This window comes from uncultured Algibacter sp. (assembly GCF_947487575.1).
In the GTDB taxonomy this organism is placed as follows: Bacteria; Bacteroidota; Bacteroidia; order Flavobacteriales; family Flavobacteriaceae; genus Algibacter_B.
This window is the reverse complement of the sequence record NZ_CANKXG010000010.1, coordinates 1-57,671: the sequence shown is the minus strand read 5'-3', so window position 1 is coordinate 57,671 and position 57,671 is coordinate 1. Positions and strand designations below refer to the sequence as shown.

Annotated in this window: 51 protein-coding genes (1 of these 51 running past the window's edge); 31 read left to right on the top strand and 20 right to left on the bottom strand. The window is 33.1% G+C overall.

Annotated features, from left to right (window positions below):
• On the top strand, positions 1 to 301 hold the final stretch of the coding sequence (locus tag Q0870_RS12330; RefSeq protein ID WP_298555817.1) for an LD-carboxypeptidase. The gene continues 734 nt to the left of window position 1, outside the view; only the last 301 of its 1,035 coding nucleotides appear in the window; the start codon falls outside the window, past its left edge; it ends in the stop codon at positions 299 to 301.
• On the opposite strand, the gene Q0870_RS12325 is transcribed toward Q0870_RS12330, so the two are convergent.
• Together Q0870_RS12325 and Q0870_RS12320 are read right to left on the bottom strand one after the other, a co-directional pair.
• On the bottom strand, positions 298 to 750 hold the full coding sequence (locus Q0870_RS12325; RefSeq protein WP_298555816.1) for a DUF1569 domain-containing protein: 453 nt from the start codon (positions 748 to 750) through the stop codon (positions 298 to 300). The two genes, Q0870_RS12330 and Q0870_RS12325, sit on opposite strands and share 4 nt — an antisense overlap.
• Before the next feature lie 66 nt (positions 751 to 816).
• Positions 817 to 1,593, bottom strand: coding sequence for a TerB family tellurite resistance protein (locus Q0870_RS12320; RefSeq protein ID WP_298555815.1), 777 nt, complete (start codon positions 1,591 to 1,593; stop codon positions 817 to 819).
• Positions 1,594 to 1,702: 109 nt separating this feature from the next.
• On the opposite strand from Q0870_RS12320, the gene Q0870_RS12315 reads away from it, so the two are divergent.
• The 6 genes from Q0870_RS12315 to Q0870_RS12290 all read left to right on the top strand — a co-directional run bounded on the left by Q0870_RS12315 (position 1,703) and on the right by Q0870_RS12290 (position 5,778).
• Positions 1,703 to 2,074, top strand: coding sequence for a hypothetical protein (locus Q0870_RS12315; protein ID WP_298555814.1), 372 nt, complete (start codon positions 1,703 to 1,705; stop codon positions 2,072 to 2,074).
• A 350-nt stretch (positions 2,075 to 2,424) separates the two neighbouring features.
• Positions 2,425 to 2,835 carry a BrxA/BrxB family bacilliredoxin gene (locus tag Q0870_RS12310; RefSeq protein WP_298555813.1) on the top strand — a complete coding sequence of 137 codons (411 nt, stop codon included), beginning with the start codon at positions 2,425 to 2,427 and terminating at the stop codon, positions 2,833 to 2,835.
• Positions 2,836 to 2,998: 163 nt separating this feature from the next.
• Positions 2,999 to 3,736: a lysophospholipid acyltransferase family protein gene (locus Q0870_RS12305; protein WP_298555812.1), complete on the top strand. Its 738-nt coding sequence runs from the start codon at positions 2,999 to 3,001 to the stop codon at positions 3,734 to 3,736.
• 12 nt (positions 3,737 to 3,748) lie between these two features.
• Positions 3,749 to 4,750: an acyl-ACP desaturase gene (locus tag Q0870_RS12300; protein ID WP_298555811.1), complete on the top strand. Its 1,002-nt coding sequence runs from the start codon at positions 3,749 to 3,751 to the stop codon at positions 4,748 to 4,750.
• Between the two features lie 20 nt (positions 4,751 to 4,770).
• The gene (locus tag Q0870_RS12295) at positions 4,771 to 5,109 is read left to right on the top strand and encodes a n-acetylglutamate synthase (protein ID WP_298555810.1); all 339 of its coding nucleotides are present in this window, start codon (positions 4,771 to 4,773) and stop codon (positions 5,107 to 5,109) included.
• Positions 5,110 to 5,115: 6 nt separating this feature from the next.
• Positions 5,116 to 5,778: an HD domain-containing protein gene (locus Q0870_RS12290; protein WP_298555809.1), complete on the top strand. Its 663-nt coding sequence runs from the start codon at positions 5,116 to 5,118 to the stop codon at positions 5,776 to 5,778.
• A 13-nt stretch (positions 5,779 to 5,791) separates the two neighbouring features.
• Here the strand turns inward: Q0870_RS12290 and Q0870_RS12285 are convergent, their stop codons facing one another.
• The gene (locus Q0870_RS12285; RefSeq protein WP_298555808.1) at positions 5,792 to 6,667 is read right to left on the bottom strand and encodes a helix-turn-helix transcriptional regulator; all 876 of its coding nucleotides are present in this window, start codon (positions 6,665 to 6,667) and stop codon (positions 5,792 to 5,794) included.
• A 200-nt stretch (positions 6,668 to 6,867) separates the two neighbouring features.
• On the opposite strand from Q0870_RS12285, the gene Q0870_RS12280 reads away from it, so the two are divergent.
• Both Q0870_RS12280 and Q0870_RS12275 read left to right on the top strand, forming a co-directional pair.
• Positions 6,868 to 7,464, top strand: a complete 597-nt coding sequence (locus tag Q0870_RS12280) for a hypothetical protein (protein WP_298555807.1) — start codon at positions 6,868 to 6,870, stop codon at positions 7,462 to 7,464.
• Between the two features lie 303 nt (positions 7,465 to 7,767).
• A complete protein-coding gene (locus Q0870_RS12275) occupies positions 7,768 to 8,376 on the top strand; it encodes a hypothetical protein (protein WP_298555806.1) in 609 nt (202 codons plus the stop codon).
• Between the two features lie 61 nt (positions 8,377 to 8,437).
• Here Q0870_RS12275 and Q0870_RS12270 read toward each other — a convergent pair whose 3' ends face one another.
• Entirely contained in the window at positions 8,438 to 9,511 is a 1,074-nt protein-coding gene (locus Q0870_RS12270; RefSeq protein WP_298555805.1) for a PA0069 family radical SAM protein, read from the bottom strand.
• Positions 9,512 to 9,701: 190 nt separating this feature from the next.
• On the opposite strand from Q0870_RS12270, the gene Q0870_RS12265 reads away from it, so the two are divergent.
• From Q0870_RS12265 to Q0870_RS12250, 4 genes are all read left to right on the top strand, one after another.
• Complete coding sequence (locus Q0870_RS12265; protein ID WP_298555804.1) at positions 9,702 to 10,265, top strand: Crp/Fnr family transcriptional regulator; 564 nt, start codon at positions 9,702 to 9,704, stop codon at positions 10,263 to 10,265.
• Positions 10,266 to 10,381: 116 nt separating this feature from the next.
• Complete coding sequence (locus tag Q0870_RS12260) at positions 10,382 to 10,789, top strand: DoxX family protein (RefSeq protein ID WP_298555803.1); 408 nt, start codon at positions 10,382 to 10,384, stop codon at positions 10,787 to 10,789.
• Positions 10,790 to 10,833: 44 nt separating this feature from the next.
• Positions 10,834 to 11,028: a 4-oxalocrotonate tautomerase family protein gene (locus Q0870_RS12255; protein WP_298555802.1), complete on the top strand. Its 195-nt coding sequence runs from the start codon at positions 10,834 to 10,836 to the stop codon at positions 11,026 to 11,028.
• Positions 11,029 to 11,032: 4 nt separating this feature from the next.
• Positions 11,033 to 11,407 carry a nuclear transport factor 2 family protein gene (locus Q0870_RS12250; RefSeq protein WP_298555801.1) on the top strand — a complete coding sequence of 125 codons (375 nt, stop codon included), beginning with the start codon at positions 11,033 to 11,035 and terminating at the stop codon, positions 11,405 to 11,407.
• A gap of 148 nt (positions 11,408 to 11,555) precedes the next feature.
• Here Q0870_RS12250 and Q0870_RS12245 read toward each other — a convergent pair whose 3' ends face one another.
• From Q0870_RS12245 to Q0870_RS12220, 6 genes are all read right to left on the bottom strand, one after another.
• On the bottom strand, positions 11,556 to 12,338 hold the full coding sequence (locus Q0870_RS12245; protein WP_298555800.1) for an enoyl-CoA hydratase-related protein: 783 nt from the start codon (positions 12,336 to 12,338) through the stop codon (positions 11,556 to 11,558).
• Between the two features lie 57 nt (positions 12,339 to 12,395).
• Positions 12,396 to 13,880, bottom strand: a complete 1,485-nt coding sequence (locus Q0870_RS12240; RefSeq protein WP_298340542.1) for an ATP-binding protein — start codon at positions 13,878 to 13,880, stop codon at positions 12,396 to 12,398.
• A gap of 179 nt (positions 13,881 to 14,059) precedes the next feature.
• The gene (locus Q0870_RS12235; protein ID WP_298555799.1) at positions 14,060 to 14,605 is read right to left on the bottom strand and encodes a CopD family protein; all 546 of its coding nucleotides are present in this window, start codon (positions 14,603 to 14,605) and stop codon (positions 14,060 to 14,062) included.
• Positions 14,606 to 14,626: 21 nt separating this feature from the next.
• Positions 14,627 to 15,667 (bottom strand): ferrochelatase, encoded by a 1,041-nt coding sequence (gene hemH / locus Q0870_RS12230; RefSeq protein ID WP_298555798.1) that lies wholly within the window; start codon positions 15,665 to 15,667, stop codon positions 14,627 to 14,629.
• Positions 15,668 to 15,772: 105 nt separating this feature from the next.
• Positions 15,773 to 15,922 (bottom strand): hypothetical protein, encoded by a 150-nt coding sequence (locus Q0870_RS12225; RefSeq protein WP_298555797.1) that lies wholly within the window; start codon positions 15,920 to 15,922, stop codon positions 15,773 to 15,775.
• 50 nt (positions 15,923 to 15,972) lie between these two features.
• Positions 15,973 to 16,872: an AraC family transcriptional regulator gene (locus Q0870_RS12220; protein ID WP_298555796.1), complete on the bottom strand. Its 900-nt coding sequence runs from the start codon at positions 16,870 to 16,872 to the stop codon at positions 15,973 to 15,975.
• A 188-nt stretch (positions 16,873 to 17,060) separates the two neighbouring features.
• Between Q0870_RS12220 and hemA the strand changes: the two genes are divergently transcribed.
• From hemA to hemB, 7 genes are all read left to right on the top strand, one after another.
• Complete coding sequence (gene hemA, locus Q0870_RS12215) at positions 17,061 to 18,326, top strand: glutamyl-tRNA reductase (RefSeq protein ID WP_298555795.1); 1,266 nt, start codon at positions 17,061 to 17,063, stop codon at positions 18,324 to 18,326.
• Positions 18,319 to 19,893: a hydroxymethylbilane synthase gene (gene hemC / locus Q0870_RS12210; protein WP_298555794.1), complete on the top strand. Its 1,575-nt coding sequence runs from the start codon at positions 18,319 to 18,321 to the stop codon at positions 19,891 to 19,893. Before hemA ends, hemC begins: the two co-directional genes overlap by 8 nt.
• Positions 19,894 to 20,039: 146 nt before the next feature.
• Positions 20,040 to 21,068 carry a uroporphyrinogen decarboxylase gene (hemE, locus tag Q0870_RS12205; RefSeq protein WP_298555793.1) on the top strand — a complete coding sequence of 343 codons (1,029 nt, stop codon included), beginning with the start codon at positions 20,040 to 20,042 and terminating at the stop codon, positions 21,066 to 21,068.
• A gap of 171 nt (positions 21,069 to 21,239) precedes the next feature.
• On the top strand, positions 21,240 to 21,998 hold the full coding sequence (locus tag Q0870_RS12200; protein WP_298555792.1) for an EI24 domain-containing protein: 759 nt from the start codon (positions 21,240 to 21,242) through the stop codon (positions 21,996 to 21,998).
• Positions 21,988 to 22,530, top strand: coding sequence for a GNAT family N-acetyltransferase (locus tag Q0870_RS12195; RefSeq protein ID WP_298555791.1), 543 nt, complete (start codon positions 21,988 to 21,990; stop codon positions 22,528 to 22,530). The genes Q0870_RS12200 and Q0870_RS12195 overlap by 11 nt, the downstream gene beginning before the upstream one ends.
• Before the next feature lie 687 nt (positions 22,531 to 23,217).
• Positions 23,218 to 24,126 (top strand): oxygen-dependent coproporphyrinogen oxidase, encoded by a 909-nt coding sequence (gene hemF / locus Q0870_RS12185; protein WP_298555889.1) that lies wholly within the window; start codon positions 23,218 to 23,220, stop codon positions 24,124 to 24,126.
• Positions 24,127 to 24,152: 26 nt separating this feature from the next.
• Positions 24,153 to 25,145: a porphobilinogen synthase gene (gene hemB / locus Q0870_RS12180; protein ID WP_298555790.1), complete on the top strand. Its 993-nt coding sequence runs from the start codon at positions 24,153 to 24,155 to the stop codon at positions 25,143 to 25,145.
• 78 nt (positions 25,146 to 25,223) lie between these two features.
• On the opposite strand, the gene Q0870_RS12175 is transcribed toward hemB, so the two are convergent.
• The gene (locus Q0870_RS12175; RefSeq protein WP_298555789.1) at positions 25,224 to 28,061 is read right to left on the bottom strand and encodes a hypothetical protein; all 2,838 of its coding nucleotides are present in this window, start codon (positions 28,059 to 28,061) and stop codon (positions 25,224 to 25,226) included.
• 166 nt (positions 28,062 to 28,227) lie between these two features.
• Between Q0870_RS12175 and Q0870_RS12170 the strand changes: the two genes are divergently transcribed.
• The 5 genes from Q0870_RS12170 to Q0870_RS12150 all read left to right on the top strand — a co-directional run bounded on the left by Q0870_RS12170 (position 28,228) and on the right by Q0870_RS12150 (position 34,324).
• Positions 28,228 to 30,744, top strand: coding sequence for a T9SS type B sorting domain-containing protein (locus Q0870_RS12170; RefSeq protein ID WP_298555788.1), 2,517 nt, complete (start codon positions 28,228 to 28,230; stop codon positions 30,742 to 30,744).
• Positions 30,745 to 30,819: 75 nt separating this feature from the next.
• Positions 30,820 to 31,938, top strand: a complete 1,119-nt coding sequence (locus Q0870_RS12165) for a hemolysin family protein (RefSeq protein WP_298555787.1) — start codon at positions 30,820 to 30,822, stop codon at positions 31,936 to 31,938.
• Positions 31,938 to 32,411, top strand: a complete 474-nt coding sequence (locus tag Q0870_RS12160) for a methylated-DNA--[protein]-cysteine S-methyltransferase (protein ID WP_298555786.1) — start codon at positions 31,938 to 31,940, stop codon at positions 32,409 to 32,411. The genes Q0870_RS12165 and Q0870_RS12160 overlap by 1 nt, the downstream gene beginning before the upstream one ends.
• Positions 32,412 to 32,462: 51 nt before the next feature.
• Positions 32,463 to 33,614, top strand: coding sequence for a serine hydrolase (locus Q0870_RS12155; RefSeq protein WP_298555785.1), 1,152 nt, complete (start codon positions 32,463 to 32,465; stop codon positions 33,612 to 33,614).
• Complete coding sequence (locus Q0870_RS12150; protein ID WP_298555784.1) at positions 33,611 to 34,324, top strand: 3'-5' exonuclease; 714 nt, start codon at positions 33,611 to 33,613, stop codon at positions 34,322 to 34,324. The genes Q0870_RS12155 and Q0870_RS12150 overlap by 4 nt, the downstream gene beginning before the upstream one ends.
• Positions 34,325 to 34,384: 60 nt before the next feature.
• Here the strand turns inward: Q0870_RS12150 and Q0870_RS12145 are convergent, their stop codons facing one another.
• Complete coding sequence (locus Q0870_RS12145; RefSeq protein WP_298555783.1) at positions 34,385 to 40,981, bottom strand: immunoglobulin-like domain-containing protein; 6,597 nt, start codon at positions 40,979 to 40,981, stop codon at positions 34,385 to 34,387.
• Between the two features lie 222 nt (positions 40,982 to 41,203).
• Here Q0870_RS12145 and Q0870_RS12140 point away from each other — a divergent pair, with 222 nt between their 5' ends.
• Positions 41,204 to 42,877 carry an ABC transporter ATP-binding protein gene (locus Q0870_RS12140; RefSeq protein ID WP_298555782.1) on the top strand — a complete coding sequence of 558 codons (1,674 nt, stop codon included), beginning with the start codon at positions 41,204 to 41,206 and terminating at the stop codon, positions 42,875 to 42,877.
• Between the two features lie 299 nt (positions 42,878 to 43,176).
• Here the strand turns inward: Q0870_RS12140 and Q0870_RS12135 are convergent, their stop codons facing one another.
• The 5 genes from Q0870_RS12135 to ricT all read right to left on the bottom strand — a co-directional run bounded on the left by Q0870_RS12135 (position 43,177) and on the right by ricT (position 48,896).
• Positions 43,177 to 43,830, bottom strand: coding sequence for a 3-oxoacid CoA-transferase subunit B (locus tag Q0870_RS12135; protein ID WP_298555781.1), 654 nt, complete (start codon positions 43,828 to 43,830; stop codon positions 43,177 to 43,179).
• 111 nt (positions 43,831 to 43,941) lie between these two features.
• Positions 43,942 to 44,643: a CoA transferase subunit A gene (locus Q0870_RS12130; RefSeq protein WP_298555780.1), complete on the bottom strand. Its 702-nt coding sequence runs from the start codon at positions 44,641 to 44,643 to the stop codon at positions 43,942 to 43,944.
• 122 nt (positions 44,644 to 44,765) lie between these two features.
• Positions 44,766 to 47,108 carry a transglycosylase domain-containing protein gene (locus Q0870_RS12125; RefSeq protein ID WP_298555779.1) on the bottom strand — a complete coding sequence of 781 codons (2,343 nt, stop codon included), beginning with the start codon at positions 47,106 to 47,108 and terminating at the stop codon, positions 44,766 to 44,768.
• Between the two features lie 50 nt (positions 47,109 to 47,158).
• Positions 47,159 to 47,653, bottom strand: a complete 495-nt coding sequence (locus tag Q0870_RS12120) for a gliding motility lipoprotein GldH (protein WP_298555778.1) — start codon at positions 47,651 to 47,653, stop codon at positions 47,159 to 47,161.
• Positions 47,640 to 48,896, bottom strand: a complete 1,257-nt coding sequence (ricT, locus tag Q0870_RS12115) for a regulatory iron-sulfur-containing complex subunit RicT (RefSeq protein ID WP_298555777.1) — start codon at positions 48,894 to 48,896, stop codon at positions 47,640 to 47,642. The genes Q0870_RS12120 and ricT overlap by 14 nt, the downstream gene beginning before the upstream one ends.
• Before the next feature lie 378 nt (positions 48,897 to 49,274).
• Between ricT and Q0870_RS12110 the strand changes: the two genes are divergently transcribed.
• Positions 49,275 to 50,696 carry a peptidoglycan DD-metalloendopeptidase family protein gene (locus Q0870_RS12110; RefSeq protein WP_298555776.1) on the top strand — a complete coding sequence of 474 codons (1,422 nt, stop codon included), beginning with the start codon at positions 49,275 to 49,277 and terminating at the stop codon, positions 50,694 to 50,696.
• 62 nt (positions 50,697 to 50,758) lie between these two features.
• Here the strand turns inward: Q0870_RS12110 and Q0870_RS12105 are convergent, their stop codons facing one another.
• Genes Q0870_RS12105 through Q0870_RS12095 form a run of 3 tightly spaced genes read right to left on the bottom strand, consistent with a single transcriptional unit; the run spans position 50,759 to position 53,318 of the window.
• Complete coding sequence (locus tag Q0870_RS12105) at positions 50,759 to 50,989, bottom strand: ferredoxin (protein ID WP_298555775.1); 231 nt, start codon at positions 50,987 to 50,989, stop codon at positions 50,759 to 50,761.
• A complete protein-coding gene (locus tag Q0870_RS12100; RefSeq protein ID WP_298555774.1) occupies positions 50,989 to 52,233 on the bottom strand; it encodes a peptidase U32 family protein in 1,245 nt (414 codons plus the stop codon). Before Q0870_RS12100 ends, Q0870_RS12105 begins: the two co-directional genes overlap by 1 nt.
• 17 nt (positions 52,234 to 52,250) lie before the next feature.
• The gene (locus tag Q0870_RS12095) at positions 52,251 to 53,318 is read right to left on the bottom strand and encodes a rhodanese-related sulfurtransferase (RefSeq protein ID WP_298555773.1); all 1,068 of its coding nucleotides are present in this window, start codon (positions 53,316 to 53,318) and stop codon (positions 52,251 to 52,253) included.
• A gap of 479 nt (positions 53,319 to 53,797) precedes the next feature.
• Between Q0870_RS12095 and recA the strand changes: the two genes are divergently transcribed.
• The 4 genes from recA (at position 53,798) to Q0870_RS12075 (ending at position 57,495) form a co-directional block, all read left to right on the top strand.
• Positions 53,798 to 54,805: a recombinase RecA gene (gene recA, locus Q0870_RS12090; protein ID WP_298555772.1), complete on the top strand. Its 1,008-nt coding sequence runs from the start codon at positions 53,798 to 53,800 to the stop codon at positions 54,803 to 54,805.
• A 147-nt stretch (positions 54,806 to 54,952) separates the two neighbouring features.
• The gene (locus tag Q0870_RS12085) at positions 54,953 to 55,366 is read left to right on the top strand and encodes a hypothetical protein (RefSeq protein WP_298555771.1); all 414 of its coding nucleotides are present in this window, start codon (positions 54,953 to 54,955) and stop codon (positions 55,364 to 55,366) included.
• 23 nt (positions 55,367 to 55,389) lie between these two features.
• Positions 55,390 to 55,932, top strand: coding sequence for an RNA polymerase sigma factor (locus tag Q0870_RS12080; protein ID WP_298555888.1), 543 nt, complete (start codon positions 55,390 to 55,392; stop codon positions 55,930 to 55,932).
• On the top strand, positions 55,933 to 57,495 hold the full coding sequence (locus Q0870_RS12075) for an outer membrane beta-barrel protein (RefSeq protein ID WP_298555770.1): 1,563 nt from the start codon (positions 55,933 to 55,935) through the stop codon (positions 57,493 to 57,495).
• The last annotated feature ends 176 nt before the right edge of the window (positions 57,496 to 57,671 follow it).

Sequence of the window (57,671 nt, the reverse complement as noted above, 5' to 3'; positions counted from 1 at the left end):
TGAAGAAATAGGCGAGTATAAATACCATATAGACCGTATGTTACAAAGTTTAAAGCGTGCTGGTTATTTTGACAATTGTAAAGGGGTAATTGTTGGTGATATGACAAAACTTAGAAAAAACACCACACTTTGGGGAACTTCAATAGAACAACTTGTTTTAGATGCTTTAGCAGATTACAACTTCCCTATTGCATTTAATATGCCTGCAGGACATGAACCTGATAATAGGACATTAATTTTAGGACGAACTACCCAATTAACTGTTGATAAAGACAAGTCTTCAATTGTTTTTAAAAACTAAACCCCAAACTGGGTTAAATGATGGTCTAAATGTTTATAAAACATGTTATTCCATTCTTGTTTTGTTAGCTCTCCAAACGAATGCGATTCTTTTCCATCAAAATGATTTTCACCTAAACCTTGTGCTTTCTTTATATAGTCTGTTAATCTCGCTTTTTCTTCTACAAAATTTTTGGCATTTGTAATTAAAAATTGCGGTGCAGTTCTACTGTTCTTTTTATAAGGTTTGTCTCCTACAACCGTATTTTTCACAAATAGTTTTAGCATAAATTTTGCAAAGCCATTTGGTTTTTTATGCTTATTCTCAAAAGCCATTTCGTAGGTTACATTGCAATGTGCTAACATTTGGTCTGAACTCATTCTTCCCCACAATGGCCTAGTTGTAGGCGAAAGTTTATTGATTCTATCAATTACTGCTTCGGTTTCTTTAGCGTCGAAAATATTTTTCATGTTTTTAAAATTGATGCGTTAAGTATATAGCCTGCAATTTATTATTTTATTTTTTACTCTAAAAACCTAAAACCCACGTTCCTTCTGAATCTGCTCATAAGCCGCCTGTACTTGTCTAAACTTTTCTTCAGCACCTTTTTGATGTTCCTTTCCTAAGTGAATCACTTTATCTGGATGGTATTTTTTAGCCATTTTTCGGTAGGCTTTTTTAATCTCGTCGACCGTAGCGCTTTTAGTTATTTCTAAAACCTTATAAGCATTATCACTACTGCTATAAAACATGGCCTTTATACTTTCGTAATCCCTAGAGCTAATGCCTAAATAACCTGCTATGGTGTAAATTTGTTTTACCTCATCTTCTGACACCACACCATCGGCTTTAGCAATACCAAACAAAAAGTGCATGAGTTGCAAACGCGATGGGTGATCCATCATTTGGCGTATTTGCAAACACACTGGACGAACCGATACATTTTGTTTGCTAATATTTTTAAACAATTTAAAGGCATGATTTGCACGCGCTGCACCATACATATTTAAAAACTGCTGACGTACAAAATCTAATTCACTTTGGTCTTGTTTACCATCAGCTTTAATAACTACTGATGCTAAAATGAGTAAACTCACTTCAAAATCGCCAGATTGGGTTTGCGGACGTTGTCTGGGTTGTGTTCTATAGGTTGGTCTTCTTCTGCCTTTAGTTTGTCGTTCTCCTAAAAGCGGGCTACCTTTTCCATCTGCCATTGCATCAACAACACTTCCTAGAGCCAAACCTATTATAGCTCCTATCGGACCTCCGAACGACCAGCCTATTGAGGCACCTATCCATTTTGAAAAACTCATGTATTGTAATTATCTTTTATTATCTGCCAAATATACTATTGTTAGTTGAAAATTTATGACTTTTGTTACGCAACCTATTTGAATTTATAGCATCTTTTTAAAAAAAATTATGAAAACTAAACTTTTAATTCCTTTTTTATCTGTTTTAATTATAGCAACCTTTTCTTGTAAAACTAGTGATGATATTTTCTGTACAGATATATTTGTTTATGGGTTAAGCATTACTGTAAAAGATGCTAATACTGATGCTGTAATTACTGAAAATATTACTATTAAAGCTACTGATGGAGATTATGAAGAAACTTTAATGAGTATTGAATCTTCAAATGCATTTGTTGGAGCTGGAGAGCGCGCTGGCACCTATATTTTAACAATAAATGCGACCAATTATAAGGATTATATTACTGAACCTATTAAGGTTTCTGCCGACGAATGTCATGTAATACCTGAGGCTATTGAAATTATGCTTCAGCCAAATTAGTACTATACTTTGTGTTAAGGATAGAAACGGCATCCTTTATGCGAAGTTTTGAACTTATATTTTTCTGTAAAGCATAGGCTTATTAATTGAAAGATCCCGAAGCAAGTTCGAGACTGCTTCGCAGAAAGATATAGTAGATAGCCTGACCTTATAACGCCATAAGCGTTTTAAGGGAACACCCAGAAAAAGATTAACAATAATTTGTGAATTCCTAATATACATTGGGATTAGTTCAACTATACCATTTTAAGGCATTGCAAAAACAACTTATAAAAAGGTAGTCTCACGAAATTGCACGATTTTTGATTAACTTTGCACAAATATTAATTATAAAATAAAAAAATTAAAATATGTATCCAGCAGAATTAGTAAAACCAATGCGCGAGGATTTAACCAAAGTTGGCTTTGAAGAATTACATACTGCCGAAGCTGTTGATGTGGCTTTAGCAAAAGAAGGGACAACACTTGTTGTGGTAAATTCGGTTTGTGGTTGTGCGGCAGCCAATGCCCGTCCAGGTGCTAGAATGAGTTTGCAAAACGCCAAAAAACCAGACCATATAGTAACGGTTTTTGCTGGTGTTGACAGAGAGGCTGTTGATGCGGCTCGTGGGCACATGGTTCCATTTCCTCCAAGTTCGCCAAGCATGGCGTTATTTAAGGATGGTGAATTGGTGCACATGTTAGAGCGTCACCACATTGAAGGGCGCCCTGCAGAGTTAATTGCAGAGAACCTTGTTGATGCTTACAATGACCATTGTTAGAAATTCGTCATTATGAAGGAGGAATGACGGTAACAATCTTTTTAATTGAAGCAAGTATTAAAAAGATTCTCGCGCTTCGCTCAGAATGACAAATAAAATTTAAACCACGATTAATTCGTGGTTTTTTTATGCTATTAATATTCATTGCACTAATTTTGAAAATATGATAAAACTCTTATCCTATCCAATATCGTTGGTATACAACATTTTTTTCGGCTTAACATTAGTTGTGTTTCATCCTATACAATGGTTTTGTTTTAACGTTTTTGGACCTAAAGTGCATGAAAAAAGCGTTTATGCTTTACAGTTTAGTTTAATGCGTTGTGCTAATATTTTAGGCACACGTTTTACGTTTGATAATCCGCATAAAATAGATACTAATCGTCCGCTTATAATTGTTACTAATCATCAAAGCTTACACGACATTTACCCGCTTACTTGGTATATGCGCAAACACCATCCAAAGTTTATTAGCAAAATAGAATTAGGAAAAGGCATCCCAAGTGTTTCTTATAATTTACGTCATGGCGGTGCAGCATTAATTGACAGGAAAAATCCAAGACAATCCTTACCAGCGCTCATGAAATTTGGGGAGTATATTGAAAAAAACAAATATGCAGCTGTTATTTTTCCTGAGGGCACCAGAAGTAAAGATGGTACACCTAAATCGTTTCAAACAAAGGGGTTAGAAATTTTATTTAAAAAAGCACCTTCTGCATTGGTAGTTCCTGTAACCATTAACAATTCATGGAAAATGTTACGTTACGGAAAATTTCCAATGGGTTTAGGTAATCATCTAAAATTTACCGTACATAAACCCATAGAATTAGCTATATTTGAAAATAAGCAGGAGCTTATCGATAGTATTGAATCGACTATAAAAAATCATATTGAACATTAAAAAAAGTAAAAGATGTCTTTAAAGAATAAGAGATTAGAGGTGATGAAGTTTTTAGAAAAAGACGTTGACGCCTTAATGGAAAAATACCTCATTCCGATAGATAGTATATGGCAACCTTCAGATTTTTTACCAGATTCTGAAACTACAGATGCTAACTTTTTTGAGGAAGTAAAAGAAATAAGAGAACTTGCTAAAGATTTACCTTATGATTTCTGGGTAGTTTTAGTGGGCGACATGATTACTGAAGAAGCTTTACCAACTTACGAATCGTGGTTAATGGACGTTGAAGGTATAGAGCAAGTTGAAAATGGTGGAAACGGCTGGGGAAAATGGGTACGCCAATGGACTGGTGAAGAAAACAGACATGGCGATGTACTAAATAAGTACTTATACCTGTCTGGCAGAGTTAACATGAAAGAAATTGAGAAAACCACACACCATCTCATTACTGATGGTTTTGATATTGGAACTGATAGAGACCCTTATAAAAACTTTGTATATACAAGCTTTCAAGAATTAGCTACTTACATTTCTCATAATCGTGTGGCAAAACTTGCAAAAGATAAAGGAAATAAGCGTTTATCAAAAATGTGTAAAATTATTGCTGGTGATGAGATGCGTCACCACCATGCTTATTCAGAATTTGTAGAACGTATTTTTACAGTAGACCCAAGCCAAATGATGATGGCTTTTCATTATATGATGAAGCAAAAAATTACAATGCCAGCTCATTTTTTACGAGAATCTGGAAACTCCATAGGCACAGCATTTGAAGAGTTTTCATATACCGCACAACGAATTGGTGTATATACAGCAACGGATTATGTTGATATTTTGCAAAAATTAATTGAGCGTTGGGATATTGGAAGTATTACTGGATTAAATGATGAAGCTGAAAAAGCTAGAGATTATTTAATGAAACTTCCTGCTAGAATGTATCGCTTATCTGAACGTATGAAGATTCCAGAAAATTCATTTCAGTTTAAATGGGTTGAACCTGCAATTATTAAATAAAATGTAGTTTCCTATAATCATTGATAAATTACAATAACAAAAGTTTTAGGCTTATTTCAAGCACAGAAAATAGTGAAACATCTTCTGATACTATTTTTCATTATAAACAGAACGGGAATATATTAACTTCAACTTACAAAGGTGGAAGCATTATTGAAGGTCATTTAATAGGGCTAGTTGATGAAGATGGCACAATTAATATGAGTTATCATCAAATCAATACCAATGGAGAATTAATGACTGGCACTTGTATATCTAAGCCAAAAATTGATTCTGATGGAAAAATAACGCTTTACGAAAACTGGAAATGGACTTCTGGTAATAAATCAAAAGGGACTTCAGTTCTGGAAGAAATTTAATAAAATATGACTTCAGAGGATATAATTAATAAAACCATAAATTTTGTAAAACATACTTTAGTAGATGCTGAAGGTGGCCACGATTGGTTTCACACCCTAAGGGTGTTTAATAATTCCTTACTCATCTCAAAAAATGAACCTGTCGACACGTTTATAGTTTCATTAGGAGCGTTATTGCACGATATAGCAGACAGCAAGTTTAATAATGGAGATGAAACTATTGGTCCAAAAATAGCGAGAGAGTTTCTATTCAAATTGAATGTTGACTCTACTATTATTGAGCATGTGATTAATATTATTACACATATTTCTTTTAAATCTAGTTTATCAACTGATGCTACTGAAAAATTTAAATCGCCCGAGCTAGATGTCGTTCAAGATGCAGATAGACTTGATGCTATTGGTGCCATTGGTATAGCACGTTGTTTTAATTATGGAGGTTTTAAAAATAGAGCGCTCTATAATCCTGATATTAAACCTAATCTTGAGATGACTAAGGCCGAATATAAAGCCTCAACAGCACCTACCATTAATCATTTCTATGAAAAATTATTGCTTCTTAAAGATAAAATGAATACCAAAACAGGAAAACAAATTGCCATGCAAAGACACAACTACATGGTAGATTTCTTAGATCAGTTTTATAATGAATGGGAAGGTATTAAATAAACCAAAATAGACTTTACTGAATAATATGCTTAATTTCTTTTCTGTACATTGAAGCACTCTTACCCGTTATATCGTTAAACACTTTATTAAAATGTGAGAAGTTGTTAAAGCCACATTCAAAACAAACATCGGCAATACTCATATCACTTTCTTCAGAAAGTAATTTGGTAGCATGAACCACGCGATATTCATTAACAATTTGAGTAAATGTTTTTCCTGTAGCTTTCTTGAAGTATCTACAAAATGCAGGCACAGTCATACTTACCTCGTCTGCTATTTCATCTAAAGCAATATGATTCTGAAAATTTTTGTTTACATATTTAAATACAGCTGCGACCTTAGCACTATCCTGAGCCTCTGTTTCAAAAGCATACCCGTCGGCATTTAAAATTGAATAATCTTCAGTTTTAGCTAGATAATTTAGAATTTCTAATAATTGCATTATCCGATCAAATCCTTCACTTTTTAAAAGTTTATCAATCTTAGGTCCTATATAAGCTTTAGCTTCAACATGAAAACGAATACCTTTTTTAGCAAGTTCAAATAATGCACTAATACTTACCATTTCTGGAATATTCACAAAATCGTTTCCTAAAAAATCAGATTTAAACTGTACGGTGGTTTCAGAGCCATTTGCCGTTAGCCTATCAGCAAACCCATTATGTGGTAAATTAGAACCTATTAATATAAGTTGACTATTATTAAAGTATGAAAGATGGTTTCCTATATGCGTTTTTCCCTGTCCTTTATTAACATAAACAAGTTCTAATTCTGGGTGAAAATGCCAAAAAGCATTGAACCTATCTGCCTTATCCATATGCTGCTTAACGAGTATAGAACTTCCAAAACTTGGGGTAAGCTTCTCTAAAGTAGGTTTCTTTTTAATCATGAGAGAATTAATTTACAGCAAAAATACTACTTATTATGCATACATTATATATTTAATTACCCTAAATATATGCTATATTAACTTAACATTAAGTTAACACTTGGTTAACAGATAATTTAGCACATAAATTAGTCAAAATTGATGTTTTCAGAGAGTTACTTCCCATATACCTTTGTACCGTTGAACGTTATAAAACCCAAATGATGAAAAACGTAATGAAAATGACTAAAAAAGGAATCTTAATGGTAGCCCTACTAGCTACGGTTTCTGGATTCTCAATAGATTCTGATAATATTATTAAAAGAAATGCAAAAAGCACATCTTTAATACTAAAAAATGTAAAAGCTGGAAATCAACTTACAATAAAAGATAGCAACGGCATTATTCTTTACAAAGAATCGATTGAAGTAAATGGAATTTACAAAAAGGGATTTGATTTATCAGCTTTACCCAATGGCAAATATGTTTTTGAACTTGAAAAAGATATAGAAATTAATACGATTCCTTTTAGTGTTGAATCAAATAAAGTGTTTTTCAATAAAAAGGATGAATCTACCTATTTTAAGCCTTTTATTAAGCAAGTAGATAATTTAGTATTCTTAACCATGCTAGACCTTAATAAAAAAGCTACTACAATTAATGTATATGCAGTATTCGAAGGGGAAGCTAAGCTTCGTTACTCGGAAACTATAGAAAATGCTCAAGTCATTGAAAAAGCATTCAAATTAGAAAAAGGAAATTATAAAATTGAAATAAACTCTAAAAATAAAGAGTATACAACATTCATTAATAATTAGTTTAATGTCTTATTTTAGTTTAGTTTAGTTGATAAAAGTGGGCTGTGGTAGCCCACTTTTCTTTTTCTCTTATATCCTATTTAAAATAAAACTTTCTAAACTAAAGTCTCACTTCTTAAATTCATATCGTTTTATACTTACTAGCTCTCAACTATATAAAAAAACAAAACAGCATATACTATTTAACCTAAAAATGATGTAAAATTAACAGATAAAATAGCACATAAATACATCAATATCAATGTTTTATAAACTTTATTCGTGCTATATATTTGTAGTGTTAAACGTTATAAAAAACAAATTATGAAAAACGTATTTAAACACTCCAAAAAAGGAATCTTAATGGTAATAATGTTTGTTACCTTGTTAAGTTTCGCAAATGAAGCTACATTATTTAATATTAAAAATGATGCTGAAAGAACCTCACTTACTTTATATAATGTAAAGCAAGGAAACCTATTATCTATTAAAGATATTAATGGTATGATTTTGTTTAAAGAATATATACAAGAGTCAGGAACATATAATAAAGGTTTTGATCTAACCTCATTACCTAATGGTGATTATATTTTTGAGCTTGACAAAGATTTAGAGGTAAATTCTATCCCTTTTACTGTATCATCTAAGGTAGTTGTTTTTGATAAAGAAAATGAAAAAACAATCTTTAAGCCTTTCACTAGAATTAAAGATGATTTTGTTTATATCACCAAACTTGCCTTAAATAAAGAACCCTTAAAAATTAAGGTGTATTTTACAAGATTTGATTCTAATGATTCAGAACTTGTTTTATCTGAAAAGATTGAAAACACCAAAATTATTAAAAGAATATATAAGTTAGAGGGTTTGAATTTAGGGACTTACAAAATTATATTCTTTACAGAAGGTAAAAAATTCACTAAAGTTGTTTATTAAATTCTAAACACCTTATTTAGGTTATGTTGACAAAAGTGGGCTGTGGCAGCCCACTTTTTATTTAAAACAATTTCAATTGTCCGTTTTTATAAGACTCATGTAAGTTACAATTAAGTATAGGCTTTACTTTATTTTTGAAATATTTTTGCCTAGCCAATTTTACTAAATTATTCATTTGTTCTGCAATTTTACCTTCACCTCGCATTCTTGTGCCAAACCTAGAATCATTTATAGTACCACCATGACAACTTTCAATTTGATGTAAAACTTTATCTGCTCTATCAGGCATAGTTTTTTTAATCCAATCTGAAAAAATTTCGCCAATAGCTCCGTTAAGTCTTATTATAGTATGACCTATAGATAATGCTCCACTATTTGAAGCTGCGTTGGCTAATGGCAAAATTTCGTGACTGTTTATAGAGGGAATAATTGGAGCAAGCATCACATTTACTGGAATTCCGTTTTCGCTTAATACTTTAACAGTTTCTAAACGTTTTTTTATAGTTGCTGTTCTAGGCTCTAAAATTCGCCTGGTATCTTCTGATAACGATGTAATAGACACATTTACTCCAACTAAATTATCTTTAGCCAAGGCTTTTAAAAGTTCTAAATCCCTCAATATTAAAGCATTTTTGGTTATAATGCCAACTGGATGCTTGTATTTTAAAAACACCTCTAAACATTGTCTTGTAATTCTGTATTTCTGTTCCGCTGGCTGATAACAATCTGTATTCCCAGACATTACAATTGGGTGTGCTTTCCAGCTTTTCTTTTTTAAATGAGCTTCTAATAAGTTTGGCGCATCTTTTTTTACTAAAATACGTCGCTCAAAGTCTAAACCTGCACTATAACCCCAAAACTCATGTGTATTTCTTGCATAGCAATAAATACAACCATGCTCACAACCTTGGTATGCATTCATTGAATATGCCATGCCTACATCTGGACTTTTTACCTTATTAACTATAGTTTTAGGAAACACCTCTATATAACGTGTTTTATTTTTATCAGCTTGCTCACCTTCTTTTTGGCAATATTCAAGAAAATCATCACGCATTTCATGACTTAATTCGAAGAAACGATTAGGGACGTTGAGTTGCGCACCACGTCCTTTTATGGCATTTTTTGGGGACATACTAGTAAAATTAAAGGTTGAATGCTATTATTGAAGCTCTTTAAAATTACTTATTATTTTTATTGAAAAATGTTAAAGTGAAAGTGGGTTATTAACAACTTTACTTTATCAGAAAAAAATGATAATTTCGTTTAACACTAAATGTAAAACATTAAAAAGTTTTCATATCCGCTAATTGGCAACAAATAAAATGAAACATCCTCTAAAACAACATATAGAAGAAATAATTAAGTTAACAGACGAAGAGTTTAAATTTATTTTAAGCCATTTTGAAACGATAAAGAAACGCAAACATCAATATTTATTACAGAAAGGGGAAATTGCTGATAAAGAATATTGGATAGTAAAAGGTTGTTTAAAAAGCTATTTTTTTGAAGAAAGTGGAAAAGAACATATTTTACAGTTCGGAATGGAAAATTGGTGGATTACCGATTATGAATCATTCGTAAAACAATCAAAATCTAAAATCAATATTGATTGTATTGAAGATTGCGAACTTCTTTACATAACATTTGAAAATAGAGAAAAACTCACTAAGGAAATGCACAAAATGGAACGCTTTTGGGCAAAGAAAAGTAAGTTTGGCAGAATAGCACTTCAAAATAGAATCTTATCTTTATTAAAAAACTCTTCAAAAGAGCGGTATGACTTGCTTCTCGAACAATATCCAAAACTTTTTCAAAGAGTACCCAAAAAATTAATAGCTTCATATTTAGGGGTCAGTAGAGAAACCTTAAGCCGATTAAATTCGTAAAAATTAATGACTTCAGCGTGTGATATTTAGCACAAATTTTTAGTGACAATTGTCCTGTGGTCTGTCTTGTTAGTTTTTGACTTTTGTATCATACAACTTTTAAAAAATTAAATGATATGAATAACATTAAAAACAAAGACACTGGGTTACTAATACAAAGAATTAGTATTGGAACACTTATTCTATTACACGGTATTGCAAACTTAACTTCTGATTATTTATTTATCAAAAATTTACTCAATAGTATAGAAATTCCAGAATTTGTTGCATACTTGGTTTTTATAGGTGAAATAATTGCACCAATACTAATAATTATTGGTTTGAGAGCAAGAGTAGCAAGTTTAGTTTTAGCCTTTAATATACTAATAGCTATTTTAATGGCACATTCAACCGAAATTTTTACTTTGAATCCATTTGGTGGTTGGGGAATTGAATTACAAGGCTTATATCTATTTGGAGCTATAGTAATATTTTTAATTGGAGCTGGAAAGTATGCCGTATCAACAACTTCAAAATGGGATTAATCTTCAAAAAATCAACTATTTAAAAATTAAAACAAATAAAAATTATGCCTTACATTAACATAAAAGTTACTGACACAAATGTAACAAACGAACAAAAAAAACTATTAATTGAAGGTGCTACAGAATTGTTGATGAACATTTTAAATAAAAAACCTGAAACAACTCACGTAATAATAGATGAAATCCCAATTGAAAATTGGGGATTTAATAGAAAACAATTTTTAGGAAATAAAAAATAATCAAATGTACCTAGACGACATAAAAGAAATCGAAAATTTGATAAATAATTACTTTGAAGGAATTTTTTATGGAGACACATTAAAACTTGAAACTTGTTTTAACGAAAATGCGTTTGTTTATGGGGATATAAATACAAGTGAATATTCCAAAACTGTCAACGAATATATAGAGATCGTTAAAGTTAGAAAAAGCCCAAATGATTTAGGAGAAGCTCTAAAAATGTCAATCATTGGAATAGATATACTTGGTAAAATTGCTATGGCAAAGTTGCATGTTCCAATGTTAGGTTATAACTATTATGACTATTTGTCGCTTTTTAAAATAAATGACGAATGGAAAATTGTTAATAAAATATTTACTCATATAGATAATGACTAATAGAGTAAATAACAGTTGCCAAAACGTGCATAATTAATGGCTTGTTCTCACCTATTTCTGAAAAATATTGCAAATTTTTATTCAGTTTATACTTTATAAACAACTTAATTAAAGCAAGTTATATACACATGTTAAACAAACCTATAATTTACCTCCCAGGAAAATCAGCCTTTCGCTTTTCTAAAAAAGCAGTGGTGCCTTCTTCAAAATCTTCAGTTCCAAAACAATTTCCAAACTCCTTTATTTCTGTTTGAAAACCATTAACGCCATCTTTAAAATTGGCATTTATAGCTCTAATAGCAGCACTAATGGCTACTGATGAGTTTCTTGAAATTTTAAAAGCTATTTTTTCGCAAAGTGGTATTAATTCTTCTTGAGTAGTTACATGATTTACTAAACCATAATTTAAAGCTTGGTTAGCATCAATCATACCTGCTGTCATAATTAGTTCCATAGCGCGTCCTTTACCAACTAATTGGGGTAATCGTTGTGTACCTCCATATCCTGGAATAACACCTAAAGACACTTCAGGCAACCCAAGTTTTGCATTATCGCTGGCAACTCTAAAATGGCAAGACATAGCTAATTCTAAACCTCCGCCCAAAGCAAAACCATTTACTGCTGCTATTACTGGTTTAGATAGATTTTCAATAAAATTGAATAATAGTTCTTGTCCTTTTGCTGCCAATTGTTTTCCCTCATTTACATCAAAATTGGCAAATTCGCTTATATCTGCTCCAGCTACAAATGCTTTTTCTCCGCTACCTGTTACAATGATAACTTTAGTATTTCTATCTTGATTAGCATCATCAAAGGCATCATGCAACTCTTTAATAGTTTCTAAATTTAATGCATTTAACTTTTTTGGACGATTAATAGTTATGGTTGTGATACCATTATGTTCTTCTGAAATGATATTGTTGTATGACATTTTTATACTTTATTATAAAACCTTTCAACTTGGCTCAAGGTGATATTAATTTATGGTTTATTCTTTGGGAAAAGCAACTTTAAACGTTGTGCCTTTATCTTTTTCTGAAACAAAGGATATATTCCCTTTATAGGTTTCTACAATGTTTTTTACCATAGCTAAACCAAGACCCATACCACTTGTTTTGGTAGTGAATTTAGGCTCGAAAACCTTGTCTTTATTTTCTTCCGAAACACCAGATCCATTATCTGCAACGGTAATAACAATATTGCCATTATCTTCGCTAACATTAATAACAACTTTTGGTGTTTGATTATCTGGTATAGCTTGAATAGCGTTTTTTACCAAGTTAGTTACTACACGAATAAGTTGTGTTCTATCAAATTTAGCTATTATTTCTTCTGAATCTGAAGTAAAAACAATGTAATCTTCATTAAAGATATCTAAAGCTAGTTTTACAATTTTTACAACATTAAGGGTTTCATTTTGTTGCGCTGGCATTTTTGCAAAGTTTGAAAACGCAGAGGCTATAGAACTCATGGTGTCTATTTGCTGAATTAAAGTTTTACTGTATTCATCAACCTTAGAATGGATGTTTTCGTCCTCTGGATTAAACTTACGCTGGAAATTTTGAACCGTTAAACGCATTGGTGTAAGTGGGTTTTTAATCTCATGTGCCACTTGTTTTGCCATTTCTCTCCATGCTTGTTCGCGCTCGCTTCTTGCTAATTGTACAGCACTTTCTTCAAGCTCATCAATCATGCTATTATATGAATTTACTAGGGCTGAAATTTCTTCGCTAGTATCATCAACATTGATTTTTTCGTTACGCCTTTCTAGTCTGGTAGTATTTATTTTATCACTAATAGTTTTTAATGATTTGGTGATGTATTTAGAAAGCAAAAAGGCTATTACTATTGCGGTTAACAACACCAACATAAATGCAAAACCTATACGTTTTAAAAACTCTTGAAGCTCTTTAGTTAAAAAATCATCTTTTTCAAGATATGGTATATTTAATATAGCCAAAGGTTTGGATTTATTATCTGTAATATAAGTGTAAGAAGACTGAAAGGTTTCTCCGTTTTCTTTATGAATATGCACATGTCTATGTTGTGCTATTTCTGATGATTTATCGAACTCTACGTTTTGGGTTAATGCATTCATAATTTCTGCATCAATACATTTATCTGCATTTTCATTTTGCAATCCGGCTTTAGATGATATTAGGAGTCCGCCATCTAAATCGTATAAATTAATTTGAAGTTTATGAATATCGGCAACGTTATAAATTTCTTCTTTATAAATTAAGGGGATATTTTCTGTTTTAATTTCCCAAGTGTTTTGTCTACCATTTAAGTACCGTTTTAATTGGGTTTGTATACTACCTTCTTTACGTACTAAACGCCCTTTGTGGTAATCTTGACTTTGTTCTTTGTATTGATAAATGGCAACTGCCGAAATAAGTACAGATGCTAGTAGCACCAACAATATCATGGCTAAAAAGATACGGGTACGTAAAGCAAGTTTTTTTAGTTTCATTCAGAAATTATGATTCAATAAATATAGCAATAATCAAACCAAAGACACTACAAGGTGATTTAAAAAACTGCAGCTAGCGGATAGATGCGTTAGGGATTGTAGTGGAAATCCTTTTTGTGAGGCACGAATAAAAAGATTGCAACGAAAAGCCCGACCCCTTGTGGGTAACGCCCAAAGTTTTAAGCGTCTGGATTTTTATCTCTAAAATTCTTATAGAGTTTGAACCCAAGCATGATTAGGATGCCTAAAACAAAAATACCTATAACGCCCCATATCCAGTTTATAGCACTTTTAAGGATAACCAAAAATATAACGGCGAAGAGTATGAATGTGGCGCCCTCGTTCCAGATACGCATGAAACTGGAGGTTTTTTTTACTACATCGTTTTGTAATTGTTTGTAGTAATGATGTGTTTTTAGGTGATAGATGAATAATAATATGATGAAGCCTAATTTTACTTGCATCCATGGCATATAAAATAATGTAGGATTGATGTAAAATAAACTTAAGCCGAAAATTAATGCTAGTATTGCTGATGGCCATGTGATGATAAACCAGAGACGTTTTGCCATGAGTTTTAATTGTTTGCCTAAGATTTCTTTATCGGGTGAGGGTTTGTGAAAGGCTTCTATTTGATATACAAATAACCTGGGAATGTAAAATAAGCCTGCAAACCATGTGATAACAAAAATAAGATGAAATGCTTTTAGGTAAAAATATGTCATGGCCTTATTTTTATGCTGAATTTAAACGGTTAATGGTTTTTCTACGCTAGTCCATTCCTTTACTATATTAGCAATAACTTGTGCGAAGTCTTCTCTGTCGTTTAGGCATGGAATTACCGTAAATTCTTTTCCGCCTACTTCGTGGAAAATCTCTTCGCCTTCCATAGCAATTTCTTCTAAGGTTTCTAAACAATCGCTAACAAAGGCTGGGGTAACAATAGCCATTTTTTTGATACCTTCTTTACCCATACGCTCTATGGTTCTATCTGTATACGGTTGTAACCATGGATCGAAACCTAGTCTTGATTGAAATGTTGTAGAGTAAGTACCGTTTTTTAAACCTAATGCCTTGGCTACGTTTACGGTAGTGATTTCGCATTGGTGGCGGTAACAAAACTCGTGTTGTTCACTTCCTTTTTTAAAGCAGCATTTGCCGTCCATTTTACAGTTGCCGTTTGTAACATCGCTTTTGCGAATATGACGTTCGGGCACACCATGATAGCTAAATAAAATATGTTCGTAATCTAAACCTTCTAGTGTTTCTGCTATACTCTTTGAAAGGACGTTTATATAATCTTTACGCTCGTAAAATGCGGGCGTTCGGGTAATCTTTACTTGTGGAAAATACTGTGCAACTAGTTCGTCTACTTTTACATCAATAGTCTCAGTAGTAGCCATTGCAAATTGTGGATATAGCGGTATGGTTTTAATTTCCGTACAACCTTTATCAACAAGTTCTTGAAGCCCTTTTTTAAGCGTCATACTACCATATCGCATTGCAAGAGCCACGGGGAATTCTAGTTTTTCTTGTACTTTCTCTTGAAGCCTTTCTGAAAGCACTATTAATGGAGAGCCTTCATCCCACCAAATTTTTTGGTATGCTTTGGCAGATGCCTTTGGGCGTGTATTTAAAATGATACCTTTTACAAGCAATGTTCTTGCCCAAAGTGGAACGTCAATAACACGTTCATCCATTAAAAATTCGCCTAAATACTTTTTTACGTCTTTGGGATTTGGACTATCTGGTGAGCCAAGATTAACTAATAAGATTCCTTTTTTCATATTCTTTTTTAATCGTAGTATCATTAATAATTTTAAATTAAAAATGATACTACAAAAATACGATAGAAATAATAAAAAACGACTCTAGATGTTTATATATTCTTATTAATCAGATGATTTTAAAGTAATTTTTGCGCGCTCTTCAGCTGGATTACAATCTTGAAAAATGCCACAAGACACATTAGTCCTTGCTAACGATTTTCCTATTACTAGGTGTTTAGATAAAGCTTCGATTTCTGGGGTTAAGTATTTCATATTATTTGTTTTGGGGTTAGTCAAAAATAATAAAAAAAACTTACATGGCTTTAATTCAGTGACATCACATATTTTTTGGGCGTTGTACCATATTTCTTTTTAAAAGCAGCAATAAAATGGCTAGATGTACTGTACCCTACTTTATGTCCAACTTCATTTACATTATCGTTTCCGGCTTCTAACAATTTTCGAGCAACTTCCATCTTGTAATCAAATAAGAAGCTAAATACCGAATCGCCATAAATTTGTTTGAAGCCTTCTTTAAGTTTTTTAAGACTCAATCCAATTTCATCAGCTAGTTCTTGTAAACTTGGTGGTTCTGCCATTCTAGATACAATGATATCTTTGGCTTTCCTGATTTTAATTACATTGGTTTCGTCAACTAAAAATGGGCATTGCTCAACATCTGCATCTTCACTTCTATTAAAATATAAGCTCATTAATTCGTATGCTTTTCCTTTAAAATACAGTTGTTTTATTGATGAATTTAAACTAAAATTTATCAATTGATTTAATACAATGGCCATGGAAGGCGAAATAGCACCATCTTTATAATATTTTTTATCTCTGTTATCTTCACTTAAAAATGTAATATAATCGGCTTCTTGTGAAAACAAACCGTGAAACTTTTTAATAGAAATTAATACCGAAACTATCCATGAATTGGGTTCTACCTGAAGGTCTATTGGTAATTCTCGTTGTGGATTATATAATAATAATGAATTTTCTTCATGAATATCAAGAGCATATCTACCCTGATTAAACACAAACTTAGTAGCTCCTTTAACGCAAAAATGAAATTGCAAGAATGTGCTATCTATTTCTTTTGCAACATTTTGAGTTACACTTTCATCATTTTTATACATTAAAATTAAAAAGCCATCTTCAACCTGAGTTTCCTCAAAAGACCTTTTAGCGATACTTTTTTTGATGTTAAATTCTGAATTCATACTGTTTTATTTAGATTCGTTCTAAATTAAAGTAACCAAATTACCCTAATTCACTACAAAAATATGACATTTATCATGTTTTAAGAAAAAACAACCTTAAAAAACCACAAACGATACTAAAAGTTCTTTTAGCGTTATTTTTTTATAAACCTTACATATACTTTTGCTACACATTTTCAGGTATAGCAATGCAAAAATACAACATTAGTAAAAGCAGTTCTTTCTATGCTATCGGTCTTAGTTACAAAAAAGCCGATGCAGATATAAGAGGGCGTTTTAGTTTGGATGAAGCGTCTAAACTAACTTTACTAAACCAAGCGAAAGAAAATGAGATTGAAAGTTTAGTAGTTACTTCTACTTGCAACAGAACCGAAATCTACGGTTTTGCACAACATCCGTTCCAACTTATCAAATTACTTTGTGATAACACACGAGGGACTGTTGAAGAGTTTCAAGATGTTGCATATGTTTATAAAAATAAAGATGCTATTTCGCATATGTTTCGAGTTGGCTCTGGTTTAGATAGTCAAATTCTTGGAGATTTCGAGATTATAAGTCAGCTAAAAACAAGTACAAAACTTTCTAGAAAATACGAATTACTAAATCATTTTACGGAGCGTTTAGTAAATGCCGTTATACAAGCAAGTAAACGAATTAAAACTGAAACTGATATTTCTTCAGGAGCAACATCTGTATCATTTGCTTCTGTTCAATACATTTTTAAGAACATTGAAGATGTAACTAATAAGAATATTTTGCTCTTTGGCACAGGAAAAATTGGCAGAAATACTTGCGAAAACCTAGTAAAACATACCAAAAACGAGCATATTACTCTAATTAATAGAACAAAAGATAAAGCTGAACGCATTGCCGGAAAGTTCAATTTAGTAGTTAAGGATTATTCGAATTTACAAGAAGAGGTTAGTGAATCTGATATACTCATAGTAGCAACAGGAGCACAACGCCCAACGATTGATAAGCATATCATTCAAACTAAAAAGCCCCTTTTAATTTTAGATTTATCTATTCCAAAAAATGTAAATGAAAACGTTCAGGAATTAGATAATGTATCATTGGTGCATTTGGACCATTTATCGAAAATTACTGATGAAACTTTAGAAGCTCGTAAATCACATATTCCTTCCGCGGAAGCGATTATAGAAGAAATTAAAGCAGAATTTAACAGTTGGCTAGAAACTAGGAAATTTGCTCCAACTATAAAAGCGCTTAAACATAAATTATCTGATTTTGCTGCGGCTGAATTAGATACGCAACGAAAAAAATTAAGTGATTTCAACGAAGACCAAGCAGAAATAATCAGTAATAAAATTATTCAAAAAATCACCAATCATTTTGCACATCATTTAAAAGATGATGCTATTTCTACAGATGATAGTCTGGAACTTATCAAAAAAGTTTTCCAATTAGAAGAACCACAAAAATCCAATGTCTAAAACCATTAGAATTGGCACACGCGATAGTGAATTAGCACTATGGCAAGCCAACATAGTAAAAAAATTACTCGAGGAAGCTGGTCATAAAACAGAACTTGTACCTGTAAAATCTACAGGCGATTTAGTACTTGATAAACCTCTTTACGAGCTAGGTATTACAGGTATTTTTACCCGCACTTTAGATATTGCGATGTTAAATCATGATATCGATATTGCGGTACATTCTTTAAAAGATGTTCCTACTATTTTACCAAAAGGTATTGTACAAGCGGCAGTTTTAAAACGTGGAAATGTAAATGACACGCTTGTTTTTAAAAATAACGAAGAGTTTTTAGGTGCTAAAGAAGCTGTAATCGCAACAGGTAGCTTACGCCGAAGAGCACAATGGCTAAACCGTTTTCCAACACATACCATTACCGATTTACGTGGTAATGTAAATTCGCGTTTACAGAAGTTAGAAGATAACGATTGGAACGGTGCTATTTTTGCAGCTGCTGGTATTGGCAGAATTGGTATCAGACCAGAAGAAGCTATTAATCTAGATTGGATGATTCCTGCGCCTGCACAAGGTGCTATTATGATTACCGCTCTTGATGAAGACGACTTCGTAAAAGAAGCTTGCGCCGAATTAAACCATGAAGAGACTGAAATTTGCACGACTATTGAACGTGAATTCCTAAACAAATTAGAAGGCGGGTGTACTGCACCTATCGGTGCTTTAGCTTATATTAAAGACGAGGAAATCAATTTTAAAGGCGTTTTATTAAGTGAAGATGGTACTAAAAGAATTGATGTAACACGCGTTAAAAAACTAGGAGAACATAGCGATATGGCGCAATTTTGTGCCGATTTTGTTATTGAACGTGGTGGTAAACGTTTAATGGATAAGATTAAAAATTCTGATAAGAAAACGAATGTGTTTTCTACAAAGCGTTTTACTGATGACCAGCGTTTATTATTTCATGAAAAGGTGGTTGCTGAAAGTGAAGACTTTATTAAAATAAGTTTGAACAGAATCCATCCGCGTTTATTAAAAAATGAAATCCAAAATGTAGTTATTACCAGCAAAAATGCTGTGGAATCATTAACTACAAACTATTCAGCCATAGAATTACAGTTTAAAAACATCTACTGCGTTGGCAGAAGAACCAAACGATTAGTAGAAAACAAAATAGGTAAGGTAAAACACACCGAAAAGAACGCTAAAAAACTAGCTGAGTATTTAGTAGATTATATTGAAGGTACCGAAGTCACTTATTTCTGTAGTGATATCCGATTAGATGCTTTACCAACAATTTTAGCCGAAAACAATATAAAAGTCAACGAAGTTGAGGCATACGAAACTAAATATGATGGTTATAAAGTAGATGATTCTGTAGAAAGTGCTATGTTTTATAGTCCTTCAACCGTTGAAAGTTTTGTACACAGCAATAAAGGAGAAGTAATCGCTTTTTGTATTGGAGAAACTACTGCAAAAGAAGCTAGGAAACATTTTAAAGATGTTCGGGTTGCGAAAGTACCTACTGTTGAGAGTGTGATTGAGTTGGTTAATGAGTATTATGTTTAGTTGTTGTCATCCTGAATTCTTTTTTCAGCTGATAACAATGTCATTAAGTTCTCTCCTGCAAGGTTTTAAAAACCTTGTAGGTATTAAAAAAGTAACAGAAAAAGACCTGCAAGGTTTTTAAAACCTTGCAGGTCGAAACAAAGAATATGAGCATTAAGAACGATTTATTTTTAAGAGCATTAAAAGGAGAAACTGTAGACCGTCCACCAGTATGGATGATGCGTCAAGCAGGGCGTTACCTTCCAGAATTCATGGAAATAAAGGCAAAGTACGATTTCTTTACCCGTTGTCAAACTCCAGAACTAGCTAGCGAAATTACTGTGCAACCTATCCGAAGATATGGTATGGATGCTGCAATTTTGTTTAGCGATATTTTGGTTATTCCGCAGGCCATGAATATCGAAGTGCAAATGAAACCTAACTTCGGTCCATATTTACCAAACCCTATACGCTCTCAAAAAGATGTAGATAATGTAATTGTACCAGACGTAACTGTAGAATTAGATTATGTATACCAAGCCATAAAAGCCACGAAAGAAAAGCTAAATAATGAAATTCCATTAATTGGTTTCGCAGGTTCGCCATGGACCATTTTATGCTATTGTGTACAAGGACAAGGCAGTAAAAATTTCGATAAAGCCAAAGAATTTTGCTTTACAAACCCTATTGCGGCACACCAATTATTACAGAAAATTACAGATACAACTATTGCTTATCTTAAAGAAAAAGTAAAAGCAGGTTGTAACGCTGTTCAAGTTTTCGATTCTTGGGGAGGCATGCTATCTCCGGTTGATTATCAAGAATTTTCATGGCAATATATTCAGCAAATCATCGACGCTCTAAAAGACGATGCGCCTGTAATTGCTTTCGGAAAAGGTTGTTGGTTTGCGCTTGGCGAGATGGCTAAATCTGGTGCAAGTGCCTTAGGTGTAGATTGGACATGTTCTGCCAGAAACGCCCGTTATTTAACTGGTGGCAATATCACGCTTCAAGGTAATTTCGACCCAACACGCCTATTTTCACCACCATCAGAAATCAAAAAAATGGTACATCAAATGATTAATGAGTTTGGTAAAGACAAATACATCGTAAACCTTGGTCATGGTATTTTACCAAACATTGGTTTGGATAATGCTAAGGCATTTATTGATGCCGTTAAGGAATACGGAAATTAAAATATTATGGGCGTTACCCACTTTTTTATGTAACATTAGGTTTTAAAAATCTACTTATCGTTATAAAAAAGTAGGTCGGGCTTTCGGCAGTCGCTTTTTTGTGTTGCATAGGTGCAACAACACAAAAAGAGCTTCAACAAATGCCTCAATCCCTAACGCAAAACTAGCGTCATGATTAAAAACATCATTTCAGGAATTAAAGCATACTTCGGTGCTTTCAGTTTAATATCAAAACTAAAACTCTGGAAATACTTTGCTATTCCTATGCTTATAAGCTTCATAACAGCAATAGCGGTTTTTGGTTCAGCCTATGGTTTATCAGATAATATAGGTCATTTCATTTCAAAAATTTGGATTTGGGATTGGGGACATGAGACTTTTGCTTCTATTAGCAATTTCATTGGCGGATTAATTGTTGTTGTTATCGGGCTCATCCTTTTCAAACATATAATAATGGCATTATCTGCACCATTTATGAGTCCCGTTTCAGAAAAAATTGAAGCTCATTTTACAGGTAATCCAGCACATTCACATAGAAATACCACCTTCATGCAACAACTTGTACGTGGTATAAAAATTAACGGAAGAAACCTATTCATGGAATTACTTATAACTATTCCTATTCTACTTTTAAAATTCATACCAGTAATCAATATATTTTCAACCATATTACTCTTTTTGTTACAAGCCTATTACGCTGGTTTTGGTAATATGGATTACACTTTAGAACGTCATTTTCAATACAAAGAAAGTGTTCAGTTTGTTAGAAAAAATCGAGGTTTAGCTATTGGGAATGGCATTGTTTTTATTCTCTTTTTATTTATCCCAATAATAGGTGTAATTTTAGTGCTACCTTTATCGGTAACGGCTGCTTCAACGCGAACTGTCGAGGCACTTCAACAAAAAACTAATCCTGTAAATGCAGCTTAATTTAGGGGCATATTATATTTCACCTATACATCCAAAAGACGGATGGTCTATTTGCAACTTTGCAGTAGCTAATGAAGACCGATTAAAACGCTATTTTCCAAAAACATTAGAGCAGAATTTAACACCAGATTTATCAAAGATTTTTGTTGAAAAGAAGGTAAAGCGATTCGACTCTAAAGAAGAATTTTTGTTCACTCTAAAACAAAACGAAAGCCATAAAATAATTGGCTTAGTCTATATTAAAGCGCTAGATTGGGGTAAGAAACGGGGAGAGTTTGCCTATTGTATTGATTATAATTTTGAAGGCAAGGGCTTAACAACGGAAGCTGTAAAACTATTATCAGACTATGCTTTTGAAAATTTAGGCATAGAAACACTTCAAATCATTTCTCATAAAAAGAATATAGGAAGTCTTAAAGTTGCCGAAAACAATAATTTTACTTGGATAAAAACACTAAAAAATGAGTTTACACCTCCAGGAGAAGCGCCTCTAAACATGGAGCTGTACGAATTGTATAAAGAGATTGAGTAAATATTTAACCTATAAGCTTAATAAGACCTGCGAGGTTTTAAAAACCTTGTAGGTCTAAATCAAAAGATTAAAATGAAACTCGAAATATTAGAAAAAAATCATTATTATCATATTTTTAATCGAGGAATTAATAGCGATATTATTTTTCAGAATGAAGATAATATGTTTTATTTCTTAAAATTGATTGAAGAACATTTAAATAATAAAGTTGATATTATTGCATATTGTTTGATGAACAATCATTTTCATCTAGTTGTAAAAATTATTTCGGAAGAATCATTAGCAACGCAATCATTTTCAAATCTCTTTAATGCTTACGCTAAAGCTTATAATAAACAACAAAATAGAACTGGAAGCCTCTTTGAAAAACACTTCAAAAGAAAAAAAATACAAGATGAGAATTACCTGAAAAATTTAATTATCTACGTTCATAAAAACCCCGAAAATCATGGATTAGTTAAAAATTTTGAACACTACGAATTCACTTCTTTTCATTCTTATTTAGAAAACACTTTAACTAAAGAAAAAGAATATATCTTAAGCTTATTTGAAGATATTGATAATTTTAAATACGCACATAAAGAAGACCTACAAGGTTTTGAAAACCTTTCAGGTCCCGAAAACTCTAATTCTTCACTTAACCTGCAAGGTCTCAAAGACCTTGTAGGTTTGAAAGACAATCAATCAATGAAAGACAAATTCTACCAATACATAGAAAATTTACAAGACCGTATCACGTCAAAACTGGAAACGATTGATGGCAAAGCAACATTCCAAGAAGATATTTGGAAACGTCCTGAAGGGGGTGGCGGACGCACACGCGTTATTGAAAATGGTAACGTCTTTGAAAAAGGTGGTGTAAATATTTCTGGAGTCCATGGTAAACTACCAAAATCCATGCAAGCCTATTTTAAAGTGGGCGATGTTGATTTTTTTGCTTGTGGATTAAGCTTAGTACTGCATCCAAAAAATCCAATGGTGCCAACCGTACACGCCAACTGGCGTTATTTTGAAATGTATAATGAAGCTGGTGATATTATTGACAGCTGGTTTGGTGGTGGACAAGACTTAACACCTTACTACCTGTTTGAAGAAGACGCAAAACATTTTCATCAAACCTGCAAAACGGCTTGCGACAAGCATAATTCAGAATTTTATCCAAAATATAAAGCACGTTGCGATGAATACTTTTACAACGCTCACCGAAATGAAGGCAGAGGATTAGGTGGTTTATTTTTCGATTATTGTAAAGCTTCAGACGATATGACTATGGAAAATTGGTATAACTTTGTAACTGAAGTTGGCGATAGTTTTCTTGAAGCTTATGCACCCATAGTTGAAAAGCGAAAAGATTTATCATATACAAAGGCACAACGTAATTGGCAAGAAATACGTCGCGGACGCTATGTGGAATTTAATTTAGTACACGATAAAGGCACGCTGTTTGGATTAAAAACCAACGGACGTATTGAAAGTATTTTAATGAGTTTACCACCACATGTACAATGGGTTTACGACCATCATCCAGAAGCTGGAAGCGAAGAAGAAAAATTAATCGAAGTATTGAAAAATCCAATTGATTGGATAAACAAATAAACGCATCAACGAATAAACATTTTACTATGTTCCCATTAAAAAGAAACCGAAGATTAAGAACGAATGAAGCCATCCGCTCATTAGTCCGAGAAACAGTTATAACACCAAACGATTTTTTAGTACCGCTTTTTGTGGTAGAAGGCAAAGGCGTAAAAGACGAAATCCCATCAATGCCAAATTACTTTCGTTATAGTTTAGATTTCCTAGAGGGCGAAGTCAAAGAACTTTGGAAACTTGGTTTAAAATCGGTTTTACTTTTTGTAAAAGTACCAGATAACTTAAAAGACAATGCAGGAAAAGAAGCATTAAATCCAAATGGATTGATGCAACGGGCTATAAAAACAGTTAAAAATGCATGTCCGGATATGCTAGTTATTACAGATGTTGCACTTGACCCATATTCTGCATACGGACATGATGGTATTATTGAAAACGGGCAAATAGTTAATGATGACACTTCTGAGTTTTTAGCAGAAATGAGTGTTTCTCACGCTGAAGCTGGAGCCGATTTTGTGGCACCAAGTGATATGATGGACGGACGTATTTTAACCATTCGTGAAGCTTTAGAAGATGAGGGCTTTATAAATACGGGTATTATGAGTTATTCTGCAAAATATGCTTCCGCATTTTATGGGCCTTTCCGTGACGCTTTAGATTCTGCTCCCGTAGATTTGAAAGATATTCCAAAGGACAAAAAAACATATCAAATGGATTATGGGAATCGTTTTGAAGCCATTCGAGAAACCGAAATGGATATTGATGAAGGCGCCGATATTGTTATGGTAAAACCAGGTATTTCTTATTTAGATATCCTTAGAGAGATTAAAAACGAAGTTGATGTTCCTGTGGCTGTATATCAAGTTTCGGGAGAATATGCTATGATAAAAGCCGCTGCTGAAAAAGGTTGGCTAGACCACGACCAAGTGATGCTCGAAACCACAATGGCCTTTAAGCGCGCCGGAGCCGATATTATTGCCAGTTACTTTGCAAAGGATGTTGTTAAGATTTTAAATGGATAAAAAATCATCAATTGAAATAAGCATAAGTTATCTTTAGCGCAGTCGAAGGATTGCTAAGGACGTTGTGAAGTTAATATCTTAATAATTTTCCAATCGTTTTTCCACAGTATAAGAGGTCTCAAAATAGCCAATTTTTCCATGAGGTGTAATGGCCTCTATAATGATGAGTTTGTCACCAATGATATCATCATTGTAAAATTCCAGTTCAATGTCTCCTTTATTATCGGTGAACAAAGAAGGCTCCCAATGTAATACTGGGCGTAAATCTGGAATATCCCAATCTTCAGGTTTTAAGGTTTCGTATTTTGGTTGATAAAACTCGGGGGTAACAGAAAACCCCGCGATATGCCCTTGGAATAATCCTTTTGGAACTTCAAGAGCTGCAAGACCATTTTTACCGTAGGTAAGTATATTAATAAAGGCAGTATTTAGACCTGCCAGTCCATAAACTGATGAAATAGGCTGTAACGGAAATGCCTCTGCAATATAATCGAGGACATTTCCTTTTGGTCTTTCAAAAATTTCTACGTGTTTAATGTTTTCAACTGGTAAACCTGGCAAAAGTAAATAATATTCGCTCCGAACAACTTCACCATCTATAAGCATAACAGTAATATCTGCACTGGCAATCCAAGCAAAATCAAAAGGAACTAATAATGTTATTAATGGATGACCAAACCCAAAGGCAGCCTCTGCCGATGTTGCTTGTTTAAAAAGAATATCATGAGGAAACTTAACACGTAATAAATCGTACAAGCCAGACATCCATTTTTCTTCTCTCTCTTCGATTTCTTCATTATTTATGACGATATCTGGAGGTCCGTGGAGTTTAAATATTCTTTCGCGTTCTGGCGTTACGTTGTAACCCGTCAATTCTACGGCATCCAACGGTATGGTGCTGTCGTCCAAATCGAACCCCGCTACGGCTTGTCTTTCTTGTTTTTTAATCTCTAAAAAGTCATTTATAACACTATCCGAGAGCGCTATTACCTCTTCTTTCTCATAAGTGATTTTAGGAGAAGGTACAGGTTCATCAAGAATGATTTGATAAAATTTAGGTTTTCCTTTTTTGTTGGAAGATTGTATTTTAAGTTCTAGCTTATCTCCATAAGAGTGAATTAAATCAAAAGCAAAATTACCAATACTATCAGGCTTACAAGAGTAGAACCCCGGTGGCTCCCCCGAAGTGAGTACATTTAGATTAACCCTATTTTTAGGCGCTTTGTTTTCATTCCAGATGGAACGTACTTTTCCAGAAACACGTAAGGCGGTTTCAGGTTGTACATCAAAAACATGGTTTGCATCGTTAAAACTATATTTATAATTGCGCCAACCCTGTGTAAGCATAAGGGCTTCTAAATCTCGTTTTCTGAAAATATTATCATCATTAAAGTAATGCGTAGGATTCTCAATATGCCCCTTTAATTCTGAGTTTAATAAAAAATAAGATAGAATGTTCCCCTTAAATTGTTCGGTTTGTTCTAATTGATTTTTATCTACAACTAATACGGAAAGGTTCGCCTCCACTGGGAGTCCATTACTATTGGTAACATTAAACTTAAGAGCCGTTTTATCTCTCTGGCTGTAATATTGCTGTTCAGTTTCTTTGGTTATGCTTAAATTGTTGCCTTCCTTAAGATGAAAAAACAAACGCTCACTTAACGGTGTTTTATTCTCACTTAACAATGTTACATTAAGAATGCCCTGGGGTAATTTTTGTTTTGGTATAGAGGTATTATAAGGTGCATCGGATAATGTTACTGGAAATTCCTTTAATATTTCGCCTTTGGATTTAAGTTGCATCCAATAATTATCGGTGGTTTTAACCTTGGAAATTACATTTATGTTCATGTAACTTGTTGTTTCCGTTATGCCTAAAACATGGCCTTCGGGATACACCTTGGGGAGTTCAAACTTACGGGCAACTTGGTGTTTAGAATTAATTTTACCATAATAAGCTTTGTGCATTTTTGGTGTAAAAAGCACATAACCCATGCCTAGATTATTGGTTTTAATGGTAGCAACAACACTATCCTTTTCATCAACGATAACGCCTTTAATATCTTTACCCAAGCCTTTATAGTTTAGTGCTTTAAATGCGAGTTTACTGGTTAAGCCATCAATTAACTTTCCGCTTTCAGGAAAAAACTGTAGGTCTATAAATTCTCTATCTATGGCGATGGTTTTGTTGTATGTTTTCTCTTCCCTTGTTTGAAAGTTTTTTAGCTTGGTGTCCTCTAGTTTCATTTTTAGGTTTACCGAAACTGCATCTTTAGGAAGTACATATTGTAACTTGTAAAAACCCTTTTCTCTTTTAATTTCTATAGTATCTAAAAACGTTTCGGTTTTAATGTAAACCGTTACATCCTTTTTATAGTCGGGTTTTATAAGTTCTGGGAAAAGTTGGGCAAATACCTCGTGTTGGCCTTCCCCTACTTGATACAATGTTATGTTTTGTATGGGCGATGGCCGTTGGTTGCTATTGGCAGGAACTAGGTTAACATATTGCTTGAATATAAAATCGTCGCCAAAGTTCTTATTCCACGCTGTGTAGGCCCTTATTAAATAACGCCCAGGAGTATAAGTTTGCTCCAATTGAAAACCATTGTCCGCTATACCATTTACTAACTTTAACTTTTTGGTTGCTACAATTTCCTTATCAAAATCGATAAGTTCTACATGCAAAATACCACTTAGTACTGTAGGTGCGTTTTTGGCATCTGTAACTATAGCTTTAAACCATATGGTTTCGTTGTTAGTAAATACAGAATTGTTTAGTTGTAGGTATATTTTTTCGGCAAAGGACAACCTCGATATTCCATCTGTGCTACTGGTTTCTTGTGCATTTAAAAATCCTATGCTTAAAACAATACACGAAATAATTAATATGAAATAACACTTATTCTTAAAAATCATGTTTTATTTTCTCTCGTTAAAGTTAAAAAATTAATTTCATTTTTAAATGCAATAGTTAGTTAAATTGATTTCATAGCCATTTATTTCCCTTTAATCCATTACTAAATTATATTATGCAAAATTTAAATATTTATACCTATAATTGTACTTAATAGCTTACAGTCATATGTTTAAATACCTCCAAGAGTTTTTTATTTTCTTTTTTATTATAAGTGTAAATATAAGCTCCGCACAACTTGAAGCTTATAAAATTGATGGAGAAGGTTGGGCTAAAGGTAATTTAGTAGAAATTGGCATAAATTCGAAAGGCGTTTATGGTGCAAAAACTTCACAAAAGCCTGCTTCTTTCCATAATAATAGGGAAATCGAAAATTATCTTTTTGGTTTTATAGCAAACCCTTTAAATGATGGTTGGGTAGATTATGATGGTGATTTTTTCTCTCCTGGACTACCAGAAGAAGGTTTCACTATTGAAATAAACGAGATTAATTATAGCAATAACAGCAGTGATGAAATACCACAAATTCCTGGAAAAATCAGTGGTGTTAATGTAATATCCTCAGATTGCTTTGAAGATATTGCTCAAATATCATGGGAAGGTAACGTAAATGGCCTTAACATAAAAAGATACTATAGTATTACTCAAGATGGGCTGTTTATTCAAATGACAACATTTATAAAAAATTTATCTGATGTCACGAAAACCAATATTTTTTTTATGCATAATGTAGACCCAGATAATAATGTGACGCTAAGTGGGGTTTATGAAACAGATATAGAAATTATTTCTCAAGCAAGTTCTCTCACTGACCAAACCTGTCTTGTAACTGCGTCACAAAACCCTCTTTTAATTCCAGAAGACATGGATGGTTCTAACGTTAGCTTTTATGCTAACAATGATAAAGCTAGGGTTTCTTTTGGCGGTTTTAACAACAGATCAGCAAGTGATGTATGGAATGGCTATGGTTTTTTAAACACAGAGGGGGCCGCTAGAACAAATGTTGACGAAGCTATTTCCATTGCATTTAATTTAGGAGATATTCCTGCCAAAGAATCAATTAGATTTACTTATTATTATATTCTTGAAGAAGTTGATGAATCGTTTGTACCTTTCATTGTAAATGCCATTCAAGAGAACCCAAGTATATGCGATGGACAAGATGGAAAACTTATTTTTTCTGGTTTAACTGAAGGGGTGTCGTACGAAATAAGCTATGTGGATGATGGTGTTTTTGTGCCTGAAACAATCTATATCGCTAACAGCGAAGGCGTTATTGAAATAACAGACTTAGATTCTGGGTCGTACTCTAATGTTTCAATAAGCTTTTCAGGTTGTGATACAACCATTAATACTGTGTTTGAATTAGCAGACCCGGAAGCTCCAAACTATACTATAAGCAAAAGAAACTATACAAATTGTGTCACCCCAGAAGGTCAATTAACATTTTCTGGATTAACACCACTTACAAGTTATACATTAGAGTTTACTCATGATGGTGTGCTTTTAGTGCCTCAAGAAATAGTTGCTGATAATAACGGTGAAATCATTTTTAACAATCTAATAAAAGGTATATATTCTAATTTCATTTTTGAACAATATGGATGTATTACCACCAGTAGTGAAAGAGTTGAAATAATTGGTCCTGAAACACCAATTTCATTCCAAATTCCAGATCAGTTTTATTGTGATGACGACTATGATTATGAAACCATTATTGATTTAACACTTTTAGATAATTTTGCTCTTGGGACAGATTCAGCAAGTGATTTTAGAATATCTTATCATACTTCAGGTGAAAATGCTATAAATAATATAAGTCTAATAGCAACACACTATACTACAACTGGAGAAGTTACATATCAAATTTATGCTAAAAAAACGCATATAGTTTCTGGATGTTTCTCCTACTTACCATTTACAATAACTATTAATGTCCCTCCTATTTATGATATTGAAGATACTTTAATCTGTTTAAATAGTGATGACACGGTTAACTTGGAATATGATTTCCCTATTATTGATACAGGTTTATCAGATGTAAATCACAGTTTTGAATGGTTTTTTGAGGGTAATATAATCCCTGGTGAAACATCAAGCAGGTTAGCTGCACCAAATCCTGGTGATTATTCCGTTAATGCAACATTTATTGATACAGGTTGTAATTTCACCAAACAAGCAACTGTTTTTCCTTCTGGACCTCCACAAATTTTGGATGTTCTTGTTACTTCATTACCATTTTCTAAAAACCATACTGTAGAAATTACTGCTAGTGGCTTTGGTAATTATATTTTCTCTGTAGACAATATGCCTACACAAGAATTAGGCACATTTATGAACTTAAAACCCGGATATCATACATTTCAAATTATTGACACCAAAGGTTGTGGCTTTGTTACTATAGAAAGAACTATTATTGACTTCATGAAGTTTTTCACACCTAACAATGATAATTATAATGACTACTGGCAAATTATAGGAATAGAAGCTTTAAATGAGTCAGAGGTTTTTATTTTTGATAGGCATGGAAAACTGTTAAAACAGTTAAATCCTAATGATAAAGGATGGGATGGAACATTTAATGGCAAAATTATGCCCCAATCCGATTACTGGTTTAAAGTTTTTTTTAAAGATGATAATAATATTAAACGAGAGTTTAAAGAACATTTTACCTTAAAACATTAAATATTCGCAAAACAATATTTAATACCTAAACATACAATTCATTATTTCGTAAATTAGCTCTAAATAATTAAATTGATGGCACTACTCTTATTCTATGGAATCATTTCCATTTTCTTTTCATTTTTATGTTCAATTCTAGAAGCTGTATTATTAAGCGTTACACCAACCTTCATCAATGTTAAAAAGAAAGAAAACAAAAGTTATGCTGAAGATTTAGAAGCATTAAAAAAAGATGTTGACAGACCTTTAATAGCTATACTTACTCTCAATACAATAGCTCATACAGTTGGTGCTATTTTAGTTGGCGTGCAAGCAAAAGTTGCTTATGTTGAATTGTATGGTTCGCAAACAACCTCTGTTTTTGGCATAGAATTCACAGAAGATTTAATGGTTGGCGTAGTATCATCTATCATGACGCTTTTAATATTGGTAGCTTCCGAAATTATTCCTAAAACTATTGGAGCAACTTATTGGAAAGGACTTGCAAACTTTACTACAAAAGCATTGAAAATTTTAATTTTCCCTCTTAAATGGACTGGCATTTTATGGTTATTACAACTTACTACAAAATTGATTGGAGGTAAAGGTCATGGTAGTGTTTTAAGTAGAGAAAGCTTTATGGTAATGACAGATATGGCTCATGAAGAGGGTTTATTCCAAGAAAATGAAAGTAAAATCATTAAAAATCTACTCACCTTTAAAGAGATTTTTGCAAAAGATGTTATGACACCAAGAACAGTCATGAAAACCGAAGATGAAACAACGACGGTTGAAGACTTTTTTAAACGGAATTTAAACCTTCGCTTTTCTAGAATCCCAGTGTATTCTAATGATGCGGATAATATCATTGGACTAGTGCTTAAAGATGAAATTTTTAAAGAAATGGCGCTTGACAATAACACTAAAAAATTATCAGAATTAAAACGTGATATTATTGTTGTTGATAGAAATTTACCCATCCCTACATTATTTGAAAAATTAGTAGAAAGTAGAAATCACATGGCTTTGGTTGTTGATGAGTATGGCTCTGTTAGTGGTTTAGTTACTATGGAAGATGTTATTGAAACCCTTCTTGGTTTAGAAATTATGGATGAGAGCGATAATGTTTCAGACTTACAACATTTAGCAAGAAAAAGTTGGGAAACTCGCGCTAAAAAACTAGGCCTTCTAGAAGACGAGAAACCTACTGAATAATGGAAGAATGCATCATCAAATCACCTTTAGGGTTTACCAAAATTATTGGTGATGAAGATGGTATTGCTTCAGTTACAGTTCTTAATTCAGAGGAGAAAATCACTGATATTATTCCAATTGAATTAGAAGATTGTGTTATTCAACTCCATGAATATTTTGAAGGTTCCCGCAAACAATTCGACTTAAAACTCAACCCCTCTGGAACTGATTTTCAAAAGAAAATATGGAAACTTCTTGAGGTTATTCCTTATGGAAAAACAACTTCGTACTTAGATCTTTCAAAACAACATGGCGATGTAAAAGCTATTCGTGCTGTAGCCAATGCTAATGGTAAAAATCCGCTTTGGATTATCGTGCCGTGTCATCGTGTTGTTGGAAGCGATGGCTCGCTTACTGGTTATGCTGGCGGTTTGCATCGTAAACAATGGTTGTTAGAACATGAGAGCCCATATAAGCAGCAATCTCTTTTTTAATCTTAATTGCAAAGAATTTTCTTATCTTTAGTTTTTACATTAAACAAACGTATGAGATTTTTAAAAAAGTTCTTTAAATGGGTAGTCATTCTATTGGGAATACTCATAATTGCCTTATATATCACAGATACAGATTACTTAATTAAAGCAGTTAGAACCATATATCTTCAAGGTTACACCACGGCTTATTTAGAAGACTATAAGAAATTTGATAATCAAGTTATTGAAAACGACACACCTCACCCCTGGCCAAATCATAAAAACTATAATGCTGTAAAAGAAACTAAGGGTTTGGATTCCATAAATAAAGCCAATGGAACGGTTGCCTACTTGATTATAAAAAATGATAGTATTTGGTTTGAAAACTATTATAATGGGTTTAATAAAAACTCTAAAACCAACTCGTTTTCTATGGCTAAAAGTTACGTTTCTGGACTTTTGGGAAAAGCCATAATGGAAGGTCATATAAAAAGTTTAGACCAACCCGTTAGTGATTTTCTACCTACTTTTAATGAAGGGTTAGCTGCTAAAATGACGGTTGGCGACTTGTCTAGTATGGCATCTGGCACAACTTGGGATGAAAAGTATTATTCTCCATTTTCAATAGTAACTCGTGCTTATTTTGATGATGATTTAGAAAAAGTTATGCTCGGTTTAAAAGTTGAAACTGAACCTGGGAAAGCATTTAAATATTCAAGCGGAGACACACAAATGTTAGCTATGGTTATTGAAAAAGCTACTGGTAAAAAACTCTATAATTATTTAACAGAAAGTTTTTGGAAACCTTTAGGCTCTGAAAATCCTACACTTTGGCAAGTTGATAGTGAAAGTCACGATTTAGTAAAAGCATACTGTTGTATTGCTAGTAATGCTAAGGATTTTGCGCGTTTTGGAAAACTTTACAAAGACCATGGAAAATGGAATGGTAAGCAAATTTTAGACTCTGCTTTTGTGGCAAAATCCATAAAACCTGTTCATCCTGATGGCAGCATGTACGGCTATGGTATGTGGTTAAAGACACTTGACGACAAACACTTTTTTATGATGCGTGGGCACTTAGGGCAATACGTTATTGTAGAACCAAACGACAATATTATCATTGTTAGGCTTGGTCATTCAAAGGGAGATAATACTCAAGTGGGTCAGTTTACAGGTGATATTTTTACTTATATAGATGAAGCCTATAAAATGCTAAACCCATGATTTCAAAACTAAACCTTGAAAATATTTTATTTCTGGACATTGAAACCGTTCCAGAAACTCAATATTTTTCTGATTTAGACGAAACCAAACAATCTCTTTGGGAACACAAATCAAAATACCAGAGGAAAGATGATTTTACTGCCGAAGAGTTTTATAATCGTGCAGGAATTTGGGCTGAGTTTGGTAAAATAGTATGTATCTCAGTTGGGTATTTTACAAATCAAGGAGACCTTCGGAAATTTAGGGTAACATCTTTTTATGGTGACGAAATTAAAATATTAAAGGATTTTAAAAACTTATTAATCTCACATTTTAGTCAAACCAAACATTTACTTTGTGCACATAACGGAAAGGAATTTGATTTTCCTTACATAGCTAGAAGAATGATAATTAACAATATTGAGTTGCCTTATAAATTAAATCTTTTTGGTAAAAAACCATGGGAAGTACCTCATCTTGATACTTTAGAGTTATGGAAGTTTGGCGATTATAAAACCTATACCTCTTTAAAATTAATGACCAATGTATTAGGTATTCCTTCCCCTAAAGACGATATTGATGGAAGCGAAGTTTACAGTGTTTTTTATGAAGAAAATGAAATAGATCGTATCATTACCTATTGTGAAAAAGATACCATTGCTGTAGCGCAAATATTTCTCCGTTTACGTGGTGATGCAATTTTAACTGAAGATGAAATTATTCATATATAAAAAAAGTCCAGATTAAAATCTGGACTTTTCATTTTTGAGTTAGTCTTTGCTATTAATCACTTACTCTTTTATAAATCGTTTCATCATTTTATCAGAACCATTAGTCACTTCAATATAATACATACCAGCTTCTAATCTTTCAACAAGAATTTCTTTAGAGGTTTCTCCTGTATTTACAATCTGCCCTAATGCATTTATTATTCTGAAAGTCATTTTTCCTCCTTTTAAAGTCTTAACGCTTAAGATATTTTCAACAGGATTTGGATATAAGGTTAGCTGGTTTTTAACAAATGTGTTTTCAGTAACATCTAAAACATCAGGAGTAGTTTCATCATTCTTTAGCGTATCATCCTTAAGTAAAAAAGCCCCTGTACCACCTAAACCGGTAATCACAACTTGATCTATAAAAATCTGATCATTATTTCCTGATGCATCACATCTTAACCTAAATTGTGCGTTGCTCGATAAATTATATTGAGATGCATTTAATATTACTGTAAAATTGTCAAAAGCATTATTAACAAAATCAGTGCCTCTTGCCCAAGTTTCAATAGTAACAAATCCTGATCCATCATTGTACTGTAACCAGAAATCTTCTCCGTTTTCCATACTATGCGAATAGAAAAAGAAATCAAACTCAACTTCATTAAATGATGATAAATCAAATGTAGGTGATGTCATTGATGATGCTGTACCGGAATTATCACGGATTCGAATAGAAAAGTTCCCCTCATAAGACCTAGCAGCATCTGATCTTCTAGCACAATCACTTCCTCCATCAATCCAGCCATCCCAACCAGTTTCAAAATATCCTTCATGAATAATTACATCTGTTGGTATACTTATTATATTTACCGTTCTTACAACCTGATCTGCTGCGTTTCCTGCTACATCACTTACATCATAAGTTACAAAATAAGTACCTGCTGTGTTGGTATCTACTGTTCCTCCAATTACAATATTAACGGTAATATCGCCATCTAAATCATCGGTGGCTGTTGCACCTTCTTCTGTGTAAGTACCTCCAACATTTAAATCAATAGAAGCATTACCATTTAAAGTGATTACTGGTGCTGTAGTATCAGGAATCACATTTACCGTTCGTACCACTTGAGTGGCTGCGTTTCCTGCTGCATCACTTACATCATAAGTTACTAAATATGTACCGCCTATATTGGTGTCTACTGTTCCTCCAATTACAATATTAGCGGTAATATCACCATCTAAATCATCTGTTGCAGTTGCACCTTCTTCTGTGTAAGTCCCACCAACATTTAAATCAATGGAAGCGTTACCATTTAAAGTGATTACTGGTGCTGTAGTATCAGGAATCACATTTACCGTTCGTACCACTTGAGTCGCTACATTTCCTGCTGCATCGCTAACATCATAAGTTACTAAGTAAGTGCCTCCTGTGTTGGTATCAACTGCGCCTCCAATTACAATATTAGCGGTAATATCGCCATCTAAATCATCGGTGGCTGTTGCGCCTTCTTCTGTGTAAGTCCCACCAACATTTAAATCAATGGAAGCGTTACCATTTAAAGTGATTACTGGTGCTGTAGTATCAGGAATCACATTTACAGTTCGTACTACTTGAGTGGCTGCGTTTCCTGCTGCATCACTAACATCGTAAGTTATTAAATATGTACCTCCGGTGTTGGTATCTACTGCTCCGCCTATTACAATGCTTGCCGTAATATCACCATCTAAATCATCTGTTGCAGTTGCACCTTGTTCTGTGTAAGTACCTCCAACATTTAAATCAATAGAAGCATTACCATTTAAAGTAATAACTGGCGCTGTGGTATCTGGTATGACATTGACTGTTCTTACCACTTGTGTTGCATCATTTCCTGCAGCATCACTTACATCATAAGTTACTAAATATGTACCGCCTATATTGGTGTCTACTGTTCCTCCAATTACAATATTAGCGGTAATATCGCCATCTAAATCATCGGTGGCTGTTGCTCCTTCTTCTGTGTAAGTCCCACCAACATTTAAATCAATGGAAGCGTTACCATTTAAAGTGATTACTGGTGCTGTAGTATCAGGAATCACATTTACAGTTCGTACTACTTGAGTGGCTGCGTTTCCTGCTGCATCACTAACATCATAAGTTACTAAGTAAGTGCCTCCTGTGTTGGTATCAACTGCGCCTCCAATTACAATATTAGCGGTAATATCGCCATCTAAATCATCGGTGGCTGTTGCGCCTTCTTCTGTGTAAGTCCCACCAACATTTAAATCAATGGAAGCGTTACCATTTAAAGTGATTACTGGTGCTGTAGTATCAGGAATCACATTTACAGTTCGTACTACTTGAGTGGCTGCGTTTCCTGCTGCATCACTAACATCGTAAGTTATTAAATATGTACCTCCGGTGTTGGTATCTACTGTTCCTCCAATTACAATATTAGCGGTAATATCGCCATCTAAATCATCGGTGGCTGTTGCGCCTTCTTCTGTGTAAGTACCTCCAACATTTAAATCAATAGAAGCATTACCATTTAAAGTAATAACTGGTGCTGTGGTATCTGGTATGACATTGACTGTTCTTACCACTTGAGTGGCTGCGTTTCCTGCTGCATCACTTACATCATACGTTACTAAGTAAGTGCCTCCTGTATTGGTATCTACTGCGCCTCCAATTACAATATTAGCGGTAATATCTCCATCTAAATTATCGGCTGCTGTTGCGCCTTCTTCTGTGTAAGTGTCACCAACATTTAAATCAATAGAAGCGTTGCCGTTTAAGGTAATAACTGGTGCTGTTGTATCTTGTTCATCTGCTGTTAAATTAATATCATCAATTGCAATATCTGCTTGCCATGTACTTCCTACAAATCTGTTAAATCTTAACTGAATACCTCCGCCCACGTATGCATTTAAATCTAAGTTTACCGTTAGCCATGAATTACCTTGATTTCCAGATTGACTCCAAATACTTACCCAAGAAGCACCATCATCGTTGCTAATTTCTAAATCAATTGTTCCCATGTCTGCCGCACCAAACATATGATACTGAAAACTAAAACCTGCACCACTTGCGCTTGACAAATCAAAACAAGGTGATATAATAATAGCTCTCTTATCTGGGAAGCCAACACCACTTGTTGAGGCTTCTACAAAAATATAATCTGAACCTTGAGTTGCTCCAGAAGGTCCGGTATTATTAGATGGTGTAGTTCCTGAATTAACCAACCAATCTAAATCATCACCTGAAAATTGTGTCCAATCTCCAATTGAACCTTCAAAACCTTGAGCATAAGGAAATGATGTTACTCCACCTATACATCCAGATGCTGGTTCTACAACATTAACTGTTCTAGTTACTTCACTAGCTGCATTTCCAGCCAAATCTGTCACATTATAGGTTACAGTATATGTTCCAAGAACACTTGTATTTACGGTATCTCCACCAATAACAACATTACCCGATATATCTCCATCTGCATTATCTATAACTGTAGCACCTTCTTCTGTATAAGTATCACCAAGGCTCAAATTAGTTGGTGAAGCTCCGTTTAAAGTTATTACTGGTGGTGTTACATCTGGACCTGAAGCTTCTATTATTATCGTGTAGTCTTCCACCTCTCCATATTGAAACGTTTGACAAGAAGTAGGTTCTGCATTATATTGCATTGACACACGCATTCTAGTTGAATTTTCAACAGCTGTAGAAGGAATGGTAAAACTACCATTTACGCTAGTTGAATTTGTTGGAGATTGTGTAAAAATTTGCTCTCCTAAATCATCAAAATCACCATCTCTATTAAAATCAATCCATACAGAATAAGCTTCAGTATAAACCTGTCCTGTCCATGTTGGCGTTATAGTAATTGTGTATTGAGATTGTTTTTCTAGAGTAGTAGAAATATTAGTGAAATCTGAATAAAACTGACCTCCAGAAGTATTATCGATAGTATTTAATTGAACTCTACTAATAAACTCATCATTAACATTTGTACTTGCAGAAGTACAATAATTTAATTGAACATCTAAAGTTGTAAAATTAATTGAAGCTGAATATGCTGAATTATTTGCACCGCAATTTGAACGAACTTGAACTTCATAATCCGTTAAGTTAGCCAATCCATTTAATGTTGTTGTTGGTGTTGACAAACCTAAAACATCAGTCCAATTTGGTGCTCCTACAACGCGGTATCTTACATCATAAGTAGCAGAAGTTACATTGTCCCATGAAATGGTAGCATCAGTAGCCGTTACATTGTTACTTGCTAATCCAGTAGGAACTGAAACCACACATGGTGTTTGTATACTTATCACTTTAAAATCATCAAAAGTAAAACCATCAAAAGTTGTTGTTAAATCATCTTCTCTATTGGTACTATCACTTTTTAGTCTAAACCTTAATTGTATATTATTTTGACCTATTAAAAAACTATTTTCTGTAGCATCAATATACATTTCTTCCATCACCCATTTATCCATCGTATCACCATCATAAATAATATCTCCATTAGTAGATTGATGTTCTCTAAATGCTGTTGTGTTTTTATTTAAATGAAAGTTAGTTATAGAGGTAGACGTTGGTTTATTATAATTTCCGCAAAGTGCATTCCAGCTACTTCCTCCATTGGTACTAGCCTCTAACTGTATTAAATCGTAATTTCTTTCCAAATCCCATTTAGCATAAAATTGAATTAAGGCTTGTGAAGTGCCTGATAAATCAATTGCTGAGTTTAATGTAATAGATTTATTTTGGTTATTACTATATGGTCCTGAAGGAGAGTCAGTAATAGCCGCAGATCCAGAATAAGCATCTGTTGTTGTACCCCAACTACCTCCAGAGCTTGTCCAATTTGATGTTCCTGTTACATCAGGGTTATCTTGAAACAAAACACTTGATTGGTAATATTTTACATAATTTGCTTGATAAATTACGAAATCATCATTACTCAAAGTAACTTGAAATTCAATTTCATCGTTTGGTTGAATTGCAGAATCTAATATATACGGAACATTTAAATTTCTTTGCTCAAGTTTTGACCATCCAGATTGAACAGATGGAGGCGTTATTGAAGTTATGTTTGAAGATACTGGAGTGACATTTAGTGTTATATCATCATATGTTTTTCCTAAATATTCTACTCCAAAAGTTAGATTTCCTGATGTAGAAGTAATATCACTTGTATTTAAATCATGTAGTTTTGCAAATTTTCCAGAATATAATACAGATAGAAAATTCATTCTCATAGCTCTTATTGCTATTGGAGCTATTTGAGATGGTGCAGGCCAAAAATCATCACCATTTTCTGGTGCAAAAGCTAGCACATCTTTACCTGACCCAGAACTAGTTTGACCTCCTGAAGACACAGATGGTCCACCAAGCATCCAATCATTTGCATCACCATTTGCCTCATATAATGTATTTGGTGCAGAACCATAAATATATCTATTATAATGAGTTAAGTCATGACATATTTTTGCATACTCGTCTTCTCTACCTGAATCTGTTGCTGAAAGACTTCCATTATAAGAAGATGTAACTATGGAGTTTAAACCTCCATGGTGATTTACGCCTACTTTAATATCGTGATTTAAAACAAAATCTTGAATAATTTGAGTTTCAGGTTCTGAACCAGCTGAAGGGCCTCTATAAGTATTACTACTTTCTGTTGGAGAAGACCCAGAATTATCCCAACCCCAATAGTAGTTAAAGTTTCTATTTAAATCTATCCCTCTAACATTATTAGATGTATTTGTAGTGCCATTATCTGCAACACCAGGTCTTAAGTTTTTACGCTGTAATCCACCACCACCAGGAGCTATAACTTCATTCCAACGTAAACCATCTGGATTAACAATTGGTATAAAATATAATTGTTGATTATCAACTACGTTTTTAATAAATGGGTCACTATTATAGTTTTCTAAAACGTACCACATAAAGTACATTACATTCATTAAACTATTTACTTCTCTAGAATGCGTCATACCCGTAATTAAGGTTTCCGGTTCTGAAGCCTCATCAATATCTGGATTATCAGAAATTCTTACATAATAAATCGTTTGCCCTGGCCACGTAGTTCCTCCTGTTGAGTTACCATGAGTTGTTTGACCTGAAGATGATGCATCAGTTTTTACAGAAATTAAATTTGGGTACATACTTCGCATTAAATCTAATTGCGCCAAAGTCTCACTAACTGTTAAACAGCCTCCCATACTTCCTAACTGAAAATTTGATGGTACTGGCCAATTAATCTCATCACACTCATCGTGTTGAGTAGGGTTTCCAACTAAAACATTTTGTAAACTTAAACTTTTACTTAAGTTATCTGTTTTACCTTTTTTATTCTTTTTTGCTTTTAGACTACTTAGAGTTGATTTTGCCGTTGGTAATTCAATCGCATTTCTTTTACTGTAATAAGTAGTTAAATCATCAATTAAGACAGTGTATGAAACACCTTTTTTTTGTAATTCAAGTAATTCATCATATCCTAATTCTATCTCCAAGTTATTATTTATAAATCTTGGTCCGCAGGTTAAATCAATACCAGCTTTTTTAATTTTTTTAATAATACTTTGAGATGGATTTGAAATTGAAATTCTTTTTGGAGTTAAATCCTGTTGCGGAAAAACTAATAGAACATTGAGTACAACAATGAGAGCGAAAATAATTTTTTTCATGAGGGTTGGTTAAAAAGGTTAATAATTAGCTTTAATGTAATCGTTTTTTTTTAAATAAACGACTTTTTTTAAACTGATTTATAGATAGTTATGCGTTTTATGGCTTAACCACATTATAGTTAAAGGGGTTACTTACAAAACTCGTTTGCTTATATTCTTAATTAACTCTATAAGCAACAACCTATTTAGTATATTTGAATACTAATATTGATTATTAATAAAATGGGGGCAATCTTATCAATTAAAAATCTTTCCATTGCATTTGGCGAAAATGAGGTTATTCATAACATATCCTACCAATTAAGAAAAAATGAAATATTAGGTATTGTAGGCGAATCAGGTTCGGGAAAATCAGTTTCTTCTTTGGCTATTTTAGGATTACTCCCAAAGAAAATTTCTAAAATCACAAATGGCTCAATTTTTTATAGGAATAATGATCTTACTCAACTTTCAAATAAAACTTTTCAAAAAATAAGAGGTCATAAAATTGCGATGATTTTTCAAGAACCTATGAGTTCTTTAAATCCATCAATGACATGTGGAAAGCAAGTTGAAGAAATCTTACTACAACATACCAACTCATCAAAAAATCAAGTCACTGAAGAAACCATATCACTATTTGAAAAAGTAAAGCTTCCAGACCCTAAACGCGTTTTTAAATCTTACCCTCATGAAATTTCTGGCGGGCAAAAACAACGTGTTATGATAGCTATGGCTGTTGCTTGTAAACCAGACATCTTAATTGCTGATGAACCTACTACAGCCTTAGACGTTACTGTACAAAATGATATTATAACATTATTGAAGGAGCTACAAATTAAAACAAAAATGAGTATCATTTTTATTACTCATGACTTGGCCTTAATTTCAGAAATTGCAAATCGAGTTTTAGTAATGTATAAAGGCAATATTGTTGAACAAGGTAGAGTTGAAACAATTTTTAAGAATCCTGAGCATAATTATACAAAAGCTTTAATAAATTCTAGACCTTCTTTAGATACGCGACTAAAAACCTTACCAACCATTCAAGATTTTTTAGATGATAGTATTTCAACAGAAATAATTACAACTGAACAACGTAAAACAAATCATGAAAAACTATATAGTAAACCGCCTCTGTTAGAAGTTATTAATGTTGAAAAAGAATATATCACAAAATCTGGATGGTTTAAAAAACCTCAGCATTTTAAAGCTGTAAATAATGTGAGTTTTAAACTTTATGAAGGTGAAACTTTAGGTTTGGTTGGAGAATCTGGTTGCGGAAAATCAACTTTAGGAAATGCTATTCTCCAATTAGATAAAGCTACTGCTGGTTCTATTTTATATAATGGTATTGACATAACCAAACTTTCCAAAACAGAAACTAGACGTTTAAGGAAAGATATTCAAATTATATTTCAAGATCCATACTCGTCATTAAATCCAAGAATACCTGTTGGTGAAGCCATTATGGAACCCATGAAAGTCCATAACCTCTATACTTCTGATAAAGAAAGAAAAGAAAAAGTAATTGATATTTTAAACCGTGTTGGCTTATCTGAAGATTACTTTACTAGATACTCACATGAGTTTTCTGGCGGGCAACGTCAGCGTATTGGTATTGCAAGAACCATTGCATTACAACCTAAATTAATTGTTTGTGATGAATCGGTTTCTGCTTTAGATATATCAGTTCAAGCGCAAGTTTTAAATTTGCTTAACGAGCTTAAAAAAGATTTTGGTTTTACATATATCTTCATTTCACATGACTTGGCTGTGGTGAAATACATGTCTGATCAATTGTTAGTTATGAACCAAGGTAAAATTGAAGAACTAGACGACGCAGATACTATATATAACGCACCGAAAAAGGATTACACTAAAAAATTAATTCATGCTATTCCCAAAGGGCTATAGCATGAATATTTTTTTGGTTAGATAAACTAAGCTTTTTAAAAACTGTAAATTCTGTTTTAAAGTTTCTTTAAATTTGCTTTCGTTATTTGTAGGTAGTTCAGGTAGATTTGTTGCAATATTCATAAGTTTTTAAGTTTATGGTAGATTTGGGGAAATCTATAAATATTTGGTTTTTTTGGGGACAGCTAATATAGTATACATTTTCAAGTATATCGTTAAAAAACATAAAAAATCGACAAAATGCATTTTAATTTAACATTTTGTCGATTTTTCATCTAATTTTCTGAAAGTAGACAATCCTAAATTTCCATTTCAGGAATGTATCCTTCAACAATTAAAGTACCTTCTGTTGCATTTTTTATGTCTTCTATAGAAACTCCTGGAGCGCGTTCTAATAGTATAAATCCATTTTCCGAAACTTCAATAACAGCTAGATTAGTTACTATTCGTTTTACACAACCAACACCGGTTAGAGGTAATGAGCATGTTTTTAAAAGTTTTGATTCACCCCGCTTATTGGTATGCATCATGGCTACAATAATATTTTCTGCACTAGCTACTAAATCCATGGCACCCCCCATTCCTTTAACCATACGCCCAGGAATTTTCCAGTTTGCTATATCACCATTTTCAGCTACTTCCATTGCTCCCAAAATAGTTAAGTCAACATGCTGTCCGCGAATCATTGAGAAGCTTAAAGCTGAATCGAAAAAGCTAGCCCCCGGCAAAGTAGTAATTGTTTGCTTTCCAGCATTAATTACATCGGCATCTTCTTCACCTTCAAACGGGAAAGGCCCCATACCTAAAACGCCATTCTCACTTTGAAATTCAACTTCAATATCATTATGTACATAGTTTGCTACTAAGGTTGGAATACCAATTCCTAAGTTAACATAATAGCCATCTTTAACCTCTTTGGCAATACGTTTCGCTATACCTGTTTTATCTAACATTTTTTAAGTTTTAAATGCCTAAAGTTTTGAGTGCTTAAAGTTTTAAAAAAACGCGCTTTACCCTTTTAACTTTAGCGCTCTTTAAGTACTTATAACTTTTAACTTATTTATTTAATCTCTTTGTCTTACAGTACGTTGTTCAATCCTCTTTTCATAAACCTCACCTTGAAATATGCGTTGCACAAATATGCCTGGAATATGAATTTGATTAGGATCTAACTCACCTAACGGTACCATTTCTTCAACCTCAGCCACTGTTATTTTAGCGGCACCGCACATATTAGGATTAAAATTTCTAGCGGTCCCTTTAAAAATCAAATTTCCAGCCTCATCACCTTTCCAAGCTTTTACAAATGCAAAATCAGCTTTAAATGCATGTTCTAAAACGTACATTTTCCCATCAAACTCACGAGTTTCTTTACCTTCAGCAACTTCAGTTCCAAATCCGGCAGGCGTATATATAGCAGGAAAACCTGCTTGAGCAGCTCTACAGCGTTCTGCTAAAGTACCTTGAGGAATTAATTCAACATCCAATTCTCCTGAAAGCATTTGGCGCTCAAATTCATCATTTTCTCCTACATAAGACGAAACCATTTTCTTGATTTGCTTTTTTTGAAGTAGCAATCCTAATCCGAAATCATCAACCCCAGCATTATTAGAAATACAGGTTAAGCCATTTACCCCAAGTTTCACTAATTCTGCTATTGCGTTTTCAGGAATACCGCTAAGCCCAAAACCACCAAGCATAAAAGTCATGTTGCTGGAAACACCTTTTAAAGCTTCTTGAACATTAGCTACTTTTTTATTAATCATGATTATTCAGTTTTTGCAGTATAAAATTACGAATAATTGAATGATATGTCTAAATTTTTGAAAAAGAAAAAACCATTCTTTTCAGAATGGTTTCGTCGATTTTATAAAATTACTACCTATTTCTATCCGAAATCTAAATCTTCAGGTGTTTCATCATCAGTATCTTCTTCTGCATCGGTTGTACTCGTATGTTTTGAACAATCTACATTTATAGATAGATTCTCAGGAGATTCAAACTCTTCTGTAGAAATATCTAATTCGTTATCGGCATAACAACTCTTCATATAAAGCCCCCAAATAGGCAATGCCATTGTAGCTCCCTGACCATAGGTAATGGTTTTAAAATGGGCAGCTCGATCTTCAGCTCCAACCCAAACTCCAGTTACTAAATTTGGCACCATACCCATAAACCAACCATCACTTTGGTTTTGAGTTGTTCCTGTTTTTCCAGCAATTGGGTTTGTCAGTTCATAAGGATAACCCGTAACGACCTCTTTATACTCAGGTCTATATGTTGCCCAGGCATGTCTTAATCTTGTTCCTGAACCACCTTGAGTAACGCCTTCCATTAGTTTAACAGCAACATAAGCCGTTTCTTCACTTAACACATCTTTCGTTTCAGGTTTAAATTGGTATAATATAGTTCCGTTTTTATCTTCGATACTTGTAACCATTACTGGCTTTGTATATACCCCATGATTGGCAAATGATGCGTAGGCACCTACCATTTCATAAACACTAATGTCGGGTGTTCCTAAAGCTATAGAAGGCACTGGAAGCATTTCAGAATCAACTCCTAATTTCTTAACTAAATCAACAACGGTTTGTGGTCCAACTTTATCAATTAATTGAGCCGTAACTGTATTCACTGAGTTGCCTAAGGCATTTTTTAAAGTTCTTGTTCCGCCATAATCGTTACTTGAATTTTTAGGACACCACTCTTCAGGGTTTCCATACTTATTGGCTTCTATACAATATGGAACATCAGGAAATTCATCACAAGGTGAATAATGCAACTGATCTATGGCCGCAGTATAAACAAAAGGTTTAAATGTCGACCCTATTTGACGTTTTCCTTGTTTAACCATATCATACTGAAAATGTCTGTAATTAATCCCCCCAACCCAAGCTTTTACATGACCTGTTTGAGGATTCATAGACATCATACCAGTTCTTAAAAAAGACTTGTAATAGCGCATAGAATCTATGGGCTTCATGATAGTATCAACTTCTGAGGCTTTTCCATCTTTCCATGCAAAAACAGACATTTTTGTTGCTTTTTGAAAAGATGCTTCAATTTCTTTATCTGATTTTTTTAAATCATATTTCATATGCCTCCATCGCTCAGATTGTTTCATTCCTCTTTTCATTAAGGCATCAATCTCTTCTTTTTCAAGTTCTAAGAACGGTGCTGTTGGATTTCTTTTAGGTGTATTTTGATTAAAAAACTCTGCTTGTAACCTTGGCATATGTTGCTGCACTGCATTTTCTGCATAGGTTTGCATACGGGAATCAATAGTAGTATAAATTTTTAAACCATCGTTATATAAATTCCATTTTGTGCCATCGGGTTTAGGATTCTTCTTAATCCAATCTTTCATAAACCCATCTAAATAACCTCTAAAATAGGTTGCGGTACCTTCACGATGTGATTCTGGCGAATAGTTTAAATCTAATTCTGTTTTTTGTAATGAATCTTTAACTGCTTCAGTTATATAATCATATTTAGCCATTTGAGACAAAACTACATTTCGACGTTTCTTGGTTAAAGCTTCGCGTCTTCTAGGATTGAATAATGATGAATTTTTAAACATCCCGACCAACATAGCAGATTCTTTAATATTTAAGTCTTTTGGTTCTTTTCCGAAATAAATTCTTGCTGCGCTTCGAATACCATCAGCATTATTCAAAAAATCATATTTATTAAAATACTGAGCTATAATCTCTTCCTTAGTATATTGACGTTCTAAACGGGTAGCAATAACCCATTCTTTCACCTTTTGGGTCAATCTTTTTACAATATTCCCAGAAGCTTTTCTTGTAAAAAACAATTTAGCCAATTGTTGCGAAATAGTACTTGCTCCACCTCTGCTTCCCATATAAGTTGCAGCTCTTAAGGTTCCTCTAACATCAATTCCTGAGTGTTTATGAAAACGAGCATCTTCAGTAGCGATTAATGCATTAACTAAATGTTCTGGCAACTCATTATAACCTACTGGTGTCCTATTATCATCAAGATAAAATTTCCCTAGTGTTTCCCCATCAGATGAAATAATTTCAGTAGCTAAATTTGATTTAAGGTTTTCTAATTGAGTATGATCAGGCATCTCACCAAGTATGCCCCAAGATGCTGATAAAAACACTAACAAGATAGCCAATATTCCACCCAAAAAAACCATCCAAAACCAACGAACGTATTTTGAAAAATCTTGAACTGCTTTTGCTTCTTTTTTTACTTTTGCCATAGTTTAAGTGTCTTAAGTCTGAATTCTTAAGTGTTTTAAAGTTATGTTGATTATTTTTTATTTGAATTTTCTATTCTAAACCCAATATCTGTTACGCCTTCTAATTCTAAGATGCCTTTAACTTTTCCGTTTTCTCGCATGGCATGTTGAATATTAACTGTGTATTCGCCAGTTTCGTTAAAAACAACGCCTTCTTTATACCACAATTTATTTTCTTTAATATCTGTAAAACCTTCACCTAGAAGCTTTCCACTTGGTTCTGCCATTCTATACTCTAAAGTATCTTTAATTGTTTTTCCATGAGGAAAAACCATTTCGACAATTAAAAATAAATTATTGTACTTATATGCGTTTGTATTTCTTAAGTTAACAAACAAATTATAGGTGTTTGTTGAGTCTGGTGGCTTTACTTTAAAGCTTACTATTTTGTCTTTATGCCAAGCATTAGGAACAGATTTATAGTTGTCATAAACGCTATTAGAATCGCAAGAAACTATTATAAAAGAATACAATAAAAACAATAATAAGATTCTATTTTTCAGCATTTTTACTGTTTTGTGGTTTTGGTTTTCTATTATTATTTTTTCGTCTATTTTGGTTTGGACTCTTATTAGGTGTTGCATTAGTATTTGATGTCCCTTTGTTATTACCTTGATTACCCTTCCTTCTATTATTTCTACGTTTTTTATTGCGTTTTGGACTATCAAAACGTGTTAAACTATCTTGACCTACAACGTTCTCAAACACTTCTTTAGTATCTTTTTCAACAAGATCTGAAGCATATTCTTCTAGGCTTGCAATTTTTTTCTTTTGCTTATTTAACTCAATAATTTCATTGGCTTGGTCTGTAGTAATTTTGTGCCAATTCATCCATTCACCTTCATAAGCAAACCACATGTGCCCTTTAAAAATGTCTGTTTTTTGACATACTGCTGTGCCTTTTTCAGTATATAATTTTGTATCGTTTTTAGGAAAGCTTTTTAAAGCATCAAGATACGTGTCTAGCTCGTAATTTAAACAACATTTTAGCTTACCACATTGTCCTGCTAATTTTTGAGGGTTTAAGGATAATTGTTGGTAACGTGCCGCAGATGTACTAACAGAACGAAAATCCGTTAACCAAGTAGAACAGCACAATTCGCGCCCACAGGAACCTATACCACCAAGTCTTGCTGCTTCTTGACGAAAGCCTACTTGTTTCATTTCAATACGTGTTCTAAATTCTCGAGCAAAAACTTTAATTAACTCACGAAAATCTACGCGTTCTTCAGCTGTATAATAAAACGTTGCCTTACTTGCATCACCTTGAAATTCGATATCTGAAATTTTCATCTGTAATCTCAAATCTATAGCAAATTGACGCGCTTTAACCTTCATAGGTTCTTCTTTGTCTCTTGCTGTCGACCAGATATCAATATCTTTTTGGCTTGCTTTTCTATAAATTTTTAGTACTTCTTCTTGATTTTCAGAAATATTTTTACGCTTCATTTGAACGCGCACTAATTCTCCCGTAAGGGTAACCATACCAATATCATGTCCTGCTTTGGCTTGTGTGGCTACTATATCACCAATACTTAAAGTTAAGTTTTCTGTATTTTTGTAGTACTCTTTTCTACCGTTTTTGTAACGTACCTCAACCCAATTAAAAGGTTTTTCTCCGTTAGGAAGCGCCATATTTGCCAACCAATCAAAAACGGTTAGCTTATTACAACTATCTGTACCACAAGTACCATTATTTTTGCAGCCTTTTGGTGAGCCGTCTTTAGTTGAGCAACTTGCGCAAGCCATATATTTTATATATTGATTCCGACTAGAAAGTATCTATCGGAAGATGGTTTATACCTATTTTTGAATCTTGTAATTACCGAAAATATTTCTGTAAAACTTGATAATGAATTTTTAAGAAGTTTCAATAAAAGGCTTTTTAAAAAACCAACTTCTCGATGTAAATATAAGATTATTCTAAGAATTAAGAAGCAAGATTTTTAATTAAACTCAACTTCGTAATTAAGTTTATTAGAGGTTGTGCTGAGTTCTTTTTTTGATTTAAAAATATTTGAAAAAAGTAAGTATCTTACTTCTAAAGGTTATCACTTTTAAATAATTATGCTCACATTTTAAAAATTTTTGTATGTACTTATATATAACCCTCTTAAAATATTAATTATGAAATCTAAAATTATTCTTTTTTTAATTTTATCAATACTCTTAATGAGTTCTGGAAATGCACAAACCCCCAATTTTACTCCAGATGGAGGTGAATTTGCTTTTAATGCTAAAAATATACCTTGTTTAACTGACAAACAAAGAGAGGGAGTCTTAAATGATATTAGAAACAACATTCAACAATTAAAACTTCAAAAAAAATTATCATATTCAAAAAATAATGTAGTTCCTCATCCACTTTTTATATGGCCGGTAAAGAAAAAAGATGGGCATGAATATAATGATGTGTGGGGCATTTCAAACTATGTAGACCAAAACGCAGCATATCCAAATCAAATACAAGACTATAATTGTGGCACTAGAACTTATGATACAACAAGTGGATATAATCATGCGGGAATTGATATTTTTAATTGGCCTTTTCAATGGAAAATGATGGATAATGATGAGGTTGAAATAGTTGCTGCAGCACCAGGACAAATTCTAGCCAAGGTAGACTCTCGTACCGATAGGAGTTGCTCGTTAAATGGAACTAATTGGAATTTTGTATATGTACAACATGCTGATGGAAGTGTTGCAGTTTATGGCCATTTAAAACAATTTTCATCAACCACTAAAGTCGCAGGAGACATGGTGGAAGAAGGGGAATATTTAGGAGTAGTTGGGAGCTCTGGAAACTCCACTGGCCCACATTTACATTTTGAGGTATACTCTGAAATTGAATGGAATGGCGTTGGACAAGATGTATTAGTAGACCCATACGCAGGAACATGCAATAGCATGAATAGTGATACTTGGTGGCAAAACCAAAAACCCTATAATAACCCTAACATTAATGCCGCACTAACACATAGTGCTCCACCAGTATTCCCAGCTTGTCCAACTCAAGAAACTACAAATGAAAGCAATGATTTTTTAACAACTGATACCATTTATTTTGCTATTTATCTTCGAGATCAGGAAGTAGGAACCACAATAAACCTAAAGATATTAAGACCAAACAACACAGCTTTATATTCATGGGATTTTGCCCTAAATGCTAATTATAATAGCTCTTATTGGTATTGGAATTATACCGGAGCTGCAAATATACCTGGAGAGTGGAAATGGCAAGCCACTTACAACGGACAAACAGTAACACACCCATTCAATGTTACTAACGCTTTAAGTGTTGAAGACAACTTTTTAAAAAACACATCAATATTTCCAAATCCTACTAATGATTTAATTAATATCTCTTCAATTAAAAAGATTTCAAAAGCTGAAATTATAAATGTCACTGGGAAATCTATAAAATATATACATCAACCCACTCAAGGTATAAAAACTATAAACACATCCAATTTATCAAACGGATTATACTTTTTAATGCTAGAAAGCGACGCCTATGAGAAAAAAATAATAAAGTTTATAAAAGAGTAAATTTATAAGAGGTTGACTAGAAAGTAAGCTCGCTGTGACATTGAGCTTGCTTTCTATATATGTTATATATGCTTGACTGAAATAATTTTAACGGGGCATGCTTTGGCTGCATTATTACACGTTTCAAAAATCAAAGAGTCCTTAGATTTTAATGTAAAAAAGCCTTTTTTTTCATTGGAATGTAGCAACACCGATTTTCCGTCTTTTTTCGACATTTGAAACTGACTTGGCGCTAACTCCACGCAGTAGTTACAGCCAATACACTTATTACGTTGTAATGTAATAACTACCATTAAGCTTCAACTTTATTTTTCACAATTTTATAAAGTTTGTCTGATTGCCTGATTCTGAATGGCAATTTCATAGTTACCAAATCGCCCTTCATTCCCTCTGTTAATTTCTCATCATTTACAAAAAACTCATCAACAACTAATTCTTGTGCTCCAGTAGTTGGTCCGGTTATTAAAATAGTGTCTCCAACATTTAAGTTATAAGCTTCAATTTTAAACTCTCCTACTTTTGCCTTAGGAAAAAAGTGAGTGCCTTTACCAATGTAAACTTTCTTTTGAGTTGCATGAGAGCCTGACCCTTTACTCCATTCTCCTAACTTTTGCCCTAAATAATACCCGTTCCAAAATCCTCTATTGTATATGGTTTCTAGAGTTTTCATCCACGAAATAACTTCTTCTTTATTATAACTTCCGTTTTCAATACTATCAATAGCCTCACGGTAACATTTTATAACTTTAGCCACATATTCTGGTGCTCTTCCTCGGCCTTCAATTTTTAAAACTTTAATACCTGCATCAACAACTTCATCTAAAAAATCAATGGTACATAAATCTTTTGGAGACATAATGTACTCGTTATCCAATTCCATTTCAAAACCAGTTTCTTGATCTATAACGGTATATTTTTTTCGACAATTTTGTTTGCAAGCACCTCTATTAGCTGAGGAGTTTTGAGAATGTAAACTCATATAACATTTACCAGAAACAGCCATACATAGTGCGCCATGACCAAAAATTTCAATTTCAATAAGTTTCCCTGAAGGGCCTTTTATTTGTTCTTTTTCAATCTGTTCTGTAATTTTTTTAACCTGACGCAAACTCAGCTCACGACTCAGAACTATAGTATCTGCAAATAAAGCATAAAACTTAACCGTTTCAATATTTGTTACGTTAATTTGAGTTGATATATGCACTTCCATACCAATCTCTCTTGCCATAGCAATAACTGCTTGATCCATAGCAATAACAGCTGTTATATTTGCTTTTTTAGCTTTATTAAGCAGTGTTTTTACGATAGATAAATCATGATCGTAAATAATTGTATTTAATGTTAAGTACGTTCTAACATTTTTTGCTTTACAACGTTTTGATATGTCTTGTAAATCATCTAAAGTAAAATTTATAGATGCTCTTGCGCGCATATTTAATTGCTCTACACCAAAATAAACAGAGTCGGCACCATTATCTAAAGCAGCTTGAAGCGATTCAAAATTACCAGCGGGTGCCATTAATTCTATCTTTTGCATAATTTCTACTTTATTTTTTATCCCTTTTTAAAACTTTCAAAAATATTCCTCAAGTCTTTTTTATAAGGCAAATGGTCGGCACGACCTTTCTTAAAGATATCATTACTATTCCCTTGCCCTTTTCTAAGTGCTTTCTGTTCTTCAAAAGGTAAAGCATGAATCTCTTTGCAATTAGTAGAACAACAATTGTTCATTTCGGCTTTACAGGTGTCACATTGTATAAATAATAAATGGCAAGCATCATTTGCACAATTACTATGCGTATCAAAAGGTTCTCCACATTGGTGGCATTGAGCAATTACATCATCACTTATACGCTCTGCACGCCTTTCATCAAACACAAAATTCTGGCCCAAAAACTTATTTTCTAAGTCTTGATCTTTCACCTGTCGCGTATACTCAATAATACCACCTTCTAGCTGATATACATTTTTAAAACCTTTATGTTTAAAATAAGCACTTGCCTTTTCACAGCGTATTCCGCCGGTACAATACATTACCAAATTCTTGTCTTCTTTGTGATTCTTTAAATCGTCTTCAATTATATCTAAAGACTCTCTAAATGTATCTACGTCAGGAGTTACCGCGTTTTTAAAATGCCCTATTTCACTTTCATAATGATTTCGCATATCAACCAAAACAGTTTTTTCATCTTCAATAAGGGCGTTAAACTTATCTGCACCAACATGAACTCCTTTATTAGTTACATCAAAAGTATCATCATCTAAACCATCAGCAACAATTTTATGTCGCACTTTTACTTTCAACTTTAAAAAGGACATATTATCCTGCTCCACAGCAATGTTTAAACGAATGTCTTTCAAAAAATCAATGGTGTCCAAATGTGTTTTAAATTCAACAAAACGATCAGCTGGTAACGATAATTGGCCATTAATGCCTTCATTGGCCACATAAATACGCCCTAAAACATCTAAGCTATTCCAAGTAATAAATAATTTGTCTCTAAGTTCTTGCGGATTTTTAATTTTAGCGTACTGATAAAAAGAAAGTGTTAATCGATCCTTTCCGGCTTTCTCGATTAATTCAGCTCTTTCCTTTGCGCTTAAGGTATTGTACAGTTGCATGCTATACTAATTTTAAGTTTATAAGAATATTTTGAAATGCAAAAGTACAACTTCTAAATCATTATAAAAATTAGGGCGCTACCCAAAAAAGGGTCGGGCTATCCGTTACAAGTCCTCGCTGCGCTGTGGGCTTTCCTCTACTATCCCTAGCGCGGGTAAGTCCGCAATCAGCAGTAAAAACAGCAGTCTAGCAGGTGTTTTGAAATAACAAAGCACCTAAATAATTATTTAGGTGCTTTTAGTTGAGTTTAGAGTTAGTTATATATCAAAACTCATTTGGCAAATTTGATAGCAAATTTTTTCCTCTTTCTTTACTAGATGCAAATTTTTGAAAAAGGTTGCGTATTAATCAATCATTTATTTTTTTGGATACTCAATTACGTATTTTTAACTTCATTCATTTATGTTGAAAACTATTATTGTAACATGAAAAAACTTATAGTACTTTAGCATACAATTTTTCAGAAAAAAATAAAGAAATGAGCAGCGATAAAGAAAAAGAAGCAAAATTAAAAGCATTAAAACTAACATTAGATAAACTAGACAAAGCCTACGGAAAAGGTACCGTAATGAAAATGAGTGATGCCGCTGTAGTTGATGTCGACGCTATCCCATCTGGTTCTTTAGGTTTAGACATTGCCTTAGGCGTTGGTGGTTACCCTCGTGGTCGTGTAGTAGAAATTTATGGACCCGAATCTTCTGGTAAAACAACATTAACTCTACATGCCATTGCAGAAGCTCAAAAGGCTGGTGGTATTGCAGCATTTATTGATGCAGAGCACGCTTTTGATCGTTTTTATGCTGAAAAATTAGGGGTAGATATTGATAATTTAATTATCTCTCAACCAGATAATGGTGAGCAAGCCTTAGAAATTGCCGATAACCTAATCCGTTCTGGAGCTATTGATATAGTTGTAATCGATTCTGTTGCAGCCTTAACACCGAAAAGTGAAATTGAAGGCGAAATGGGAGACTCTAAAATGGGGCTGCATGCACGTTTAATGTCTCAAGCCTTAAGAAAACTTACAGCATCCATTAGTAAAACTAATTGTACGGTAATTTTCATTAACCAATTGCGTGAAAAAATTGGTGTTATGTTTGGTAACCCAGAAACCACTACTGGTGGTAATGCCTTAAAATTCTACGCTTCAGTACGTTTAGATATTCGTCGTTCTACACAAATAAAAAGTACAGATGGCGATGTTATGGGTAACAAAACCCGTGTAAAAGTGGTTAAAAACAAAGTCGCTCCACCGTTTAGGCTAGCAGAGTTTGACATTATGTATGGCGAAGGCGTATCAAAAGTTGGTGAAATTTTAGACTTAGCCGTAGAACATGAAATTGTAAAGAAAAGCGGCTCCTGGTTTAGTTATGACGATACCAAGCTAGGACAAGGGCGAGATGCTGTTAAAGCATTAATAAAAGACAATCCAGAACTCATGGACGAGCTTGAAGCCAAGGTTAGAAAACTAGTAGATGAACAATAATTAAAAATCCCGTTAACTCGGGATTTTTTAATTTTATGGTTCTTATTTAAGGTTAAGCCTCAAATAAGTTACTTTTCTACGCAACCTTTTTACCTATATCGCATCTACATAGTGCAAACATGTATTTAACCCTGAATTTATTTTGCTATGAAAAAATTACTAGTACTTTGCTTAACACTTATAATTTGTGCATCTTGTAGTATTGATGACGATGGTACGAGCTATAGTTTTGAAGTTTTACCAGTAGAAAGTGTGGATATTCCTGACGAGTTTATGTTAGGTGAAATTTATCCCATTACAGTGTCGTATTTAAGGCCATCAAACTGTCATAACTTTAGAGAGTTTTATTATTTAAAAGAGAACAATCAACGAACCGTTGCACCAATAACGTATGTTTTTGATGACAACGATTGTGAAACTCTAGAAGAGGACAACTTAATAGAAGCAACATTTAATTTTAAAGTAACCAGCAATGGTTCTTATATTTTTAAATTTTGGCAAGGTGAAGATATTGATGGTGAAAATCAATATTTAACTATTGAAGTGCCCGTAACGGAGTAAGTATTAATTAATACATGTTTAAGTTGAGTTTAAAACAACTCATAGAAAATTGTAAAATTAATGATACTAAAGCACAAGGCGAATTATATAAACTCTTTTCGAGTAAATTATTTGCTATATGCTTAAAGTATTCACGAAACTATGCCGAAGCAGAAGATAATTTGCAAGACGCATTTTTAACAATCTTTAAAAAAATTGAACAGTATAAAAACAAAGGCTCTTTTGAGGGTTGGATAAAACGTATTACTGTAAACACCGTATTACAACGTTACCGAAACGAAAAGGTTTTTGATATAATAAATGAAAATACAATTGAAGATGTTGAATTGGAAGTTGATGAAGACGAAGTTACCATTGATTACCTTTTAAAAATCATTCAAGAATTGCCAGATAGATACAGGTTGGTTTTTAACCTATATGTACTAGATGGTTATTCGCATAAAGAAATAGCTGATATGCTAGAAATAAACATAGGAACCTCAAAATCCAATTTAGCACGAGCTAGACAAATTTTGAAGCAAACTATAGAAGAATATAAAACAACACAACGTTCTCAATCATTATAAATGAACGATAAGAAACATATAGACAGATTATTTCAGGAAGGGTTCAAAGATTTTGAAGCCACTCCTAGCGATGCTGTATGGAAAAATATAGAAGATCAACTCAACGAGAAAAAGAAAAAACGTCGTGTTATTCCTATTTGGTGGCGTTATGCTGGTGTTGCAGCATTATTATTACTCCTTTTAACTATCGGTAACTTCTTTTTTAATAATTCAGACGAAAGTTCAACTAACCAAGTTGTTGATAGTGAAAATGTAATTCCTGAGTACAATGAAGTAAAAGATAACGACGCAACAAATAAAGCCGTTAAAACTAATGTTATTGTTTCAGATGATAATTCTCAAAATGATTCTAATGAAAATTCAAATGCTAATACTCAACCTGAAGTAATAACCGATAATATTGAATCTTCTAAAGAAACTTCAATTGCTGAAACTTCTGCTTCAAAAAATCAGAATGAGAGTAAAACGAATTTAACGTCATCTGATAAATTAAATATCAAGAAAAGCATTATTACTCCAAGAAACAATAATGGCATTGCTAATAATTTATCTGAAGAAAAAAATAAAGCTAAAAACATTCAAAAAGAATTAGAAAACAACATTACTGTTGCTAATTCCGTAGAAGAAAAAAACGAATCTGTTGACGCAAAAAGTGAAGTTAAGCTAGTTTCCAAAGAAAAAGCCAAAACACTTATTACCGAAACTTCAAAAGACAATTCAGCTATTGCAAATTCAGACAATGAAAAGATTGAAGAATTAAAAGACAAAGTAACCACCGAAGAAAATAATCGTTCTATTGAAGATGTATTAAATAAAACCAAAGATGTTCTTGAAGAAGAGAACAGTAAATTAGGGCATAGATGGAGTGTTGCAACTAATGCAGCCCCTGTTTATTTTAATTCTTTAGGAGAAGGCTCATCTATAGACCCACAATTTAGCAGTAATTCTAAATCTGGTGAGGTTAATATGAGTTACGGTATTTCTGCTAGTTATGCTATAAATAAAAAATTAAGCATACGTTCTGGTATTAACAGAGTTAACTTAGGCTATAATACTAATGATGTTGCTGTTTTCCAATCAGTAGGACTAACATCTAATAGTAGTGCTTTACAGAATGTTAGTTCTCGTAGTAACGCCGATGATATTTCTGTAATTAGCACTGAAACTTTAAAGAATACTCCTAAATCTTTTGCATCAACAAATGCATCAATTAATCAAGCTTTGGGTTATATTGAAATTCCTTTAGAAATTCAATACACCCTTTCTGATAAGAAATTTGGAGTTAATCTTATTGGAGGTTTTAGCTCATTCTTTTTAAATAATAATGAAATTTTTTCTGAAGAAGATAATGGTGCTAGAACATTTCTAGGTGAAGCTAACAATATAAATGATATAAGCTATAGTGCAAACTTTGGATTGGGTTTAAACTATAAGGTTTCTAAAAAATTCGATTTGAATTTAGAACCTATATTTAAATATCAATTCAATACGTTTAATAATACTTCTGGTAATTTTTCACCATTTTTTATTGGTGTTTATACCGGATTCGCTATTAAATTCTAGGTTTTTGGTTAGATCTGGATATGGGTTTTCATTTAAGCTCGAAAACTCATATCGCAAAAAAAACTGCTCGTCCCCTCGAGCAGTTTTTTATTATACCAACTTGTCCCGTCCTGAAATAGCGATACACTAAAACATTAGTGTAATGAAAACATCGGAAAACACTGGGTACGTAAAGC

Excerpts from the sequence above, each read along its gene's own strand:
- Q0870_RS12285 (WP_298555808.1), bottom strand. The coding sequence starts at position 6,667 with ATGATTAAAAAGAAACCTACTTTAGAGAAGCTTACCCCAAGTTTTGGA.
- hemB (WP_298555790.1), top strand. The coding sequence starts at position 24,153 with ATGTTCCCATTAAAAAGAAACCGAAGATTAAGAACGAATGAAGCCATC.
- Q0870_RS12105 (WP_298555775.1), bottom strand. The coding sequence starts at position 50,989 with ATGGTAGTTATTACATTACAACGTAATAAGTGTATTGGCTGTAACTAC.
- Q0870_RS12290 (WP_298555809.1), top strand. The coding sequence starts at position 5,116 with ATGACTTCAGAGGATATAATTAATAAAACCATAAATTTTGTAAAACAT.
- Q0870_RS12165 (WP_298555787.1), top strand. The coding sequence starts at position 30,820 with ATGGCACTACTCTTATTCTATGGAATCATTTCCATTTTCTTTTCATTT.
- hemH (WP_298555798.1), bottom strand. The coding sequence starts at position 15,667 with ATGAAAAAAGGAATCTTATTAGTTAATCTTGGCTCACCAGATAGTCCA.
- Q0870_RS12170 (WP_298555788.1), top strand. The coding sequence starts at position 28,228 with ATGTTTAAATACCTCCAAGAGTTTTTTATTTTCTTTTTTATTATAAGT.
- Q0870_RS12160 (WP_298555786.1), top strand. The coding sequence starts at position 31,938 with ATGGAAGAATGCATCATCAAATCACCTTTAGGGTTTACCAAAATTATT.
- Q0870_RS12085 (WP_298555771.1), top strand. The coding sequence starts at position 54,953 with ATGAAAAAATTACTAGTACTTTGCTTAACACTTATAATTTGTGCATCT.
- Q0870_RS12225 (WP_298555797.1), bottom strand. The coding sequence starts at position 15,922 with ATGAAATACTTAACCCCAGAAATCGAAGCTTTATCTAAACACCTAGTA.
- Q0870_RS12075 (WP_298555770.1), top strand. The coding sequence starts at position 55,933 with ATGAACGATAAGAAACATATAGACAGATTATTTCAGGAAGGGTTCAAA.
- Q0870_RS12260 (WP_298555803.1), top strand. The coding sequence starts at position 10,382 with ATGAATAACATTAAAAACAAAGACACTGGGTTACTAATACAAAGAATT.
- hemF (WP_298555889.1), top strand. The coding sequence starts at position 23,218 with ATGAAAGACAAATTCTACCAATACATAGAAAATTTACAAGACCGTATC.
- Q0870_RS12145 (WP_298555783.1), bottom strand. The coding sequence starts at position 40,981 with ATGAAAAAAATTATTTTCGCTCTCATTGTTGTACTCAATGTTCTATTA.
- Q0870_RS12110 (WP_298555776.1), top strand. The coding sequence starts at position 49,275 with ATGAAATCTAAAATTATTCTTTTTTTAATTTTATCAATACTCTTAATG.
- Q0870_RS12265 (WP_298555804.1), top strand. The coding sequence starts at position 9,702 with ATGAAACATCCTCTAAAACAACATATAGAAGAAATAATTAAGTTAACA.
- Q0870_RS12310 (WP_298555813.1), top strand. The coding sequence starts at position 2,425 with ATGTATCCAGCAGAATTAGTAAAACCAATGCGCGAGGATTTAACCAAA.
- Q0870_RS12320 (WP_298555815.1), bottom strand. The coding sequence starts at position 1,593 with ATGAGTTTTTCAAAATGGATAGGTGCCTCAATAGGCTGGTCGTTCGGA.
- Q0870_RS12100 (WP_298555774.1), bottom strand. The coding sequence starts at position 52,233 with ATGCAAAAGATAGAATTAATGGCACCCGCTGGTAATTTTGAATCGCTT.
- Q0870_RS12120 (WP_298555778.1), bottom strand. The coding sequence starts at position 47,653 with ATGCTGAAAAATAGAATCTTATTATTGTTTTTATTGTATTCTTTTATA.
- Q0870_RS12275 (WP_298555806.1), top strand. The coding sequence starts at position 7,768 with ATGAAAAACGTATTTAAACACTCCAAAAAAGGAATCTTAATGGTAATA.
- Q0870_RS12315 (WP_298555814.1), top strand. The coding sequence starts at position 1,703 with ATGAAAACTAAACTTTTAATTCCTTTTTTATCTGTTTTAATTATAGCA.
- Q0870_RS12240 (WP_298340542.1), bottom strand. The coding sequence starts at position 13,880 with ATGAAACTAAAAAAACTTGCTTTACGTACCCGTATCTTTTTAGCCATG.
- ricT (WP_298555777.1), bottom strand. The coding sequence starts at position 48,896 with ATGGCTTGCGCAAGTTGCTCAACTAAAGACGGCTCACCAAAAGGCTGC.
- Q0870_RS12095 (WP_298555773.1), bottom strand. The coding sequence starts at position 53,318 with ATGCAACTGTACAATACCTTAAGCGCAAAGGAAAGAGCTGAATTAATC.
- Q0870_RS12125 (WP_298555779.1), bottom strand. The coding sequence starts at position 47,108 with ATGGCAAAAGTAAAAAAAGAAGCAAAAGCAGTTCAAGATTTTTCAAAA.
- Q0870_RS12220 (WP_298555796.1), bottom strand. The coding sequence starts at position 16,872 with ATGAATTCAGAATTTAACATCAAAAAAAGTATCGCTAAAAGGTCTTTT.
- Q0870_RS12305 (WP_298555812.1), top strand. The coding sequence starts at position 2,999 with ATGATAAAACTCTTATCCTATCCAATATCGTTGGTATACAACATTTTT.
- Q0870_RS12135 (WP_298555781.1), bottom strand. The coding sequence starts at position 43,830 with ATGTTAGATAAAACAGGTATAGCGAAACGTATTGCCAAAGAGGTTAAA.
- Q0870_RS12200 (WP_298555792.1), top strand. The coding sequence starts at position 21,240 with ATGATTAAAAACATCATTTCAGGAATTAAAGCATACTTCGGTGCTTTC.
- Q0870_RS12270 (WP_298555805.1), bottom strand. The coding sequence starts at position 9,511 with ATGTCCCCAAAAAATGCCATAAAAGGACGTGGTGCGCAACTCAACGTC.
- Q0870_RS12245 (WP_298555800.1), bottom strand. The coding sequence starts at position 12,338 with ATGTCATACAACAATATCATTTCAGAAGAACATAATGGTATCACAACC.
- Q0870_RS12325 (WP_298555816.1), bottom strand. The coding sequence starts at position 750 with ATGAAAAATATTTTCGACGCTAAAGAAACCGAAGCAGTAATTGATAGA.
- Q0870_RS12280 (WP_298555807.1), top strand. The coding sequence starts at position 6,868 with ATGATGAAAAACGTAATGAAAATGACTAAAAAAGGAATCTTAATGGTA.
- Q0870_RS12195 (WP_298555791.1), top strand. The coding sequence starts at position 21,988 with ATGCAGCTTAATTTAGGGGCATATTATATTTCACCTATACATCCAAAA.
- Q0870_RS12250 (WP_298555801.1), top strand. The coding sequence starts at position 11,033 with ATGTACCTAGACGACATAAAAGAAATCGAAAATTTGATAAATAATTAC.
- hemE (WP_298555793.1), top strand. The coding sequence starts at position 20,040 with ATGAGCATTAAGAACGATTTATTTTTAAGAGCATTAAAAGGAGAAACT.
- hemA (WP_298555795.1), top strand. The coding sequence starts at position 17,061 with ATGCAAAAATACAACATTAGTAAAAGCAGTTCTTTCTATGCTATCGGT.
- Q0870_RS12175 (WP_298555789.1), bottom strand. The coding sequence starts at position 28,061 with ATGATTTTTAAGAATAAGTGTTATTTCATATTAATTATTTCGTGTATT.
- Q0870_RS12300 (WP_298555811.1), top strand. The coding sequence starts at position 3,749 with ATGTCTTTAAAGAATAAGAGATTAGAGGTGATGAAGTTTTTAGAAAAA.
- Q0870_RS12150 (WP_298555784.1), top strand. The coding sequence starts at position 33,611 with ATGATTTCAAAACTAAACCTTGAAAATATTTTATTTCTGGACATTGAA.
- Q0870_RS12140 (WP_298555782.1), top strand. The coding sequence starts at position 41,204 with ATGGGGGCAATCTTATCAATTAAAAATCTTTCCATTGCATTTGGCGAA.
- Q0870_RS12130 (WP_298555780.1), bottom strand. The coding sequence starts at position 44,643 with ATGATTAATAAAAAAGTAGCTAATGTTCAAGAAGCTTTAAAAGGTGTT.
- Q0870_RS12255 (WP_298555802.1), top strand. The coding sequence starts at position 10,834 with ATGCCTTACATTAACATAAAAGTTACTGACACAAATGTAACAAACGAA.
- Q0870_RS12235 (WP_298555799.1), bottom strand. The coding sequence starts at position 14,605 with ATGACATATTTTTACCTAAAAGCATTTCATCTTATTTTTGTTATCACA.
- recA (WP_298555772.1), top strand. The coding sequence starts at position 53,798 with ATGAGCAGCGATAAAGAAAAAGAAGCAAAATTAAAAGCATTAAAACTA.
- hemC (WP_298555794.1), top strand. The coding sequence starts at position 18,319 with ATGTCTAAAACCATTAGAATTGGCACACGCGATAGTGAATTAGCACTA.
- Q0870_RS12155 (WP_298555785.1), top strand. The coding sequence starts at position 32,463 with ATGAGATTTTTAAAAAAGTTCTTTAAATGGGTAGTCATTCTATTGGGA.